Origin of the sequence: Paenibacillus silvae (assembly GCF_014639235.1) — a bacterium.
Classification (GTDB): Bacteria; Bacillota; Bacilli; order Paenibacillales; family Paenibacillaceae; genus Paenibacillus; species Paenibacillus silvae.
Genome location: NZ_BMFU01000002.1, coordinates 980,061 through 1,037,731 on the forward strand (window position 1 = coordinate 980,061; position 57,671 = coordinate 1,037,731).

48 protein-coding genes (2 of these 48 cut by a window edge) are annotated in these 57,671 nt (G+C 46.8%); 10 read left to right on the top strand and 38 right to left on the bottom strand.

All coding sequences use genetic code 11. The features are described 5' to 3' along the window. Together IEW26_RS10190 and IEW26_RS10195 are read right to left on the bottom strand one after the other, a co-directional pair. A protein-coding gene (locus tag IEW26_RS10190; protein ID WP_188592288.1) for a fibronectin type III domain-containing protein crosses the window boundary here: on the bottom strand, nucleotides 1–2,528 show its start. It extends 2,761 nt beyond the left edge of the window; the window shows 2,528 of its 5,289 coding nt (coding positions 1–2,528); its start codon is at nucleotides 2,526–2,528; the stop codon falls past the left edge of the window. A 386-nt stretch (nucleotides 2,529–2,914) separates the two neighbouring features. Continuing rightward, entirely contained in the window at nucleotides 2,915–4,471 is a 1,557-nt protein-coding gene (locus IEW26_RS10195) for an ABC-F family ATP-binding cassette domain-containing protein (RefSeq protein WP_188592289.1), read from the bottom strand. A 188-nt stretch (nucleotides 4,472–4,659) separates the two neighbouring features. On the opposite strand from IEW26_RS10195, the gene IEW26_RS10200 reads away from it, so the two are divergent. Next, the gene (locus tag IEW26_RS10200) at nucleotides 4,660–5,130 is read left to right on the top strand and encodes an SET domain-containing protein (RefSeq protein ID WP_145402519.1); all 471 of its coding nucleotides are present in this window, start codon (nucleotides 4,660–4,662) and stop codon (nucleotides 5,128–5,130) included. Nucleotides 5,131–5,621: 491 nt separating this feature from the next. Here the strand turns inward: IEW26_RS10200 and IEW26_RS10205 are convergent, their stop codons facing one another. Further along, the gene (locus IEW26_RS10205) at nucleotides 5,622–6,230 is read right to left on the bottom strand and encodes a DUF1349 domain-containing protein (RefSeq protein WP_145402520.1); all 609 of its coding nucleotides are present in this window, start codon (nucleotides 6,228–6,230) and stop codon (nucleotides 5,622–5,624) included. 230 nt (nucleotides 6,231–6,460) lie between these two features. Here IEW26_RS10205 and IEW26_RS10210 point away from each other — a divergent pair, with 230 nt between their 5' ends. Further along, the gene (locus IEW26_RS10210) at nucleotides 6,461–6,823 is read left to right on the top strand and encodes an iron-sulfur cluster biosynthesis family protein (protein WP_188592290.1); all 363 of its coding nucleotides are present in this window, start codon (nucleotides 6,461–6,463) and stop codon (nucleotides 6,821–6,823) included. 199 nt (nucleotides 6,824–7,022) lie between these two features. Here the strand turns inward: IEW26_RS10210 and IEW26_RS30575 are convergent, their stop codons facing one another. Then, nucleotides 7,023–7,151: a hypothetical protein gene (locus IEW26_RS30575; RefSeq protein WP_268237036.1), complete on the bottom strand. Its 129-nt coding sequence runs from the start codon at nucleotides 7,149–7,151 to the stop codon at nucleotides 7,023–7,025. A 323-nt stretch (nucleotides 7,152–7,474) separates the two neighbouring features. Here IEW26_RS30575 and IEW26_RS10215 point away from each other — a divergent pair, with 323 nt between their 5' ends. Further along, a complete protein-coding gene (locus IEW26_RS10215) occupies nucleotides 7,475–8,251 on the top strand; it encodes a M15 family metallopeptidase (protein ID WP_188592291.1) in 777 nt (258 codons plus the stop codon). 128 nt (nucleotides 8,252–8,379) lie between these two features. On the opposite strand, the gene IEW26_RS10220 is transcribed toward IEW26_RS10215, so the two are convergent. After that, on the bottom strand, nucleotides 8,380–8,619 hold the full coding sequence (locus IEW26_RS10220) for a hypothetical protein (RefSeq protein WP_188592292.1): 240 nt from the start codon (nucleotides 8,617–8,619) through the stop codon (nucleotides 8,380–8,382). Nucleotides 8,620–8,760: 141 nt separating this feature from the next. On the opposite strand from IEW26_RS10220, the gene IEW26_RS10225 reads away from it, so the two are divergent. Further along, a complete protein-coding gene (locus IEW26_RS10225) occupies nucleotides 8,761–9,393 on the top strand; it encodes a nitroreductase family protein (protein ID WP_188592293.1) in 633 nt (210 codons plus the stop codon). 223 nt (nucleotides 9,394–9,616) lie between these two features. Here IEW26_RS10225 and IEW26_RS10230 read toward each other — a convergent pair whose 3' ends face one another. Continuing rightward, nucleotides 9,617–10,789, bottom strand: a complete 1,173-nt coding sequence (locus IEW26_RS10230) for a leucine-rich repeat domain-containing protein (protein WP_188592294.1) — start codon at nucleotides 10,787–10,789, stop codon at nucleotides 9,617–9,619. 234 nt (nucleotides 10,790–11,023) lie between these two features. Here IEW26_RS10230 and IEW26_RS10235 point away from each other — a divergent pair, with 234 nt between their 5' ends. Further along, nucleotides 11,024–11,500, top strand: coding sequence for an AraC family transcriptional regulator (locus IEW26_RS10235; RefSeq protein ID WP_229729769.1), 477 nt, complete (start codon nucleotides 11,024–11,026; stop codon nucleotides 11,498–11,500). 160 nt (nucleotides 11,501–11,660) lie between these two features. On the opposite strand, the gene IEW26_RS10240 is transcribed toward IEW26_RS10235, so the two are convergent. From IEW26_RS10240 to IEW26_RS10255, 4 genes are all read right to left on the bottom strand, one after another. Further along, entirely contained in the window at nucleotides 11,661–12,905 is a 1,245-nt protein-coding gene (locus IEW26_RS10240) for an aminopeptidase (RefSeq protein WP_111273425.1), read from the bottom strand. 36 nt (nucleotides 12,906–12,941) lie between these two features. Continuing rightward, nucleotides 12,942–14,555: an acetate--CoA ligase gene (locus tag IEW26_RS10245; RefSeq protein ID WP_188592295.1), complete on the bottom strand. Its 1,614-nt coding sequence runs from the start codon at nucleotides 14,553–14,555 to the stop codon at nucleotides 12,942–12,944. A 102-nt stretch (nucleotides 14,556–14,657) separates the two neighbouring features. Beyond that, nucleotides 14,658–15,026, bottom strand: coding sequence for a cupin (locus IEW26_RS10250; RefSeq protein WP_188592296.1), 369 nt, complete (start codon nucleotides 15,024–15,026; stop codon nucleotides 14,658–14,660). A 158-nt stretch (nucleotides 15,027–15,184) separates the two neighbouring features. Further along, on the bottom strand, nucleotides 15,185–16,189 hold the full coding sequence (locus tag IEW26_RS10255) for an aldo/keto reductase (protein ID WP_188592297.1): 1,005 nt from the start codon (nucleotides 16,187–16,189) through the stop codon (nucleotides 15,185–15,187). A gap of 212 nt (nucleotides 16,190–16,401) precedes the next feature. Between IEW26_RS10255 and IEW26_RS10260 the strand changes: the two genes are divergently transcribed. Further along, nucleotides 16,402–17,238: an AraC family transcriptional regulator gene (locus tag IEW26_RS10260; RefSeq protein WP_188592298.1), complete on the top strand. Its 837-nt coding sequence runs from the start codon at nucleotides 16,402–16,404 to the stop codon at nucleotides 17,236–17,238. 67 nt (nucleotides 17,239–17,305) lie between these two features. On the opposite strand, the gene IEW26_RS10265 is transcribed toward IEW26_RS10260, so the two are convergent. The 10 genes from IEW26_RS10265 to IEW26_RS10310 all read right to left on the bottom strand — a co-directional run bounded on the left by IEW26_RS10265 (nucleotide 17,306) and on the right by IEW26_RS10310 (nucleotide 30,872). Beyond that, nucleotides 17,306–17,701, bottom strand: a complete 396-nt coding sequence (locus tag IEW26_RS10265; RefSeq protein WP_111273420.1) for an Asp23/Gls24 family envelope stress response protein — start codon at nucleotides 17,699–17,701, stop codon at nucleotides 17,306–17,308. A gap of 117 nt (nucleotides 17,702–17,818) precedes the next feature. After that, complete coding sequence (locus IEW26_RS10270; protein WP_188592299.1) at nucleotides 17,819–18,901, bottom strand: AI-2E family transporter; 1,083 nt, start codon at nucleotides 18,899–18,901, stop codon at nucleotides 17,819–17,821. Between the two features lie 208 nt (nucleotides 18,902–19,109). Then, nucleotides 19,110–21,071 carry an FtsX-like permease family protein gene (locus IEW26_RS10275; RefSeq protein WP_188592300.1) on the bottom strand — a complete coding sequence of 654 codons (1,962 nt, stop codon included), beginning with the start codon at nucleotides 21,069–21,071 and terminating at the stop codon, nucleotides 19,110–19,112. Next, nucleotides 21,046–21,816, bottom strand: a complete 771-nt coding sequence (locus IEW26_RS10280) for an ABC transporter ATP-binding protein (protein ID WP_188592301.1) — start codon at nucleotides 21,814–21,816, stop codon at nucleotides 21,046–21,048. The genes IEW26_RS10275 and IEW26_RS10280 overlap by 26 nt, the downstream gene beginning before the upstream one ends. Before the next feature lie 279 nt (nucleotides 21,817–22,095). Next, nucleotides 22,096–23,088 (bottom strand): sensor histidine kinase, encoded by a 993-nt coding sequence (locus tag IEW26_RS10285; RefSeq protein WP_188592302.1) that lies wholly within the window; start codon nucleotides 23,086–23,088, stop codon nucleotides 22,096–22,098. Then, nucleotides 23,085–23,789, bottom strand: coding sequence for a response regulator transcription factor (locus IEW26_RS10290; RefSeq protein ID WP_188592303.1), 705 nt, complete (start codon nucleotides 23,787–23,789; stop codon nucleotides 23,085–23,087). Before IEW26_RS10290 ends, IEW26_RS10285 begins: the two co-directional genes overlap by 4 nt. Nucleotides 23,790–23,867: 78 nt before the next feature. After that, entirely contained in the window at nucleotides 23,868–25,241 is a 1,374-nt protein-coding gene (gene nagZ, locus IEW26_RS10295; RefSeq protein ID WP_229729770.1) for a beta-N-acetylhexosaminidase, read from the bottom strand. A gap of 1,472 nt (nucleotides 25,242–26,713) precedes the next feature. Beyond that, nucleotides 26,714–27,817 (bottom strand): NADH:flavin oxidoreductase, encoded by a 1,104-nt coding sequence (locus tag IEW26_RS10300; RefSeq protein WP_188592304.1) that lies wholly within the window; start codon nucleotides 27,815–27,817, stop codon nucleotides 26,714–26,716. Between the two features lie 510 nt (nucleotides 27,818–28,327). Next, entirely contained in the window at nucleotides 28,328–29,641 is a 1,314-nt protein-coding gene (locus IEW26_RS10305; RefSeq protein WP_188592305.1) for a hypothetical protein, read from the bottom strand. Between the two features lie 181 nt (nucleotides 29,642–29,822). Beyond that, nucleotides 29,823–30,872: a 2,3-butanediol dehydrogenase gene (locus IEW26_RS10310; protein WP_188592306.1), complete on the bottom strand. Its 1,050-nt coding sequence runs from the start codon at nucleotides 30,870–30,872 to the stop codon at nucleotides 29,823–29,825. 370 nt (nucleotides 30,873–31,242) lie between these two features. Between IEW26_RS10310 and IEW26_RS10315 the strand changes: the two genes are divergently transcribed. Then, complete coding sequence (locus tag IEW26_RS10315) at nucleotides 31,243–32,268, top strand: LacI family DNA-binding transcriptional regulator (protein ID WP_145402537.1); 1,026 nt, start codon at nucleotides 31,243–31,245, stop codon at nucleotides 32,266–32,268. A 291-nt stretch (nucleotides 32,269–32,559) separates the two neighbouring features. Here IEW26_RS10315 and IEW26_RS10320 read toward each other — a convergent pair whose 3' ends face one another. The 3 genes from IEW26_RS10320 to IEW26_RS10330 form a co-directional block, all read right to left on the bottom strand. Next, nucleotides 32,560–32,826, bottom strand: coding sequence for a hypothetical protein (locus IEW26_RS10320; RefSeq protein ID WP_188592307.1), 267 nt, complete (start codon nucleotides 32,824–32,826; stop codon nucleotides 32,560–32,562). A 375-nt stretch (nucleotides 32,827–33,201) separates the two neighbouring features. Beyond that, nucleotides 33,202–33,657, bottom strand: coding sequence for an SRPBCC family protein (locus IEW26_RS10325; RefSeq protein WP_188592308.1), 456 nt, complete (start codon nucleotides 33,655–33,657; stop codon nucleotides 33,202–33,204). Nucleotides 33,658–34,077: 420 nt separating this feature from the next. Continuing rightward, nucleotides 34,078–34,659 carry a TetR/AcrR family transcriptional regulator gene (locus IEW26_RS10330; RefSeq protein ID WP_188592309.1) on the bottom strand — a complete coding sequence of 194 codons (582 nt, stop codon included), beginning with the start codon at nucleotides 34,657–34,659 and terminating at the stop codon, nucleotides 34,078–34,080. Between the two features lie 442 nt (nucleotides 34,660–35,101). On the opposite strand from IEW26_RS10330, the gene IEW26_RS10335 reads away from it, so the two are divergent. Continuing rightward, nucleotides 35,102–36,316, top strand: coding sequence for an MFS transporter (locus tag IEW26_RS10335; protein WP_188592310.1), 1,215 nt, complete (start codon nucleotides 35,102–35,104; stop codon nucleotides 36,314–36,316). 147 nt (nucleotides 36,317–36,463) lie between these two features. On the opposite strand, the gene IEW26_RS10340 is transcribed toward IEW26_RS10335, so the two are convergent. From IEW26_RS10340 to IEW26_RS10390, 11 genes are all read right to left on the bottom strand, one after another. Continuing rightward, nucleotides 36,464–37,576, bottom strand: coding sequence for an HD-GYP domain-containing protein (locus IEW26_RS10340; protein WP_111271642.1), 1,113 nt, complete (start codon nucleotides 37,574–37,576; stop codon nucleotides 36,464–36,466). Nucleotides 37,577–37,891: 315 nt separating this feature from the next. Beyond that, nucleotides 37,892–39,727 carry a UbiD family decarboxylase gene (locus IEW26_RS10345; RefSeq protein ID WP_145402543.1) on the bottom strand — a complete coding sequence of 612 codons (1,836 nt, stop codon included), beginning with the start codon at nucleotides 39,725–39,727 and terminating at the stop codon, nucleotides 37,892–37,894. A 351-nt stretch (nucleotides 39,728–40,078) separates the two neighbouring features. Beyond that, nucleotides 40,079–41,413, bottom strand: a complete 1,335-nt coding sequence (locus tag IEW26_RS10350) for a HAMP domain-containing sensor histidine kinase (RefSeq protein WP_188592311.1) — start codon at nucleotides 41,411–41,413, stop codon at nucleotides 40,079–40,081. After that, nucleotides 41,410–42,078: a response regulator transcription factor gene (locus tag IEW26_RS10355; protein WP_145402545.1), complete on the bottom strand. Its 669-nt coding sequence runs from the start codon at nucleotides 42,076–42,078 to the stop codon at nucleotides 41,410–41,412. The genes IEW26_RS10350 and IEW26_RS10355 overlap by 4 nt, the downstream gene beginning before the upstream one ends. 28 nt (nucleotides 42,079–42,106) lie before the next feature. Beyond that, nucleotides 42,107–44,068 (bottom strand): ABC transporter ATP-binding protein/permease, encoded by a 1,962-nt coding sequence (locus IEW26_RS10360; RefSeq protein WP_188592312.1) that lies wholly within the window; start codon nucleotides 44,066–44,068, stop codon nucleotides 42,107–42,109. A gap of 202 nt (nucleotides 44,069–44,270) precedes the next feature. After that, the gene (locus tag IEW26_RS10365; protein WP_188592313.1) at nucleotides 44,271–46,214 is read right to left on the bottom strand and encodes an S-layer homology domain-containing protein; all 1,944 of its coding nucleotides are present in this window, start codon (nucleotides 46,212–46,214) and stop codon (nucleotides 44,271–44,273) included. A gap of 73 nt (nucleotides 46,215–46,287) precedes the next feature. Continuing rightward, nucleotides 46,288–47,346, bottom strand: coding sequence for a dockerin type I domain-containing protein (locus IEW26_RS10370; protein WP_188592314.1), 1,059 nt, complete (start codon nucleotides 47,344–47,346; stop codon nucleotides 46,288–46,290). A gap of 200 nt (nucleotides 47,347–47,546) precedes the next feature. Further along, nucleotides 47,547–48,839, bottom strand: coding sequence for an amidohydrolase (locus IEW26_RS10375; protein WP_188592315.1), 1,293 nt, complete (start codon nucleotides 48,837–48,839; stop codon nucleotides 47,547–47,549). A 75-nt stretch (nucleotides 48,840–48,914) separates the two neighbouring features. Further along, complete coding sequence (locus IEW26_RS10380; RefSeq protein WP_188592316.1) at nucleotides 48,915–49,208, bottom strand: hypothetical protein; 294 nt, start codon at nucleotides 49,206–49,208, stop codon at nucleotides 48,915–48,917. Nucleotides 49,209–49,301: 93 nt separating this feature from the next. Beyond that, nucleotides 49,302–50,405 (bottom strand): saccharopine dehydrogenase family protein, encoded by a 1,104-nt coding sequence (locus IEW26_RS10385; protein WP_229729771.1) that lies wholly within the window; start codon nucleotides 50,403–50,405, stop codon nucleotides 49,302–49,304. Further along, nucleotides 50,389–51,129 carry a class I SAM-dependent methyltransferase gene (locus IEW26_RS10390; protein WP_229729772.1) on the bottom strand — a complete coding sequence of 247 codons (741 nt, stop codon included), beginning with the start codon at nucleotides 51,127–51,129 and terminating at the stop codon, nucleotides 50,389–50,391. The genes IEW26_RS10385 and IEW26_RS10390 overlap by 17 nt, the downstream gene beginning before the upstream one ends. Before the next feature lie 158 nt (nucleotides 51,130–51,287). On the opposite strand from IEW26_RS10390, the gene IEW26_RS10395 reads away from it, so the two are divergent. Beyond that, complete coding sequence (locus tag IEW26_RS10395; RefSeq protein WP_188592317.1) at nucleotides 51,288–52,496, top strand: helix-turn-helix transcriptional regulator; 1,209 nt, start codon at nucleotides 51,288–51,290, stop codon at nucleotides 52,494–52,496. A gap of 141 nt (nucleotides 52,497–52,637) precedes the next feature. Here IEW26_RS10395 and yidC read toward each other — a convergent pair whose 3' ends face one another. The 3 genes from yidC to IEW26_RS10410 all read right to left on the bottom strand — a co-directional run bounded on the left by yidC (nucleotide 52,638) and on the right by IEW26_RS10410 (nucleotide 55,581). Then, a complete protein-coding gene (gene yidC / locus IEW26_RS10400; RefSeq protein WP_188592318.1) occupies nucleotides 52,638–53,570 on the bottom strand; it encodes a membrane protein insertase YidC in 933 nt (310 codons plus the stop codon). Continuing rightward, complete coding sequence (locus tag IEW26_RS10405; RefSeq protein WP_188592319.1) at nucleotides 53,507–53,857, bottom strand: hypothetical protein; 351 nt, start codon at nucleotides 53,855–53,857, stop codon at nucleotides 53,507–53,509. The genes yidC and IEW26_RS10405 overlap by 64 nt, the downstream gene beginning before the upstream one ends. 104 nt (nucleotides 53,858–53,961) lie before the next feature. Next, the gene (locus tag IEW26_RS10410) at nucleotides 53,962–55,581 is read right to left on the bottom strand and encodes a DUF4153 domain-containing protein (RefSeq protein ID WP_188592320.1); all 1,620 of its coding nucleotides are present in this window, start codon (nucleotides 55,579–55,581) and stop codon (nucleotides 53,962–53,964) included. A gap of 129 nt (nucleotides 55,582–55,710) precedes the next feature. On the opposite strand from IEW26_RS10410, the gene IEW26_RS10415 reads away from it, so the two are divergent. Then, on the top strand, nucleotides 55,711–57,480 hold the full coding sequence (locus IEW26_RS10415) for an ABC transporter substrate-binding protein (RefSeq protein WP_188592321.1): 1,770 nt from the start codon (nucleotides 55,711–55,713) through the stop codon (nucleotides 57,478–57,480). Nucleotides 57,481–57,549: 69 nt separating this feature from the next. Here the strand turns inward: IEW26_RS10415 and IEW26_RS10420 are convergent, their stop codons facing one another. Next, nucleotides 57,550–57,671, bottom strand: the 3' end of a protein-coding gene (locus IEW26_RS10420; protein ID WP_188592322.1) for an FtsW/RodA/SpoVE family cell cycle protein. The gene runs 1,306 nt beyond the window's last position; only the last 122 of its 1,428 coding nucleotides appear in the window; the start codon falls outside the window, past its right edge; its stop codon occupies nucleotides 57,550–57,552.

A 57,671-nucleotide genomic window follows, 5' to 3' on the forward strand; every position in this document is an offset into this window, starting at 1 on the left:
ACATATTTGGCGGCATCATTCGCAAAGTTGCCCCCGTTCCACGTATCCCCCACATAAATAAATTTGCCCTTTGCCGGGTCGACAGGGATGACCGAGGTCGCCTGTGTTCCAAACGCCTTCCCAGGATCAGGATCACTTGAAAGTGTACGGACAAACGGATTGCTCATTGCCGACCAGGGTCCGAAGATATGGTCTGCAACGGTAACTTTATTTTCATTGGGCGCCCACCCTGTAGCCCCTGATGTTAAAATGTAATATTTGCCCTGGTATTTAAACATCGCCGGTGCTTCGCGCTGTCCACCCGGGAACACACGCACGTAGTCAACACCATATTCCGCTTGATACACGCTATCGCGAACCGGATTGCCTTTATCATCCGTACGCCCTTCCTTATGCCAGCCTGTGACATCACTGTAATCATCGGTGAGCTTGGAAATATAGAGCGTCAGATTTTCCTCGCTTGAATAGATCAGATAACCTGTGCCATCCTCATCCTTGAATAGTGTCATGTCACGAGCCATGCCCTTATCGCTTGGGAAGTAGTCCTTTTCACCTTCAGGGGCCATGTCCATCCGATAACTTTTCTGATATACAAAAGGTCCTGTCGGTGAGTCACTGATCGCATAACCCGCCTTCGCCTTGCCATAGTTGGCGTTGTTGTTATACGGGTCCTTGTCTCCGTCCATATGGGCCCACATCACGTATTTCTTCGTTTTATCGTTGTAAATAACCTTCGGCCGCTCGATAATCCGTCCCTTGCGAATGTCTGCCCAAATATCCACGCGATCCTCGCGCCCGGCATACAGCTCTTTAATTAGCGGGTTTGTGTCAAAATCATCCATAGACTGCAGCATCGTAAGAGCCATGCCTTCGTCAGTCCAGTTGAGCAGATCCTTGGAGGAATACACACGTACGCCCATGGCAGGCCAGCCACCTGTATGATATTCCCCATACCAGTAGTACTTTTCGGTTTTTTCATCGTATAAGAAACCTGCGCCATGCGCATCGATCGGTTTGCCGTTCTGATCCGGCCACAGCTGACCAGGCGTTATACTTGTGCGTACTGTGGATACACCCAGCGGCACGGAAGCAGGTGTATCCTTGCCATCCACTTTGGCCTGAATCGTATAGAAGTAACCCGTGCCCATCGTCAGACCCGTATCTTGCATCGTGGTTGCATTTCCGGTATAGACTTGCTGATACGTTCCTGAAGCACTTGTCGCCCTCGACACGGTGTAGGTGACTTCCGATCCTGGCAGTGCATCCCAGCCTAAGGAAACGGACGTATCCGTTACAGCGGAGACAGCAAAGCCTGCTGGAGAGTTGAAGCTGTACGTCTGTGCTTCCACCGTGCTGTATGATGATTCACCCGCAGCATTGGTTGCGGTCACCCGATAGCTGTAACTTTTTCCGGGAACAAGCTCCTGATCGGTAAACGACAAGTCGCTGCCTTCATATATCTGTTCATATGATTCTGTTCCCTGTTCAGCCCGAGCGACCCGGTAACCCGTGGCCTTATTCACCGCATCCCAGGTTAGTTTCACACTTGTTGATGTAAGCGCTACCGATTTCAGATTACCTGGCGCCTGAGGTGCCTCGGCCACGGTTCTGGCTTCAAGCGGAGCTGACCACTGCGACTCGGTTAACCCTCCATAGTTGTAGGCAAGCTTGTAATAATAGGTTGTATCCGAGCTTAACCCCTCGTCCACATAAGCGGATGATGTAACCTGACTAATCAGGGTGTAGCCCCCTTCTATCGTGTTTGAACGGTACAAATGATAATTCGTTGCTCCTTCAATCTCCGGCCAATGCAGCGAAACGGAGGTTCCTGTCGCTCCATCACTTGTCAGCTCAGCTTCATTCACACGCGGCGGCTCCGCAATAATCACATCATCAATATGTACGGTCTGCCACTTGTTGCGAATGCCTACGGTACCTGATGCAATGGAGGCATCATTCAGATCAAACACCAATCGGTCCGTTCCGTTATCGACAATGTACGCACGAATGGATGTGCCTGAAAGCACCGCTTTGAGCGTATACCACGTATTTTTACTAAACGTAAAGTTCGCTGATTTCAGCGTAGTATCCGTACCATTTATTTTTTTGGTGAAAACGAGTTGGTTGTCAGGCACTTTCATCTGAAAATAGTAATAATTGTTCTTGTCCTGAAAGCGCGGCAAAATGCCGGGATACCCCTTGGCTTCTCCTGTATAAAAACGCATGGACACCGTTTTGTCCGCTACGGACTCTCCGGTCGAAATGAAGCCTTCATCCGTACTGTTTTGAAAAAGAACCTGATTAGATGCATCCGCCGGATCCGCTGCCACTTCCCAACTGCCCGAGATGACATTCCATGCAGGTGAAGCCGTATAATCTCCATCGGAAAAATCGTCTTGAATCCACGGGCTGGAACCGGGATTCGAAGCCTCATCTGCGTGGGCTCTGTTCGGGTACATGAACGGTCCTGATGATAAGAGCAGTGCAGCAGATAACAGGACTGAAATTGGCTTTTTCAGTTTATCCAATATCGATTCGCTCCTTTGCAATTTTAATGAAACCGGTTTCATTCAGAGTTAAAAAAAAGACCTGTTTTTCATCTGCCAAGCGCAATCAGCTAACGTTACGGAAGTCCGTACCTTTCTTGCCCGTGTCATATCAAAACAGATTTTTTCGCCCGCGGAATGTAACCGCTTTCTAAAGATAGAATATCGTTTGCTTTTCAGACTGTCAACCATTCTTTTGTCCTATTTAGCGCTTCACGTGGATGCGACAAAAAACGCGTATTGCACCTGCTGTTAGCAAGTAAAATACGCGTCCTCGTTATAATATAGCTATTTTTTTAGCAGTTTTATTTTCGCTAAACCTACTTATACTTTTGCTAAGCTGCTTTTTTGCTCAACCGCTTGCCCGATTAGAATACTTTGGTTGTCCACGACTCACAGTTCCAGATGTCTGTCACGACATCGCGATAAAATTCCGGTTCGTGCGAGATCAGCAGGATGCTGCCTTTGTACGCCTGCAGTGCACGCTTCAGCTCATCCTTCGCATCGACATCCAGGTGGTTTGTCGGCTCATCCAGCACCAGCAGGTTAGTTTCGTTGTTGATCAGCTTGCACAGACGTACTTTGGCTTTCTCTCCGCCGCTGAGTACAGCAACCTTGCTCTCAATGTGTTTGGTCGTAAGTCCACATTTCGCAAGAGCGGCACGTACTTCAAACTGGGTATAGGAAGGGAACTCCTGCCAGATTTCTTCAATACAAGTATTGTAGTTCGCGTCCTTCATCTCCTGCTGGAAATAACCGATTTCAAGGTTTTCACCGCGTTGAACGCTTCCTTCCAAAGGCTGAATTTCACCCAGGATGCTGCGCATCAATGTTGTTTTACCGATACCGTTGGCACCGACAAGTGCAATCTTCTGCCCGCGCTCCATACGAAGATCAAGCGGTCTGGACAGCGGCTCGTTATATCCGATCACAAGACCTTTGGTTTCGAAAATAAGCTTGCCGGATGTTCTGGCATCACGGAAGTTGAACTGCGGCTTCGGTTTTTCTTTGGCCAGTTCGATAACATCCATCTTGTCTAGCTTTTTCTGTCTGGACATCGCCATGTTGCGGGTCGCTACGCTGGCTTTGTTCCGCGCTACGAAGTCTTTCAGATCGGCAATCTCTTGCTGTTGACGCTTGTACGCCGACTCCAGCTGCTGCTTCTTCATCTCATATACTTCCTGGAAGTGGTTGTAGTCACCCACATAACGGGTCAGGTCCTGATTTTCCATATGGTAGATGAGGTTGATTACGCTGTTGAGGAATGGAATGTCGTGTGAGATCAGAATGAAGGCATTCTCATATTCCTGCAAATAACGCTTCAGCCACTCAATGTGCTGTTCATCCAGATAGTTGGTCGGCTCGTCCAGGAGCAGGATATCCGGTTTTTCCAGCAAAAGCTTGGCGAGCAGAACCTTGGTCCGCTGTCCACCGCTCAAATCGTTGACGTCTTTATCCAGACCGATATCGGTCAAGCCCAGACCACGCGCGGTTTCATCGACCTTGGCATCAATCATGTAAAAATCCTGGTTGGTCAGTGTATCCTGAATGGTACCAACGTCCTCCAGCAGTTGCTCCAGCTCTTCAGGCGTAACATCGCCCATTTTGCCATACATTTCGTTCATTTCCTGCTCCATGTCGAACAGGTACTGGAATGCACTGCGCAGTACATCGCGAATCGATTGTCCCTTGCTCAGCACCGCATGCTGGTCGAGATAACCGACACGCATCCGTTTGGACCATTCCACTTTCCCCTCGTCCGGCTGCAGCTTGCCTGTAATAATGTTCATGAAGGTGGATTTACCTTCTCCATTCGCCCCGATCAGACCAATGTGTTCGCCTTTTAAGAGGCGGAATGAAACGTCGTTAAAGATAGCACGGTCACCAAAACCGTGACTTAATTTTTCTACATTTAATATACTCATTCATGGCACCTTTTCTATATAGACTTAATTCTTTGTATATTATAAGCGTTATCTCCCGCACAACTCAACGCCCTATTTTAAAATAGTTACATTTGCCTTATGCCTGCGTATAAGGTAAAATTTTGCCTTAGCTGAAATACAACCACTATATAGAACGGAGCTCTCCGTGAGAGCATCAGGTGAATGCGATGATTGAAGTAAGACAGTCCAGGCTGGGCGACGGTGGTGAATTTAACCGCGGGGTGTTCGCCACAGTTGATATTGCCAAAGGCCAGTTAATCCACCAGGCACCCGTTGTGCCTTATCCGAATGAAGATCATGAGCATATTGAGAAAACCATTCTGGAGGATTACGTTTTCGAATACGGTGCCAACCATACCGCCATCCTGCTCGGTTACGGCAGCTTGATCAACCACTCGTATGAGCCTAACGCCACGTACGATATTAATTTTGAAAATCACACCTTTGATTTCTATGCCTATACCGATATCAAGGCTGGTGAGGAAATTCTCATCAACTATAACGGTGAAGAAGATAACATGGACCCGCTGTGGTTCCTGGATGATTATGAAGAACGTATGCGGGAGATGCAGGAGCAGGAAGCAGCAGAGGCGTCGACTAAGAGCGAACAACCGGATGAAGACTCCGGGAAGAAGTAACCGGGAAGTGTAAGGATAGGTAGCAAAAGAAACTCATACTTGAACTTGATAGCTGATACGCACATGATCCACATGTATCCACTTATACACGCCACTCAAGTGCATTGTACGAATGGTACGAAAAGAAGCAAGTTTCCCAGGGAAACTTGCTTCTTTTTCTGCGTGGCGTGGGGAGTCTTTTGAAATTCGTTGCTTTATCTGCATGGAAATTCATCAACATCCCTTGGAATACCATTCAATCATTGGTGGAAATCGCAACGTTTCCGCTTCTTTTCCTTGAGCCGCAGGATTTCATTTTCTCCAGGACATCAAACCTGTCTTTAGGGCATGTCTGAAAACGCTGAAGAAAGCTAATTCTACCGAATTTCCGTTCCAAACAAGGAATTTTCCCGCTTTTCCGCAGGCGTGCCGGGGCACGTCAAGGTAAAGGGACGTAAGCTGAGGCGGAAAGGGGATAAAAGATGAACCTCAGCAGGTTTCAAGACACGCCCTTAATCACAAGTCGGTGGATCGGTATGCAGGTCTTCATCAGGTGCAGTATAGGCCCATCTTGTAAAAGCAACCTCAAACCCCGCTCGTTTGGGCGAGCAAAGGAATGGTCCTGCCTGCTTGTGCTCAGGATAAGCAAATCTGGCCACACGTATCGTACGCCATGGATGCTCATCCGTCCGCGCACGAATGACAACGGACTCCTGATGGTACGAAGCGCGAATCGTTACAATCCGTCCTCCCCACTCCGGTACAGGAGACAGCGACCAATCGGAAAACTGGTCTGTAACTACAGCTCCAACATGTACAACACCATCATTCACTTCAACCCCGGCTTTGATCCACTGATGCTCTGCGTGCCACAACATCAAACCTGCCTGATCATATAGCTCCGTAAAGGAACTCAGATCAAACGATACCTCCACTGCCTCTGAACCATCCCAAGGAGCAAGCATCGCATGTCCATTCCGATGGCAGAAGCCGTAAAACGTCTCTTCCCAAAAATCGCTACCCTCCTGCGCCTGTACAAGCAAGCATTCTCCGTCATGCCGGGTATGAACCGGCTCGGTTGTCCATTTCCCTTGATGAAGCTGAACAAAATTGGATGACATCGTGTTGTTCCACCCTTTCTTCTAGTGTATGTATACGTGCTTGTATAATCTATTCGACATCTCTGGTGTACTTCCCTCGTACTTTCAGGCATATTTGACGGAACACCTCGCCTTCAGACTATGAAAGAGTGAACAATGTTTTCACTTTCGATAAAGTGGTATAATACCACTAGAAGCAACATTTATTTTCCAACTGACTACAATGTTCATCAATAGAGGAGTGAAATGATATGCATATTCAAATTACAGATCTGGCTGCTCAACGTTTAACGGAGAGCTTGAACGATCAGCCCGGATATTTCAAAGTATTTTACGATATGGAAGGCTGCGGATGCAACGGTATTGTCGTGCTGCTTATTGTAGATGAACCGGCTGCGCTGGATGAGCAAATTGAAACGAATCTTGTTCCGTTCTACGTGGACCCCAAGCACCAGCTCAATCTCGAATCCAGCATGAAGCTGGATGCACAGGCAAACTATTCAGCCTACACATTGAGCAGTGATTCCGGTGTGATCAGCAGCAATCTCAGACTTCGTGATGCCCGTGCGGCCGCTGTCGGAACTGCAAGTGCTTCTGACGCTTGTATGCTGTAAATAGAACCAGCAGGTATTACCTGCTTTTCATGCACCAATCTCTAATGTTCACGCACCATTAACCGACCTAGTTTCTTCTTTTTAATGCACCATAACGTACCTGTTCCTACCTTTCATGCATCACTAAATTGCACCGGCATCGCTAACATTATCTGTATCTATTTCTATATCTGTATGTACCTAATTTCTATAACTATATCTAGGCTACATTTACATTTACATCTACATCGGCGTTAGTCACCATAACCGTAATATTACCTTCACCAGTTATAATAACAGCATCTACAACATCTACACTGGAATCCCACACCGGGCCCAACTCGTCCAAATTCTAACGATCTCCAGAAGCCTTATTTAGCCGAAAATAAACCGATTGAACATCTAACGATTCACAGTAACGTTATTTCGTTTCAAAACTGCTTTCGCAATTGAAAACAGAGCTATTTTCCCCAAATAAGCTCTCCAGGGATCGTTAGAATTTCAGAACACGTAAAAAGCGGCAAATAGCGCCTCTGGGAATCGTTAGGCTTTTTTTGCAACCTCACTCTGCTGTATTTGTTTACAAGTCGGAAACATTCGGAAAACCTATGGATATATTCCTCAAGTATACTTGGTTTATAGATTGATATATTCCAAGGAGGAACATCCAACATGTCATCATTTACTCGTAAATCCATCATATCCACGATGCTGATCGGCTCTGTGCTTGCAGGCACAGCTTTTACGGCACTTCCAATGAATCATTCCCTTATTCCGGTGGCTTCAGCCGCAAGCTCAAGCTTCTCACAATTTCTGCATGACAATGCACCAAGCCGTACCGTCACCACGAACAGCAAAGGTGTGGCTACCGTAACCAATCTCTCCAGCACGGTTGTGCTTGTGAATAAAAAAAGAAACCTGCCATCCACCTATGAACCTAAGGATCTGGTTGTACCGAACATTCCATTCAGCTTCTCCGGCTCCAGTCCGAAAAAGCAAATGCGTAAAGTCGCTGCATCGGCTATAGAGAAGCTGTTTGCTGCGGCTAAAAAGGATGGCATTGATATCAAGGCCGTATCCGGTTATCGTTCATACGCTACCCAAAAATCAATTTTTGACCGCAATGCCAGCATTAAAGGTGAAGCTGTAGCCAATAAAACCAGTGCCCGCCCCGGGCAGAGTGAGCATCAAACCGGGCTTGCGATGGATATTTCCAGCGCATCAGCAGGCTATGACCTGCAGCAGAGCTTCGGCAATACCAAAGAAGGCAGATGGCTGAAAGCCAATGCCCACAAATACGGTTTTATTATCCGTTATGGCAAGGATCAGGAGAAATTAACCGGCTACTCTTATGAACCGTGGCATGTCCGTTACGTAGGGGTGTACATTGCAGGGGAGATTACCAGTCAGAAATTAACACTGGAGCAGTATCTGGAACGGGGAAAATAAGAAATGATCGCTGCTCTTTGCAGGCATTTATGTGATTGATTTCATGTCAGCTGGCTACCAGACACTCTTGGAAATATGGAAAAGAAATCAGGAAGAGGGGGTATTACTGCCCCCTTTCCAATTCCGATTTAAACTCCGGCAATACGCCGGAATAACATCGGAAGCCGTTTGACACCTTCGGTTCCCGCCCACGTACTTGCTCCTGCGAGCAAATCGTTATGGCACACATAAAAGGCCATTTTGTATACAAGATAACTCAGTATGAATTCCACTACGAGAAACCGTTTAACGGCAGAGGATTCGATTACATATACGCGAAATTCTTGATGATTCCATGCTGACTTGAATCTGCGAACCAATGATTCCATGACTCACCTCGGCTGTTTTTTATTTCTAGCGTATGGCGAGCACATCTTGTCTTATTCAAAAATAATACTTACATAAAGTAATTAAGTATGCTATATTCACTTTAGGAACAAGCAAATTATACATAAGTGAGGGAAACAACCATGAGCGAACTGGATCAGTTAATTAAAAATCGTAGATCAGCTGTTATTTTTGAAGAAGGCATTGAAATTTCAGAATCGGAACTGGAAGACATGTTTGCATTGAATAAATTTGCTCCGTCTGCATTTAATTTGCAGCATACACACTACCTTGTCTTGACCGATGCAGATCAGAAGGACAAGGTATATGAAGCTTCCCAGCAATATAAAGTGAAAACGGCGTCCGCAGTGATCGTGGTGCTTGGTGATGTTAACGCTCATCATCATATTCGGACCATCAACGAGGGACTGCTCAATCTGGGTGCACTGACACCATTCCAATATGAGCAGGAATCCCAAAGTGTGACGGAATTCTATGAAACGCGCGGCCGATTTTTCCAACGTGAGGATGCAATCCGCAACGCCAGCCTGTCGGCTATGCAATTCATGCTGATCGCACAGGATCGGGGCTGGGATACCTGTCCAATGATTGGTTTTGACGCCGAGGAGCTTCAGCGGAGCCTCAACATTCCTGACCATTACGTACCGGCAATGCTGATCACCATAGGCAAAAAGTCGGAAGCCAAGCAGCGCCCTCGCGGATACCGCAAGCCGATTCACGAATATGTCAGCTTTAATAAAATGAACGCTGAGTAAATGATGATGTGAGTGAATCAAGTTATTTTGAATAATCGATAAGAAAAGCCACGTAACCGTGGCTTTTTTTGGCGTTACATCCAACTAACATATCCGACTACTTTTGCTGCTGCTTCAAATTCTGCATCTTCCTCTACACCTGCATGAAAATGTGCTGAGAATGAAGAGTCTCATCCTATGCGAACCTTAATGTGATCTCCATTCTGCTCCGCGAACTCTCTGCTCAATACATTTCGTAGATTAATTCATCTGAAAGCTCAAGCTGCTCATCAAATTCCACGTAGATACAGAGCTGTCCACCAGGTGTTTCCCCTGCATCAAAGCCAAGCCTCAGACTTCCATCCGCTTGAAATACTGCATCAGCAAACACAAGCTCACTTACATCTTCATCGGGATTAGCCTTACCGATGACATGAAGTGCACGTTCGCGCAACTCTGGCCACTGCTTCCATGCGGCTTCGATATAAGGACACAATGCCTCCATAGATGATTTGGTCTCAATCTCGGCAGTAACACGGAGTTCCCGTCCCTCCTCCTGCCAATCCATATAGTACAGGGTCATTTCGTTATCATAATGAAATGTTCCCATCCCCTGAACTTCATGATCGGGCTCAACGATCAGATTATCCCCATAATGAATGTGAATGCTCTCCAGCTTGCCGTTATGGCTGACATCAAGCGATTTCAGTTTATTTTCAGAGCAGTAAAGCTCTGCTAATTCCGTATTGTGACGCAAGTCGAGCTCGCGGATATGATTGTTGAAGCAGCGCAGGCTTTCCAGCAGCGGATTGCCGCTCAGATCCAAGCTTTTGAGATGGTTATGGTGACAGCGCAGCTCAAGCAAAACAGGACACCCTGTTACGTCAAGCTGCATCAGCTCATTGTTCGCACAATCCAGGTGCACCAGCAGGTGGTTACTCGTTACGTCCAGCGAGAAAAGGGTATTATAGCTGCACGCAAGTCTCTGGAGCTGCTTCAAAGCAGTTGCGTCCAGGTTAGACAGCTGGTTCCAGTGGCATTCAAGCGACTCCAGCTTGTTATTCTGTGACAAATCCAGTTTACGCAGTCGATTAAAGGAGCAATCCATCACCTCCAGCTCCTCATTGGACTGAAGGTACAGCTCAAGCAGCTGATTTTCTCTGCATAATAACGTTGTCAAACGCAGATTATGTTTCATATTTAAGCCCGTCAACGCGTTATATGAGCAATCCAGCACGTTAAGCTCACGGAAATATTCAATGCCATCAAGACTACTTATATCCACTTTGGGAAGCTCTAACGTATGTACCTCACAGACGTCCTGTTCCTGAATATATCCTCGGTCGTTACAAAACTGTTCTAATATGTACTGCCTGAAATGCTCATCTGTAAAGGCACTTGTGATATCACTGCTCATCGGCCAAATCTCCTCCCCCGCACTTCTTATCCATTCGCATTAACGCTTGTCTGTACATTCTATTCTATGGGCCAGAACAGCGGTTTTCAATGATACGGAATGATCAATTTGGTGTTACATTCGCCTTATTCACCATGGTTTGATCTACTTTGTCAAAAAAAGATTATGCAAATATTTTTATAACATGTTAGCATTCATCAAGTAAGCCAATTAACATAAAAAGGGATGATATTTATGAGTCTGAACGAGATGGTTGTTGGACAGATTGCCTCCGCCACAATCGCTTATGTGCGACAAGTTGGGCCATATGGACCCTCCAATCGTGAGGCGATGGAAAAACTCAAACAATGGGCAGATCGAAATCAGTTGCTTGACGCACAGGCAACATTGCTTGGTATTCCTCAGGATGATCCATCATCAACACCCCCGCAGCACTGCCGGTATGATGCTTGTATTGTGCTTGACCATGATTATCATTTCAAAAACGAAAACGACCCCGCCATTCACATAGGCACCTTTGCCGGAGGGCGTTACTTGATCTGCATCGTTCCGCACACGGCTGAAGGCATTCGGGATGCCTGGAATGAGATCATTTTACATGTGCATGAAAAGGGAATTCAGATGGATCGTAAACCGATAATCGAGAGATATCGTGCACATCTGCTGGATCAGCATCTATGTGAGCTTTGTATTCCTATAACAATGAATTGATACTTTTACCAAAAAAAGATCTGCTCACTTGAGGATTACGCATAATGGGATATCTTTCTCATTCATTAGATGACATCCACTCCATTCCGTATGCAAGCTAGAAAATCAAGATAGCAAAAAAGTGACTTCGAATTCGAAGTCACTTTCCTATCGTCATTCCTTAAAATGCCCAGTTCCCTTTGCGGAATACCGGTTCAATCGTGCCGTCCTGCAACTCTCCGTCGATATCCAGCTCCGCAGAACCAATCATGAAATCGACATGTGTGAGACTGACATTGCATTCATGTTTCAGCAATTCCTCATTGGACATCGTTGTACCATCCTTCATATTAAACGGATAGGCACTTCCAACCGCCAGATGGCAGGATGCATTTTCGTCAATGCCGGTATTGTAGAAAATACGGTTCAGATTGGAGATCGGGGAATCATGCGGTACCAGTGCCACCTCGCCCAAATAACGTGCACCTTCATCTGTGGCAAACAGATTTTTCAAATGCTCTTCACCTGAAGCCGCTGTGTATGCAACAACCTGACCATCCTTAAACGTAATACGCATCTGATCGACCAGCTGCCCGTTCAGGTTCAGTGGCATGGTGCTGCTCACATAACCGTTCACACCGCTGCGCTTAGGCATCGTAAATACCTCTTCGGTCGGCATGTTTGCTACCGTATATACGCCTTGTTTGTTTTCACTTCCGCCGCCGCCCCAGATATGGTTGTGCACCAGTTCAATTTTCAGATCGGTTCCTGGTGCGCGATAGTGCAGGCTCTTGTAATTTTTCTGATTCAGCAATTCACTCATCTTGGTCAGGGTCTCCAGATGCTCTCTCCAGTTCTGTACAGCATCCCCGCCATCCACACGATTCATCTTGAAAATGGTATCCCACATCACACGAATGCGATCCTCTTCAGGAATATCGGCAAATACTTTGTTCGCCCACGCCTTCGTTGGCGCCTTGATCAGACACCAGCTGATCTCATGGTTGCGTGTGTACTTGGCATATCCTTTGCGCGCTTCTGCTGCTGCTTTGGTGGCACGTGACACTTTGGTGGCTTCGATGCCATTGTACAGGTCCGGGTCCGGCACTTTGATCGTCAGCGTAGCCCCGCCAGCTTCGGCGAACCGTTCCATCATGTCACCCTTCCAGGCAGGATAATAGTCAAAGCTGTCGTCCGATCCATGTTCAAACCGGCTGCGTGTAATTGTGTCGTCTTCCAGATCGACCTGTACATAATTCGCTCCCGCAGCGTACGCCTTTTCAACAACCAGACGGGTAAATTCCAGTGTTTCTACAGGAGCTGTCACCAGCAGGTCTTGTCCCTTCTGAATATTGACACCTACTCTGACCACCAGTTCAGCGTATTGCTCCAGTGATTTTGCAAAAGACTGCTCAAATGAACTCATATGTTATTCACTCCTGCTTGAATTAGATTCTATATGCTATGCGTTGCGTTTTTCTTGCTCACGAAGTTCTATACGGCGGATTTTGCCTGAATTGGTCTTGGGCAGATCCGACACAAATTCAATTTTACGCGGATATTTATAGGGTGCGGTCCATTCCTTCACATGTCTTTGCAGCTCATGTGCAAGCTCCGGCGAAGCCTGGGACGCGTCTCTCAGCACAACGAAAGCTTTGACAACATTGCCGCGAATCTCATCCGGACTCGCCACGACGGCACATTCCTTCACGCTGGCATGTTTCATCAGTGCCTCCTCTACCTCGAACGGACCAATGGTGTACCCCGAGCTGATGATAATATCATCACTGCGGCCCTCAAACCAGAAGTACCCTTCCTCGTCTTTGCTCGCCCGGTCACCTGTGACAAAATATTCACCGCGCTGATTCGCTTCCTTGCGTCCTTCATCCTGATAATACGCACGGAACAGGGCTGGCATGTCCCTATGCACTGCAATATCTCCAACCTCACCCGCAGGCAGCGGCTGACCATGCTCGCCAATAATCTCGATCAGGCCCGGTGTAATCGACTGACCCATCGAACCGATACGCACAGGCGCATCCTTCAGGCTGCCGATTAACAGCGTGCTTTCCGTCTGCCCGTAACCATCCCGAATCGTGAGATCGAAATGTCGCTGGAATATCTCAATCACTTCCTGATTGAGCGGTTCTCCCGCAGATACCGCGCTGCGCAGATGGGATAGATCATAATGTCCAAGATCATCCGTCTTGGCCATCAGACGATATTCCGTTGGTGTGCAACAAAGCACGTTAATCTGATGCTCCTGCATCAGCTCCAGATAACGCTTCGGCTGGAATGAGCCGTTGTATACCAGACCTGTAGCTCCTCTGCCTAGCACGGACAGGAACGGGCTCCAGATCCATTTTTGCCAACCAGGTGCTGCTGTTGCCCATACGGTATCCGACGGCTGGATGTCCAGCCATAATGACGATGCAATTCGCAGGTGAGCATACCCCCAGCCGTGACTGTGCACAACACCTTTCGGATTACCCGTTGTGCCCGACGTATACGCCAGAATAGCCATATCATCACGATGTGTCTGAACAGCGGTCATCTCTTCCGGTTGGTTCTGCATCAACTGATGCACGTTAACCCAGTCTGCCCCTGGTACGTTGTAGTCTCCGTTTGGAGATGCAACGATGCGATGCGCAAGCGTTGGCAGATCGGAATCCATTTTTTCCACTTCAGCTGTTGTTTCAGACCATACGATCACTGCACGAGCGGATGAATGCCGCAAACGGTACTCCAAATCCTTGGCACGCAGCATCTCGGATGACGGAATGACCGCAATGCCCAGCTTCAAGCAAGCAATGTATATGACATAGGCAATGATACGGCGCGGTACCATGACCAGCACCCGATCACCTTTCACCAGTCCAAGCTCACTCAGCCCTCCGGCCAGACGGTTAGCCTGTTTCAACAATTCACCGTACGTAATTTCTTCCACTTCCTGCTGATCGCTGAGCCATCTAAGTGCAATCCGGTCTGGCGGGTGATTCTCCATCTCGGATGTCAGGTTATAGGTTTCAGGCGAAATCCATTGTTCAAAATTCACATGGAGCCTCTCCTTTGTCATTCAAATATATAGCATCTTTATATTATACATTAAATCCTAGGACCAGGTACTATGAACAACATAACTTTTTTTATAAAAGGGAGAACGGTCTGTTTCACGAACTCATTCAGAATCAACAGTTCTTACTGGCATATATGCGGAAGGTGTTAGCACCTCGCTCTCAATTATAATCGCCGTCAAGCCCGTCTCCGATTCGGTTTCATGCCATTCCCCTTTTTCCCAGAAAACAGCTTCTCCTGCCTTCACATGTACAGCCGAGTTGTGCCCGCTTCTGACTTGTCCTGCTCCCGACACGATTACCATCAGCTGCGGGCAGACCGCCTCATGGTACCCGACAACACCATTAACCGGCAGATGCATACAGCCTACATGTGCGTTCTCACTCGTCTGAATGATACGAGACATCACAAAATCAGAATCAAATCTCGTGATGTGTTTGCCGCTCTCCTGATCAAAACGATAGATCTGCATTACAACGTTCCCCTCTCCAGTGACGAATTATTCCAGTATAAATATAATCCGGCACCAGCGCCAGTTCTTCATCCTGCCTCCTTCCTCCGTTTAAAATAAAACACAAAAATAGCACCTCTTCTCCCAAAGAAAAGGTGCTCGTTGCTTTCACTATTCAATTACCAAGGATAATTACCGATTCCAACCAAGGCAGCTTCGATATCGTTCAGCTCTTCGGCCGTGAGTTCAGGAGCCTTGAGTGCGGCTACATTTTCTTCAATCTGAGAGACCCGGCTGGCTCCGATTAACGCAGACGTTACCCGATTCCCTCTCAGCACCCAGTTGAGTGCAAGCTGGGAAATCGTCTGTTCTCTCCGTTCTGCCACCGCCTGCAGCGCTTCGAATTTGGCGATGCGTTCATCGGTATACGATTCTGTTTTCAGATTACCTGTTGGGTTCGCTCGTTCCGCCTTGATCTTGTCGACATATTTATTCGTTAGCTGCCCGCGCCCCAGCGGACAGAAGGCAATGGAGCCTACACCATGCTCTTGCAGCACATCCTGCAACCCGTCCTCGATCCAGCGATTCAACATTGAATAGTTCGGCTGATGAACGAGACAGGGTGTGCCCAGACGACGCAGAATCGTCACCGCTTCCCGGGTCTGCTCTGCATTATAGTTGGACAAGCCCACATACAGCGCTTTCCCCTGTCGTACGATATGATCCAGTGCCGTCATCGTTTCTTCCAGCGGTGTCTCCGGGTCCGGACGGTGATGATAGAAAATATCGACATAGTCCAGTCCCATACGCCGCAGGCTTTGATCCAGACTGGCAATCAGATTTTTGCGGGAACCCCACTCGCCATAAGGGCCGCTCCACATATGATATCCTGCTTTGGAAGAGATCAGCAGCTCATCCCGGTAAGGACGCAGATGTTTGTGATAGATCACACCGAAGTTCTCTTCCGCTGAGCCCGGGGGCGGACCATAGTTGTTCGCCAGATCAAAATGGGTAATGCCCAGATCGAATGCACGTAAAATCATCTCTTCCTGAATATCCAGCGTGCGGTTGCCGCCAAAATTCTGCCATAAGCCGAGCGCGATCTGCGGCAGTTTAATGCCGGACTTCCCTGAGCGTGCATAATTCATGTCATCATATCGTTGTTCACTTGCAATATAGGGCATCGTTATTCACTCTTTTCTTTTCTGTAAGGTTGGTTGATCCGTTGACACCCCTTTATCTTAGTCATTTTGCCTGGGGAACGATATGGTTTATCGCTACAATGATATAGAAAAATGATCGTTATCATCTGATTTAGTCTTTAAATAAAGCACCACTCTGACAATCATATATGTTAAAATGCAAGAATCAACTCTCACATACAGGAGTGAACCTCGTGATTACGTATATGTTCAAGAACACTCATTTTCAGGAGCTGCAGCTGCTTCATTATGGAACAGAGGCTTGCACCCCTGGCCACCACTTCGGCCCAGCCATGCGAGATTATTATAAAATTCACTATGTATTGAACGGTAAAGGCACGTTTGAAGTAGCAGGTACGACCTATCATCTACGCAAGGGCCAGGGTTTCCTGATCGTGCCCCACTCGGTCGTTCATTATCAGGCCGATCTGCATGATCCGTGGGAGTACAGCTGGGTTGCCTTTCATGGCACTCATAGCTCTTCCTTTCTGGAGCAGGCTTGTTTAACTGAGCAGCAGCCGATCTTTGATCTTGGTGACGAAGACGATGAGATGCGCTCTTGTCTGCACCGAATCATTCATTCCCGCACAACCCACAAGGGCTGGGAGATCAGCCTGACGGGATGGCTGTATCAGTTTTTCGCTATTCTGATCGATCACGCGCATAACGAAAATTTGCAGCCCGCTGCAGAGCATGGCAAAGACTTATACGTTACACAGGTGATGGATTTTATTGAAATGAACTATGCCAACGCAATCACGGTTCAATCCATTGCTTCGCATATCGGTTTACAGCGCAGTTATTTATGCTCACTCTTCAAGGATCAGATCGGAAGCAGCATCCAATCTTATCTTGTACATTACCGCATGCGCAGAGCAGCCGAATTAACGATGGATCTGAACCTTAGCATCGGTGATATCGCACGTTCCGTCGGTTATACAGACCAGCTTCTTTTCTCCAAAATGTTCAAAAAGGTTATGGGCGAAGCTCCAACCCATTATCGCAAAAAGAAAGCAGCAGCTTCTCTGTAGGTTATCTACAAAGAAGCTGCTGCTTGAAATGGAACACATTTACACGTAGTCAAAACCAATGACACGTTTACACATTGTCAGGCATAGCAATGCCGACAACCTGCACTTTAACCTCTTTTACCATCACACCTGCCAGCTGCTCTACGGCCTGCTGTACATTGTGCTGCAGGTCGTGGCACACTTCATGCATTTTGCGGCCATACTGCACATTAATGCGCAGTTGAATCGACGCTTCGTCATTTTGAATATGTACGTCAATCCCTTTTTGCATGCTTTTGCCGCTGATGCTTTTGGCAAGCCCTTCCGTCAAGCCGACAGACATGGAGGATACACCTTCCGTCGTCTGTGCAGCCATCGCTACAATTTTGGACACGACATCATTGGAAATATGAATCGTTCCCAGCTGAGCTGGAGGTGCAATATATTCCGCTTCCGGAGCATTTGTTTCGATAATTTCAGACATAAGCTCATCTCCTTATGATCTATTCATTTAATTGGCAGGCATGGATACTGTCTCTTCTATTCTACCACGGTTTGCGCGCAGTTACATTTCTGCCCTCTATCGGGTCTAAGATGCACACTATGCATTCTGCCACTTTTCCTTAAAGAACATCTGATAGATTCGAACCAGCACGATTTTCACAATCATATATACCGGAATAATAATGAGAATCGCGATAATTCCGCCCAAATCCCCGGCACCGAGAACAAGAATAATCGTTGTCAGCGGGTGGATATCCAGCTGTTTACCGAATACGTATGGCGCAACGAGATTATCCTGAATCTGCTGGGACACTAGAATGATAACCAGTGACCAGAGGGCAACCGATGGCGATACGACCAGACCCATGATGACGATCGGGATAGAGGAGACGATGGCTCCAATAAACGGCACAAAGTTCATAATGACCGCCACCACGGTAAGCAGCAGGGCATATGGCAGGCCAATAAACAAAAAGCCAATGTACATCAGCACACCCAAGGCCAGATTGACGAGCACGCGACCCACTATAAATCCACTCAGGGCCTGATCAATCTCAAGGACCACTTCGCGGCTGTCTTTCTGAAAGCGTTTGGGAGCGATGTTGATCAGTCTGCGACCGAAGAGCCTGTCCTGCTTCAGCATGTAGAAAAGAATAATCGGAAAAGTGAACAGGATGATCGCAAAGCTGGAAATCAGCGAAATAAATCCGCTCACATAGTTGGTTACAAACGTAAAGCCCTTATTCACATACTCTGTAACCTGGGACAATGGAGTAGAGCCATTCGGAAACAGCGCTTGAATCGCTCCGTTCTGCTCCAATTGTTGCAATTGCAGACTAAGGGAATGCAGCAGATTTGGAGCGTTCTCCACCAGATTCACCAGCTGCTCCCGCAGAGACGGCCACAAGCCTACGATAAATGCTACACCCAGCATAACCGCCACGATGTAGATCAGCAGAATACTTAATGTACGATTGAGATATTTTAACTTTTCCATGTAATTCACGAGCGGCCGCAGCAAATAATAAAAAAATACAGATAACATCATCGGCACGGTAATCACAGTCACCATCGTAACCAGCGGCTGAAAGATAAAGCTCACTCGGGATAATAAATAGATATTAACCAATACTAGGGCCAGTGCAATACTGAACCTGACAAAAGAATTGCCTTTAAACAATCGTTTCCCCTCCACATCTCTGTTCCTCTTCTATGAATCATTATTCTCTCTATTATTATTATTACTATATATCAGATCCCTCCATTCCTACTATCCCCCTCTATCTTAAATCTTTCTTACTTAAAAATAAAAAGAAGCCCCGACCTGCCGGCCAAGGCTGTTAAAAAGCGTGAAACGCATAAGTTAAATTCTACTTTACACAGCAGCTTCACACCAGCTTCGAATACATATGACGCAGATAGCGCCAGCGTACCAGTGCAAAGAAGATAATCTGCATCGAGACAAACACCATAAAAATTTGAAGGCTGTGTTCCAGAACAGAGAACTGAACCAGCTGATAGAGCGCCGCAAATGCCACCGAGCTGTGAATCAATGCCACCAGAAGCGGCAGGAAAAACATGAGCACGAGCTGTCTTGTTACGATTTTGCGCAGCTCAAGCCGACTAAGCCCCATTTTACCAATCATACGATACTGCGCCTCATCCCGCTCCAGGTCGGCATACAGCCTGAAATAGGTGAAGCTTGCAGCAAAGGTGAAGAAAACAATACCGATCAAACCGCTGACAATCAGAATAATGCCATTGGTCTGTTTGTTATTCAGCCAGTCTACGACTAGAGAACTGAAGTCAACATATCCCTTTTCCGGAGGGTCCTTTTGAATTGAATCAAGCAATTCCGGAGCAAAACTGCGTGTCGTCATCCAGTCTTTTACTACAAAAAATGTGGTCTGATTGGAGTAAAAATCAACATCCATCCCGATCTCTGCAATATATGCCTCTCGAATTTTTGAATACATGTCATCAGAAACAATGTAGACACCAGTCTCACTATCAATCGGAATCACAATATCGGTTGCCGGTGGCAGCATCTGCACTTGTGCATGCTGTTCACCAACATACAAATCAGCGGAGTATGGGTAACTGTCCTCTTTTGTATCTAACAGTTTTTTGCGTGCAGCAATATTGGGTGCTGTATTAAACGCCAGATCATTGCGATCCAGCACCCTTTCTTCATAACCGAGTGCTTTGGCAAGACGATTATATTCACTCAGTTTTATGATGTAGTTGTTATTGTTCTCATAAAGCAACTGGTAACTGCCTTTCACATAAGGAACTTCATGATCAACGAGCGTCTCTTCAATCTTACGCATATGACGATCAACGACAGCTGAATCCGTATCGCCTGAATTCACATAGGTAAACGCATACGGATTGGTCATGGAAGACAGCCTTGGATCACCTATAGTCAGCATGCTGCCGATGCCCGTAAACGCCGAGGCAGAGATGACACTGACCATGAAAAACATTACCGCGTTATCCTTCATGCGATACGTAAGCTCGGACAGAAGGAGCAGATTGGTTTTACGTAAAAATAACCCTTCATTCCTTTTCAGTGCCCGAATGACATACACGCTAAGCTGTGTAAACAATAGATACGTACCTGCAATGACACTAAGCACACTGCCAAAAAGCAAAGGGAAAATATACGAACCCCAGGCAAAAATAAATACCCCTGTGTATCCTCCACCAATTAATACAACCGAGAGCAGCGAAAGCAAGCGTGATGCCTTAGGTTCAGGCTTCGGTTTTTCCTCCGATTTCACGAGCTCGATTAACGTCCCCTTGCGGATCAGCAGCGATGAGCATAATGCAATAATCACAAAGAGCAGCAGAAATGCCCCTGCGGTCAGAACGATGCCTTTTAGTGGAAAATAAAATCTCAGACTGTTCTCTACAGCCAGCATGGAACCGCAGATTAACAAAACAAGCTTGCCGAAAATCAGGCCAAGCCCGATGCCCGCTACGATCGAAGCTATGCCAATACACATGTTTTCCATAAACAAAAGCCGATTCATCTGTCTCCGGGTCATACCCAGCATCAGGAAAATACCAAATTCCTTCTTCCGAGTCTTTAGAAACGAACCGACCGAATACAGCAGAAACAGGAAGGAAAATATGAAAATAATGATCTCGGCAATCATCAGACCTTGATTGGCAAGCACCGTCACCGTCTGTGAGGAGCCCTTCAAACCATCCTTCAGATCAGGATGAAATAACAACAGGGCATAGATAAAAAAGATCATCACCGAAAACGTGCTGCTCAGAAAATGAGCCAGATAAATCCGTTTGTTCCGAACGACATTGTTAATGGCGAACTGGCGAAAATTCATGTCCAGAGCCTCCCATCAGGGACAGCACATTTATAATTTTCTGATAAAAAGCCGCCCGGTTATCTCCGTAATGAATCTCATTGTATAACTTGCCATCCTTAATAAAGACGACTCGACTGCAATAGCTGGCTGCGACAGCATCATGTGTTACCAGCAGCATGGTGGCCTGATCTTCCCGATTGCGCCGCTCCAGTATTTCCATCACGTCCTTGGCCGCTTTGGAATCCAGATTACCTGTTGGCTCATCCGCCAGAATCAGCTTGGGAGAGTGAACTAAAGCTCGGGCTATCGCTGTACGCTGTGCCTGCCCGCCCGAGATTTCATACGTCCGTTTATCCAGAATACCTTCGATGCCAAGCTTGGCCGCCAGCTCTGACACCCTCGCGTTCATCTCCCGAACGGAAACACCGTCCAATGTTAAGGGAAGCATAATGTTTTCCTTCACCGTCAACGTATTGAGCAGATTGAAGGATTGAAAAACAAAGCCTAATTCTCTGCGCCGGAACAATGCAAGCTGATCTGAATTCAGGTCAAACGGATTCTGTCCAGCAATCCGCAGTTCTCCCGAGGTGGGATGATCTATAGTTGAGATCATGTTCAGCAGCGTCGTTTTGCCACTGCCCGATGGCCCCATAATGCCTACGAATTCCCCTTCCTGAATGCTGAGGTCAATCCCTGACAAGGCCTCATAGGATACGATTCCTTTATAAATTTTGCTGATCTGTGTGACAGAGCATATTTCCATACGTACAACTCCTTTATCTCTTTACTTTCTCTCTTCATTCTCGTTACTTTCTCTCTTTTGCCTCTGGTGACTGCCCTTCTCGTATTCGCTCATATTTCAATGGGGTTCACCACAACTTCTGACTCCAGTTTACCTGATGCCCGGTTCATTCTCCTATGGCTTAACCTTTCACCAACATGACAATGTTGTAAGGTTGGACTGAATTATATAACGACACCTGCTGCCCAGAAACACAACAAAGACGCCTTCACCAGCATAGCCGAAGACGTCCATTCGATTTCATCCTTTGTCATAAAAAAATATAATCCGCACCGTTGTGCCTTCATGATACACCGATTCCAGCTCGATCTGATGATTCATACGTGTCAGCACTTCTTTGGCAATATACAGACCCATACCAGTAGATTCCTTGAAATGTCGTCCATTCTCGCCAGTGAAAAAAGGGCGGAACACCCGGTTCAGGTCTGATTTGGGGATGCCTATGCCATAATCCTGAACCTCCAGCACGATAGAGCGATCTGCTGCATACGCGCGAAGATGCACCTTCTTCCGGCTGCCTGCCGAATATTTAATCGCATTAGCGAGCAGCTGCACCAGCACAAAACGAAGCCACTTGGCGTCGGACTGCACAACCAATGATGCATCCATCCGGATCTCCGGATAGACATGGTTGCGAATGAAAAATCGTTTCAGCTCATGGATTGCTTCTTCCCCCACGGTTCGCAGCACTACAGGTTCAACACTGAAATCTTGCTCAAACGTATCCAGCCTGGCTACATAGAGCACCGTCTCCAGCCCTCGGCGCATCTGATCCGCTTCCTCCTGAATGCTGCGAAAACGGGCATCATCATCATCCTGCTCCTCTACAGTCAGTTCAATAACGGATAGAGGCGTTTTCATCTGATGAACCCATTGGTTCATAAATGTAAGATACTCCTGCTGCTTATGTTCCAACCGGTTCAGATGAGCATGATACTGCCCATATTGTGAATCCAGCAGCTTTTCCAGCGCGACGGACAGCGGAGCAGATTCACGCAGGGCTACCAATTCGTCCAGCGAATTCACAGGCCGTGTCATTCGGGCATAGAAGGCACGATGAGACAAATAACGATACACAAGATAACCGACATACCAGAAGAAACCGAGACTCACTGCATATAAGGCTGTTCTCCAATGATCGTAGCCATCGTACCAGAAAACGGCAACCACCGTTAGCATCATCACCATAATCCAGCATGTCAAGGCAAGATGTTCACGCACAAACAGCTTCATGATGGCGATGCCGCCTTCCAGTTATGGATCAGCCTGTATCCTGAACCCCGCACTGTTTCCAGTGCATCGGTAATGCCAAGCTCGGCAAGGCGCTTTCGTACACGTGTAATATTTACGCTGAGTGTGTTGTCGTCCACAAAGGAATCATCCCAGAGTTTCTCCAGAATGGTTTCCCGGCTCACCAGCTTGGGGCTTCGTCGCATCAGTGTTTCCAATAGAACCGTTTCCTTTTTGGTCAGCTGCACCTTCTCATGCCCAAGTTCCATCTCCAGTCTCTCCAGGTAGACCACCAGCCCATGCAGTTCAACCTTGCGCTCTTCATCACGCACCGCATAATCTCCATACACGCGCCGGAGCTGGCTGCGAATCTTGGCGATTACAATTTCATGCTCGAACGGCTTGGTAATGTAATCATCAGCCCCGTTCTCCAGAGCCATAACCTGATCCATCTTGCCGCTTCTCGCGGAAATAAACAGAATCGGGCACGTCGATAAGGTACGAATCTGCCTGCACCAGTAGAACCCGTCATAGCTTGGCAGGTTGATATCCAGCAAGACAACGTGAGGCTGAATTTGTTTGAACTGTTCCATGACCTGTTCGAAATCTTCTACAAATACAGCTCGATCTCCGTAACGTTCAATATGTGACTTCAGTAGACCCGCAATCTTGGGATCATCCTCTATGATCATAATGGTATACATAGAAAACGCTCTCTCCTCTAATCTGTTATGACAGCTCATTTTTCTCTATTTCCTAGCCAAATCATAACACAGGATCACTCAACGGGCATCGAGCTGTTTGCGCCAGCTCCGAATATCTGCATTCAACTGCTTAACGTCTCCTGTCGCCTGCTGATCATCAGACAACTTGTATTGCTGCTTTAATGTGAGAATACGATACACACTTTCATCAATACGCGATTCCTTGATTTTGCCTGACTTCACCGCACTGATCAGTGTATCAAAAATCGTCTTGGCACTTTCATAGCTATGAGCCACCAGCAAAATATCACTTCCCGCCTGAACGGTTGCAATCGTAGCCTTTTCTAACGGATAATTTTTCGCAATGGCACCCATGCTCAGATCATCTGTAATCACTACACCTTGATAGTTGAACTTTCCGCGCAGATGTTCTCCGATGATTACACTCGACAGGGATGCCGGATAGTCCGGGTCCAATTTGGGAAACAAAATATGCGCCACCATAACCGCTTCCGCCTGCTCCTTCACAGCGGCCTGGAACGGAATCCATTCCAGTTTTGCAAGCTGCTTCTCCGTTTTGTTCACCACAGGCAGGTCCAGATGGGAATCCACAGACGTATCTCCATGACCGGGGAAATGCTTCACAACCGGGATGATGCCTTCCTGCCGCAATCCCTTCATTTCTGCCATTCCCATGCGAGTAACCAGATCGGCAGTTGTGCCGAAGGAACGGTCGCCAATCACCGGATTTTGGGGATTGCTGTTAATATCGAGCACAGGAGCAAAATCAACATTAAATCCGGCAAGCTTGATCTGTCTCGCCAGCAATGCCCCCATCTGCTCCGCAAGGGCAGGATCATTGGTTTTGCCTACTTTGCGATTGGAAGGAATGGATTCGACCGTGTCTGGCATACGGCTCACCTTGCCGCCTTCTTGATCCACACTCATCAGGATGGGTACCGGGTTGGATTGATTCGCCTGTTTGATCGATTGCACAAATGCCGCGGTGCCTTGCAGTGTGGTCACATTGCTCGCATAGAAAATAATGCCGCCCACCTTCTGATCTGTAATCATCTGTTTGGCTTGCGCATCCATCGTTGTGCCCTGCACACCCGCCAGAATCATCTGGCCCACCTTTTCTTCCAGGCTTAACTGCTCAAGCTGCTTCTTCACCGGGTCTGCTTCTTCCTGCGCTTCATCCTTGGAACCTCCCTGCGCTCCCTCCTGGGAACCGCCCTGCGCTTCTTCCTGAGGCGCGGTCGAATCATTTCCAGAAGAAGATGTATTCGGACTTGTCGCTGCGCCGCCGTTACTGCTCTCGGCAGGAGAAGGTTTCGCAGTCTGACCACACGCTGCTAACAGCGTAATGATAACTACGAGCAGACACATCATCTGCATTCTTCGTTTTAATATTCGGTTTGTATGCCGTGCTCTGCTTGTATGCTTGTTCAAGGATATTGGCCTCCTCTTATCACTTGTAAGTTCATTAAATACCCTTAGAGTGGTTCAGGGCTAACCTTACCATAAGGTGAATGATTTTCAAAATAGGTGTACGGTACGAAAATAATTGTATCTTTGGGCATGGAGGTGTGGTACTTTTCGTTGTTTAAACGATGCGGGCGCAAACGAAACTTGGAGGTGAAACGTGCAAGCGGGGGAGCGGTTTTCTATTGTGAATTTTTCATATGTTGAAATATTTATTTTTAGTGTGCGACGTCTGAAATCTAATGATAATTGGGGCATCAATTCTAGGGTGTGTCTGAAAAGGCTGAAGGAAGCCAATTTTGCTGAATTTTCGTTCCGATCCAAGCCAGGAAGTTTACGGCAGGCGTGGCGTGTGCGTCAAGGGAAAGTGACACAGCAGGGAGCGAAAAGGCGGAAAAGATGCACTTCAGCAGCCTTCAATGCACGCCCTAGAATAGTTGGAGCATGGTTTAAGCAGAATTGAGACCTTGAGCGTAGAATATTCTGAATCGAAAATTGCATCAAGCGAAGTCCGTTCGCTTGTATAGTGAACGAATTTCGTCCATTTTGCAGGGAAAAGGTTCATTCATATTTACATCCGGAGTTCTGACGCAGTACCAGGCGGAATCGCTGCACGAACCTATTGGTCACAGTAAAAAGCCGCCTGACGGCGGCTTTCGTTCCCATATCATACATGCTATTTATGGATATGTTCTTACGATTCTTCTAATGGTCAACGTTCGTTGTACATTCACTAGGCACTCGTTCAATTAGCTCTATTTAGAGATCTATTTAGAGTTCCATTTAGAGATCCACTTAGAGATTTATTACGACATTTATTATGACATTCATTCAGACATTCATTCAGACATTCATTCAGACATTCATTCAGGCATTCGTACATGCATTCGTTATGAACAATCTATTATACTATTATGAATTTTTCATATGATGAAATTTAATAATACATTTCTTTAGTAAATGGTGGCTCCTGAATTCTAACGAATCCTAGAAACCTTATTCTGTTCATTTCCCAGCATTCTAAATTCTAACGATTCCCAGTGACCTTATTCCTCCATGAAATGACGATTTTGAATCCAAATTAGCGAAATTTGACCAAATAGCGTCGCTCAGAATCGTTACATTTTAAATTCGGGCAAAAACAGCCAAATAAGGTTTCCTGAGATCGTTAGAGCTCAGCTTCCCTAAAAACGCCCTCTCCACACCAACTTTACAAAACTGACGTGACTTATCAGGTAAAATTATCCGGGAGGAATTCCTGTTTCATTTAGTTATTTAGAGGGTGTTGTGAAACCTACTGCGTGCATTTTCTGACGCCTTTTCGCCCCCGCTGCATCAATTTCCCTTGTCGCACACGCCACGCCTGCCGTAAACTTCCTGGCTTGGATCGGAACGAAAATACTGCAAGTATTGGATTCCCCAGCATTTTCAGACATACCTTAGTACAGTCTTGTTAACGCTTCATTCGTGAAAGGAATAATATCCGAGGTGCGTCCTTGCTGCACTTTGAGCGGCCATTCCGGATCACTGAGCAGCACACGCCCCAGAGCGATCAGGTCAAACTCACCATGCTCCAGCTTCTCATTTAATATATCGAGATGCGCATCTCCAGTCCCTTTGTTCTCGGCCGCCCGCTCCACGAACTCTGCTTCAAGGCCTACAGAACCTACGGAGATGGCTGGTTTTCCAGTGATTTTACGAGTCCAGCCTGCAAGGTTAAGATCCGAGCCCTCGAATTCCGGCAGCCAAAAGCGCCGTGTGGAACAGTGGAATATATCTACCCCCGCCTCACTGAGCGGCTGCAGAAATTGCTCCAGCTCTGCCGGTGATTCGACGAGACGGGCCTCGTAACTACCCATTTTCCACTGGGAGAAACGAAGCACAATCGGAAAATCCGGTCCAACTGCAGCACGGCATGCCTCGATAACCTCAACCGCAAATCGCGTCCGGTTAACCAGATCACCACCATATTTATCCGTTCTTCGATTGGTCTGTCCCCAGAAAAATTGGTCAATCAAATATCCGTGCGCGCCATGCAGCTCAATGCCGTCAAATCCGATTCGTTTGGCCTCTTCCGCTGCCTGCGCATAAGCCTGAACCAGCTCTTGAATCTCTTCCTCAGTTAAAGGTTCATATGCTGCTTCACCCGCCATGCTGACACCCGAAGGGCTTACAGGATGGGCGTCTGGATTCGGCAAATCCCCAGCGCGCCGTGCCGTACCGACATGCCACAGCTGTGGCATAATTTTACCGCCAGCCTCATGTACAGCCTTGACCACATTAGCCCAGCCTTGTAAAGACTGTTCGCCATGGAACAGCGGAATGCTCTCCCCGCTGACGGAGGAAGCATGATTAATGCCCGTGCCCTCCGTAATAATTAATCCCACACCACCAGCCGCTCTACGACGATAATAGTCGGCCACTTCAGGCCCAGGCACACCGTTCGGTGAAAATCCGCGTGTCATTGGTGCCATAACGATTCGGTTAGGCAAGGTAAGCTTGTCGGACGTGAATGGTTTGAATAAAGCTGAAGGTACATTCATGATTTAGTCTCCTTTGCTATGGAAAGTATACTTTTCTCACTTACCTTGAGATGTGACATGCTTCGGATGAATACAGCTGTCATACGCCTGTGGACTGTCATGAATCTTGCTCTTTATCCATTTTATAGATTCTTATTTTTATTTTCAAACAAATTTCTCACGTACAAGGTTAGGGCGTGTCTTGAATCCTGCTGAATTGTGTCTTTTCCTCCTTTTCGTCCCCTGCTACATCACTTTCTCTTGACGTGCCCGCACGCCTGAGGGTAACTTCCTTGCTTGGAACGAAAATTCGGCAAAATTGGCTCTCTTCAGCGTTTTCAGAAGCGACCTAGACAAAAAAAAAGAACAGCCCTGTACAAGCGCTGTTGAAAAACCCAAATGCCGTAAAACTGCCTTGCACAGAAGGAACATAACCTGCATCCTTCGTGGTCACAAATAATGTGGGTGCAGCATAATATATAATCCATAATCTTCTGATCCACAATATTTCAATCCAATTCTTCCTTCTTCTTAATTCGAGTTTGCAGGAATATTCTCGCGCTTCACCCGCAGCAGCTTTCCTGAAGAGGGAGACAGAACGTCAGGGTCAGTGCCGAGTCCAAAATAAAAATCTCCACCATACTCCTCGAATGACTTGGCATACGTGTCCTGGGTAAATCGTAATATTTCATTCCATGTGTTCAGATCATTGCTTTGATAAACACGACTTATATACAGACTGGTTTGCTTCTTTGTATACGTGAGCACATACACCTTGTCGTCACGCACCAGCAGATCGGTAGGTAACGCATTGGGATCAGGCAGCATGACACGTCTCGCCTGATTGATATCTGTCATCACATTCAGTGATTTAGGCATTATCTGAGAATCATTAAATACGCTGCCTACGATATAAACGAGTTTATCGTTAAAATTAACATTTTTGCCGATTTTGTTATACGGAGTTGTACCCTGCTGATACGTCAATCCTGGAAGTATTTTACTGCCATAGACGACCACATCTCTCTTTTCCAAACGTTCGTTGATCTCAAGCAGGTATCCCTTGTCACCCCATATATTGTTCGCAGGATACATCATCGTTGAAGCGTATAATTTACCGTTGATTTGGAACATCGTATACACTCTGGCGCCCATGCCTTTAACTGTAGCAAACTGCTGCCAGCTTTCTCCGTCATCATGAGAGATCAGTACGATCGGTTTTTTTTCGGTCCCCAGTGCGGCGAAAAGCTTGCCTTGGTAATACGCCATATCATACACATGCACACCTAATGGCAAATTGCGATACTTGGTCCACACCTCTCCATCCAGGCGATAGAAATTTCCAAAATCCCAGCTCTCGCCATCGGAATCATTGCCCGGAATATACAGCTTGCCATTTAATACTTTGTAGACATCGATCTGCTCTTCATCAACAAACTTCTTGGCCTGAGGCAGGATGCTGGGGTTGCTGTTTGTCACCGTCTGTGTCTGAAATGCTGCGCTGGCCGCATCGTAGTATATGACAGGTATCGGTCCCGCATTTTGCGCTGGTCCTAAGTTACTGCTGTTCCCATGACCGAGATAGATCCGGCCTTTGTAAAGCTGCATGTCCCAGACGTTGTTTGCATAAGGCGACTTTTTAAAAGGCCTGTCGAGCAATTCCAGCTTGTTCGTCACATCCGCTGACTGTAATGGTGCACTTGACACATGAACTTTGCCTTGTTCGCTTGACACAGGCCCCGCTGCTGGTGCGGCTGTCTTGTGCTTGGCACTGCCCATAAACATCCAACCTGCCCCGGCGGCAAGAGCCAGTGCAATGGCTGTCCATCTTACTTTGCTTTGCATGTCCGTTTCCTCCTCCAACATGATGACTCACGTTAATATGAAACGATACATTTTGTATCTTTTTATAGTATGTAAAATGTAATGAAACTGCAACAAATTTCGCCCTTTTCAGCAAAAAAAAGTAGACACTCTCATCTAAAGATGAAGGTATCTACCCAGGGTTTTATTTGCAATTCAAGACTTATTCTGCCTTAACCAGAATTTTCACTTGATTCTTCTCTTTGAGCAGTGCTTCGAAGCCATGCTCCACAACCTCATCCAGAGCAATTCGTTTAGTCACCAGCTTGTCTGCCGGGAAGAAGCCTTTTTCCATCAAGCTGATTACAGCCGGGAATACATCACGATAACCGATAATTCCATTTACTGTGCGTTCTTTCATGACAACAGAATTCGGCATAATTGGCGCTTCCTGTTCAAAAATACTTACAATCATCAATTCTCCACCAATTCGCGTTGAATCAACAGCCTGCTGCAGCACACGTGGAACACCCGTTACTTCATAAGCCACATTCACTCCGCCTTGCGTACGCCGATGAATCTCTTCCACCACATTATATTCGGTAGGATCAATCACGATCGCACCCAATTCCTCTGCTTTCGCTTTGCGCTCCTTCGACAGCTCCACAACATAAATATTTGAAGCCCCGGACGCTTTCAGTGCTTCAATAACAAGCAGACCGATTGGACCTGCACCGAACACTGCTGCGGTATCGCCTACTTTCAGTTTGCTCTGACGCACGGCGTGCAAAGCTACTGCGGAAGGCTCCACCAAAGCTCCCTGCTCATAAGAGATTGAATCAGGAATGGGATGTACCATGTTCTCCGCTGCGGTTACATATTCGGAAAAGCCGCCTCCGCCTCCGGCAAGACCTAGAAATCCCATCTTGTCGCACAGATTGTATCTGCCCTGCTTACATGCTTCACATTGACCACATGCATAGATCGGCTCCACAACGACACGATCACCGACCTGGAAACGGGTTACGCCTTCACCCACGTCAACGACTTGTCCAGAGAACTCATGCCCCATAACGATAGGTGCTTTCTCCGCTGTTAGCGGATGCGGGTCTTGAGCAGGAATAAAAATAGGTCCAGCTGTGTATTCATGCAGATCGCTACCACAAATCCCGCACCATTGCACTTTTATTTTTAACTGGCCTTGTTTAGGCTGAGGTTCAGCAATATTTTCCAGACGCAGATCTTTAACTCCATGCCAACGCAATGCTTTCATTCAATTCATCTCCCAAATGATTTTTTCAGCATATTCGGAAACGTTTCCGTAAATTAAATATGTCACATTTGAGATACGCTGTCAAACAAATTTCCCTATAGATGTGTCGATCCTGTGAGCAAAAGCACGAATCAAACCTTGATTTAAAGCTGATTTTCTCGTTAATTTCTAACTTTGTTATGCATTTTCGTTTATTTTTGATGATTTATTAGAAAAATAAACATAAAAATGCATAAACTTACATCGTTTTCGCTTTATAAGCGGGTTGATGCTCTGTACCAATGGTATAATCAAGTTATATGCATACCTTGCAAAACATACATAAGCCGAAAATACGGAATCGTTTCCGATGAAGTGAGGTCAACTATAAGTGAGTAAAGAACAGAAAATCACGATTAAAGATGTCGCTGAACGTGCCGGTGTAGGGATCGCAACGGTATCCCGTGCTATCAACAATGCGGAGGGAATCAGCAGCGCAACACGAGATAAAGTGATGCGGGCTATCGAAGAGCTGGGGTTCGTGCCCAATACCTCTGCACAGAGCCTGAAGATCCGGCAAACCCATCAGATTGCACTGGTGGTTCCCGACATCCGCAACGCCATTATTCCTGAAATCTCCTGGTCAGTTGAGCAGACTGCGAAGCAGCACGGATATCACATCGTGCAGATCAATACGGCAGGTAATGCAAGAACCGAACTTGAAACCATACGTAATATAAAAAAGCTGCACGTGGACGGTCTTATTTTCATGCCGCTGGCCTATCCAAAGACGTTACCTGCACTAATTAACAAAGCTCCAATCCCGATCTCGATCATAAACTATGGCAAAAAACTGGAGCCAGGCATACAGGCGGACATCGTGTCCTTGTCACAGCCTGAAGGCAAGCTTGTAATGGAGCATCTGTTTAAAATCGGGCGAACCCGGATTGCTTATGCCGGTGCCCCTAAAGATATCATTGAGGAGCGCTATCGCGCTTACGAGCAGGCTGTAGGACATGTCGATATTTCACTCGTTTATTTCGGGGAAGACTTCTCATTAGCTACGGGAGCAAGTGCTGCCGACTACTTTTACGGTTTAACCCATATGCCGGATGCGGTGTACGCCATTAATGATATGGTTGCCATCGGGCTTGTGAATCGCTTCAAGGAACTGGGCGTGCGTGTGCCCGAAGATGTTGCTGTGGTGGGCGTTGATAACAATCAATGGACGACGGTTTCCTCACCTCAGATCAGCTCTGTATCCATTATGGGTGAAGAAGTGTCTCGGCTCGCCACGGAGCTGCTGCTCAAACGCATTCGCGAGATGAGCACGGCGGATTATGAGCACATTCAGTTTGAACCACGTCTGATTGTCCGCCAGTCCAGCGTAGCCATGATTCGCTCCTCATCACGCTGAAGGACCGTTTCAATACCAAGCAAAAAGGTGCTAACAAGTCAGTGCAGCGACCTGACCAAGCACCTTTTTTGCATTGCATTTAAGGTTCCGCCGAATAACTCTACCATATCTGCTTTTAATACAATGGGTTTAGATCGATTGAGTTAGATCGTTTTAGTTAGATTGATTGAGCTAGATTAATTGAGTTAGATAGAGCGAGTTAGATGTTAGATGTAGTTATTAATTGGGGGCATTAATTTGGGCCATTACCATTAATTTTGTAATTAAAGTCTTCGTGTAATCATCTTCATTTCAACTAGATAGAAATATAATGCCTTTAATCAGGAGAGCTGTTAGCACTGCTGCAAGCATTATTTTGCCAACCACTCGAAGCTTATTAATAAATAAATCCATCTTGGAATGATTGGTATGAAACAAGGATGTAGCTACCGCTATCAAAGCAAGCGTGCCGCCGCTAATAAGACAATATCCAACGATGTGGAGACCACTTCTTGTCATCAGCAAAATGCTCAACAGGTAAAAACCTATCAGATAGATCCGATCCATGGTAAGCTTCATTCTTCACACTCCCCTTTCCTGGTTCATACGTTTTCAGGACGGGAAGGTTGTATTTTTTCCATATTGATTTATGTTTTTGGGTAATGTTAATTTAATCTTAGTATGGACAGCTGAAATTATCCAGTAAGGCATTAGGCCCAGACGTGGTATGCTGCTCGGTTGTGATGCCATGCTGAAATTCAAGTAAATTACTTGATGTAGACATGTACTTCGATGATGCAGTCCATTACTGATATTCAATGCAGGCATGACTTTGATGGAGTTCACTACTGCAACGATCAGAGAGACTTCGATGGAGTCCATCACTGCAATTCGATGCAAACATGACTTCGATGAAGCATATTACTCTTGTGCAACGCAATCATCCAATGTAGATTAGCGCTCAAGCATTGATTTAAGCTTCTCATTGCGACTTTCCAGAAAAGCCTGCATATATCTTTTCAGAATAAGCCTTTCTACAGTCCATCCGAGGACTCCCAGCGGCGCCTCAAATCGCAGTGTGTCTCTCATACAAGTCTCTTGTTCCCCGCACACGCTGAAATGATGCTCATGACTCATGCTCTTGAACGCCCCCCTCTCCATCTGATCAACAAACAGATAAGGGCGATCATACGCTGTGATCCGTGAGGTTAACGTTTGCCTCACTCCAAAATGCACAGCCTCAAAGGTCACCGTATCTCCATGACCAATCATGCCGCTGGTGACACCAGCTATCGCTCGTTCTTGCGTATGCTTCCATACCGTTCGGGTATGTAAATCGATATCACGTGCGATATCGAAACAGCGTTCGATCGGTGCATTTATACGGGTCACAGTGGTCACTTCGATCATTAGCAAACACTCCTCTGTTCCATGTCTATTCCATGATTGTCTCACGTGAGCCGGGTCTCCTGATTGTAACGATCCCAGGACCCTTATTCCACCGAAAAAGGCAGTTTTTGAATTCTAACGAATCACAGGAACGTTATTTCGTTGTTTTGATGTGTAAAACGCTGTTTTTTCATGATTCCGCATAAAATAGCGCATCTGAGATTCGTTAGAATTTTATCGACCTGAAATCAGGTCAAATAGGGCTTCTGGGAATCGTTAGGAATCGCGGACACATTCGATCTTAGTTTCAATGAGCCACCTTGGGACCTGTTGGATATATGTCAAGAAAGTAGACACTACGCTACGGATTTGTCCGTAAATTTCATTAATCAGCGTGCACTATTTCCCGTTTACAGCTTGTGATGCAGGCTCTTCAACAAACTATTTTAGTACAGACATTGCTGCCTTAATGCTTTGCTCTACAAATTGACGATCCGGGCCTGATTTCATCAATACCGTTATCCCAATTATCGACACCACCAGTGATTGCGCCACAAGACCTACATTGATGTCCCCTGCCAGTTCTCCGCTTCGCTGCCCTCTTTCGATAACCTCTCTGAAAATAACTGCCAGGTACATCTGATGCTCTCGTGTTAAGACCGCAAATTTGGGATCATGAGGAGCCAGTTCCACCATCGTGTTAATACAAAAACACCCGTAAGCAGGATTACCCGCTCCTCCTTTTGCTGCAATCCACTCAAAAATCTCTTGCACAGCTTCTCTGACGGAGTCCCCCTGACCCAGCCGCGCTCTAATCTCTGCCGCATGAAAGGTTGTATATCTACGGAGTACATGTTCAAACAACTCCTTTTTATCTCCAAACGCCGCATACAAGCTGGGCCGCTGAATCCCCATCGCCGTAGTTAAATCTGTAAGCGATGTCGCTTCGAATCCTTTAACCCAGAATACGTGCATGGCAGCATCAAGCGCCTTATCTGTGTCGAATTCCCGTTTTCTAACCATAACACCGCCCCTTTATTTATCGAACAGTACAATAACAGTTTAACTCAACATTCGCAAAAATCAAAATAGAAATCCATCATCATCACATGTCAGAATCTATCCTTCTACCCCAAATAAGCTCGCTCATCCTTATGTAACGGTAATTCAAACCTGTTTTTTTCATTCAGCCTCAATTTCACTCATTTTTATTCATTTTCAATGATTTTCTCATTTTTATGACACGATCTCATTTATACTCATGTTTACTCATCTCAAATCAGTTCTCCTTTCCTCTAATTTTTTCTCATGTTCCCCACCTCGCCACCAAATTTATCACCTCTAAATATTTAGTCCAACAGCACACTCTAGAAATTCCTTCATTGACATTTTTGGCGAAAAAATATATTGTTAATTCCAATTATAATATACTGTTCAGTACAAAATAGAAAGGCAGGCTGTTCGAATGCACACCTCTCTTCAGAATTCACAATTGTCCACACCAAAGAAACAGGGCATAACCAACACACTTGCTTGGGTATTTGCGGTCTGCAGCGGTCTGTCCGTTGCCAATATCTATTATGCGCAGCCCTTGCTGGACTCCATCGCACAGGAATTTGATCTGTCTACCGGAGTGATCGGCATCGTAATTACGGTTACCCAGATTTGTTATGCCCTCGGTCTGCTACTGCTTGTACCGCTTGGCGACCTCATTCATCGCCGTAAACTGATCATTGTGCAAATGTCTCTTTCGGCTGCTGCATTATTAGGCGCAGGTACTGCTGCCTCACATTCTGTTCTGTTCACAGCGCTTGCCGCAGTCGGTTTATTCGCCGTTATTACCCAAACATTTGTTGCGTATGCAGCCCATCTGTCTGCCGATTCTGAGCGGGGAGCTATCGTAGGCCGGGTGACCAGCGCCATAGTTATCGGCATTTTGCTCGCAAGAACCGTGGCAGGTGTAATGAATGACTGGCTTGGCTGGAAATCCGTTTATTTATTGTCAGCCAGTCTGACTTTCATCAGTGTTGTCGTATTGATTCGCATGCTCCCTCGGCAATCCTTCAGCCAGCCCAAGCTCAGCTACTTGCAGCTGCTTCGTTCCACCCTGCGACTGTATGCAGAGTTGCGTATACTTCGCGTGCGCGGACTGCTTGCCATGTTTATATTTGCGGCGTTCAGCATTTTATGGACTTCCATCGTGCTGCCGCTCAGCGCACCACCGTTGTCGTTATCACACACTTCTATAGGGGCTCTGGGCTTTGCCGGTATTGCTGGCGCACTCGCTGCCGCAAGTGCAGGGAAACAAGCCGATCGTGGATATGGTCAGAGAACAACAGGCATTTCACTCATTATTTTAGTTTTGTCCTGGGCATGTATCGGATTGTTACACACTTCATTGTGGTTCCTCATCGTTGGCATTATTTTACTCGACCTTGCTGTCCAGGCTGTACATGTCACCAATCAGAGCATGATCTACCGGGTGAGACCCGAAGCCCAAAGTCGTTTGACTGCATCCTATATGATCTTTTATTCCATCGGCAGTGCGGGCGGCTCCATCGCATCCACTCAAGTATATGCACGTGCAGGCTGGACAGGTGTATGCTGGCTGGGTGCAGGAATTAGCGCAATAGCTCTACTGATATGGCTCGTGGATCGAAAGACGGATCACCTTGCATAACCCTCCACATGAAGTGCATGAATAATGTATAACAAAACAAAACAGACCAAACAAGCCTCTTATCGAATGACAAGAGGCTTGTTAACATCATTTATTTGATTGAACACGTCATTGCAGACGTTACGGAACACGCTATTGAAGCGTTACTTAGATCAACAGCTCATTGATGGACAGAGAACGTTCCTTGGACAGATCGCGGTACTCCTCCGACTCCACTTTAATCAGCGGTTTGAAAATGTCGGAAGCATTGTTCATGACAATGACACCTTTTTCTCCATTGCTAAGCAGCACCTGTTTGCCAATAAAGTTAGGCAGCAAATGCTGCATCAACGCCTGAACCGCCTTCTCGTTTAATTTACCAAAGCCCATTGCGTAAATATCTCTAAGATTGTTAATCAGGTTCGGATTACTTGCTCCATGATTACCGGAACGCATGCCAATATAAATATCTGCTACGGAGACGATTTGAGTATACGGATGAATCTCTCCTTTTCCAAGCTGCATCGGATATCCTGATCCGTCTTCCCGCTCATGATGCTGCAACGCTACCAGAGCAGTCGCTTCATCTGTCATGGAGTTTTTGATAATCTCATGCCCATATATCGTGTGACGCTGCAGTTCAAGCTGCTCCTCTGGCGTCAAAGGCTCTGTTTTATTGCGAATCCGATGGGAGACTTTACATTTTCCGATGTCATGCAAATAACCCCCGCGGCTGATCTTATAGCTTTCGGCCTGGGAATACCCCATCCAGTTTGCGATATAAAAGGATAACAGACCTACCTGAATGGAATGGGTGTAGTTGTTCACGTCATCCCGCTCCAGCATCATCAGGAGATGCACGACGTCCTTTTGCTCATCAAGTCCTTCGACCATTGGCTGCAGTGCATCATCGACCATTGTTGCGTTAAACTTGCCTACAGTCAGCGCTTCCAGAAACGCATTTTGATAATTATGTACAGTCTGAAGGAATTGGGGCTTCATTTCCTCTTCAGGAGGTTGCTCTTTACTGCTCGTGCCGGTGCTGGTGCTTGTACTGCTTGATCCAGCTGCATGTTTTAATGAAGCTGCGAAAAATTCCGCTTCGCTGATCTCTTCATCGCGCAGTTCGATATCTACGTAATCTACCCGATGCTGCATAAGCAAGGTAATATCCTCGCTGCGAATGACAGTCCCCTTTCCGAGAATGTGCAACCCTGCATCGCTGAACGTATCTGCTGTCAGACGGTCCCCGTCCTGCAGGTTCATAATATGGATTCTCAATCGGAACTCCCCCTGAACACATGATTATAGTTAACAGCTCCCGGATGGAACGGGGCCAAGACATACCTATACTTCTTAATATCGTTTAAATTCCAGCTTTTTTACATAGTCCAAACGACCTTAATCATATAGGCAAATATGAATAACTAAGACTTTATCCTTATAGGTAAAACGTCGTTTTATCCCGGTTATTTACACACAGAAGGAGGTTTCTTCTCATTTTCAAGCTCTCTGCGGCATAAATCCATAAAAAAAGGAAGCCCAAACCTGGTTTGGACTCCTCTGTAAATGCACTGCACTGCCTGATATACAAAATTACAGTTTAATCGATTCAAGACTTGCACCCTTTGCGAAAAAGCGTTCAATACCCTTCTCCACAGAAGGATCGGGAACAAGTGGCGGTGCCTGATGCGGCTTCACTCGTGCATCAATAATGACCTGGTCACAGCCCCAGTGCTTGTGAGCATAACTGCTGTTAACTCCATACATATCATGGGATGGATTGCTGCGTGTGAAGGTAGCCCACAGAAAATTGCTGAGGCTTGCACTCATAAATGAACTGTCGTCACATACGATAATCATCGGACAACTCTCCAGCCCGCCACGTTCTTGCAAAGCAGCAGCAAACTCTTTCATTTCTTGTGCTGTGTGCTCATATGAGGTGAAGGCCGAGGTCTGAATGGAAACAACCCCAGGCATGATAAGCTGTGGATTTTCGTAACCGCGCACATCACGTAAGGCTTCCGGCACTTCCCTGCACAAATCACGAATTTTATCTCCGTATGCCGCCATTACCACTTTACTGCCGCTATTCAGTCCTGTGCCCGAATAATCCAGCGTATCAATGGTCGTATGGGTATAGAAATGAATATCACGCTGCAAATCCATGCGCTCCAGTATATACGTTAGAAACTCGACCTCTCGATGTGTATCCAAAGGCTGCTTGTCCTCAGCCGTAATGAAAAGATATTTTGCCAGGCTAAGCTGGCCTGTACCCAGAATCCGATTGGCAATGGTCAGCAGCTCCGTCGGCTGCTTCACATCTGTATACGGTGTATAACGTTCACTGCCGATCGCAAATAACAGTGGATGAACACCCGCAGCATCTACAGCGTGAACTTCCTTAACACCCGGAATTTCCTGTTTGATCGCATCTCCGGTAATTTCATGAATCAGATCACCAAATGCGGTATCCTCCTGCGGCGGGCGACCTACAACTGTAAACGGCCAGATTGCATTTGGCTTGGCATACACTTTATGAACACGCATCAGCGGGAATTCATGAGTCAGGCTGTAATAGCCCAGATGGTCCCCGAACGGTCCTTCCGGCTTTGTCTCGCCCGGGTAAATCTCACCCGTGATGACAAAATCCGCGTCATTACTGATGCAGTACCCATCCTTATAGCTGTAACGGAAACGGCGTCCAGCCAGCAGACCCGCAAAGGTCATCTCGCTCAATCCTTCAGGCAGCGGCATCACCGCAGACAGCGTATGAGCAGGCGGCCCACCGATGAAAATGCTGACCTTGAGCGGCTCGCCTTTTTTCACCGCTTTGGCCTGATGGATACCGATTCCCCGATGAATCTGGTAGTGCAAGCCAATCTCCTTGTTCATCTCGTAATCATTACCACTCAGCTGAACACGATACATGCCCAGATTGGAATTCATAATACCCGGTTTGTCCGGGTCTTCCGAATACACCTGCGGCAGCGTCACAAACGCCCCTCCATCCATGGGCCAATGCTTGATGAGCGGCAGATCAGAGATTTGAATTTCCTGAGCTGATACGGGAAGGCTGATCGATTTCTGCTTAGGCAGAGCCTGCCAGGCTGCAAGACCCGTACGAATATGTTTTAACGGCGTTTTGAGCGCCTTCATTGGATCGTCCCGAACGGACATAACCCGCTGTACACCTTCAAGTGTATCCCGGAACATGAACTTGCTGCGTTCAACTGTGCCGAACAGATTGGAGACGGCTTTGAACCTGGAACCTTTTACATTTTCAAATAAGAGCGCCGGGCCCTTGGCTTCATGTACCTTCATGTGGATGGCAGCCATCTCCAGATTCGGATCCACCTGCTCCTTCACCCTGATCAGATGTCCATGCTGCTCCAGATCATTAATGCAATCTTCCATATTATGATATTTCATCGGATGGCTCCATTCTGTATATAATAAAATCGCTTGATTATGTTCATATATTCACATACACATGCAGTATGATAGGACAAGAACGACTACGATCACAAGGTTTTAATTTTTCTTCTATGCCATGTCTATTAAACTATGCACTGCACGTCTCTTCTATTTTATCAAATGATCTGCCGCTAAACAAAGAAAACTATTCTTTCATTAAATAATCAGTAGGGATGCGCCATTCTGCCAAATAAAGCATAGAAAATGCAGAACCAAGCTAGGTACCGTTTTATCGGAACCTGCAGTTCTGCATTATAAAAAAGCCGTACCTCTCATTTCATGGTTATTGCACAATCCCACAAGACTTCATGAAGATAATCGTTTTCGCGGAATCGTTACCACCATCTCTGTGCCTTCACCCACAGTACTTGTGACATCAATGGTACACTCATGCAGTTTCAAAATTTTGATGACAATAGATAAGCCTAGTCCATTGCCTTTGAGAGAGCTGCTTCGCGCTTTATCCACCATATAAAAACGATCAAAGATATGCGGCAGCGCCTCCTGCGGAATGCCTTTCCCCGTATCGCGAATGTGTACGCTCACACCGGAAGGACTTTCCCTCATATCTACATAAATACTTCCGCCCGCATCGGTATATTTGATGGCATTGCCTAATATGTTTTGCCATACCTGATCGAATAAATCCTCATCCGCCTGAATGGTGCAGGGCAGCAGCTCCAGTTCCATATTTAAATCTTTCCTGGACCATTGCGGCTCTGCCAGCACAATGATTTTTCGCAATTGCTCATCCAGCTGGAACGAGCTGAAGCTCGTGGGATGATGCTCAGAATCGAGGGACGCCAGGCGAAGCAGATTATCGCTCAATCTCGATAAACGCAGTGTCTCTTCGTAGATAATCTCCAGGTGCTCCTTCTGTTCCTCCGGGGGGATCACCCCATCCTGAAGCGCCTTGGTGAACCCTCGGATCGACGTAAGCGGGGATTGCATCTCGTGCGAAACGTTACTGACAAAGTCCTCCCGTATGGAATCAATCTTCTGCAGTTCTCTTGCCATCTGGTTGAAGCTCTCCATCAACTCTCCGAATTCATCATGATTTCTGTACTTCAGACGTACGGTCAAATCTCCTGAGGACATTTTTTGTGCCGCTGCTGTCAGCTGTTTAATCGGCTTTACAATAAATCTGGACATCAGCAGAATTAATAAACTACCAATGATCAGTACGGTTAACAGTGAAGTGAGCAGTCTCTCTCTTAATGTATGAAACAGGGGTGCGAAATCATTTTGCATCAACACGGCATCCATACCTGTCCCCCCCGGAACTCCCACTGCAGCTGTACCATTTTTGTTATTAAAAATGACTGCCTTCGTCCTGCCAGGTTCGAACAATGCCTGCACCTGCTCCTCAGGTAAAGCGGCAAGCACCTCACTTTGCTTGTTTACCAGCGTAATGTTCATACCGTACTTTTCAAAAATCTGCAAGCTCGATTGCAATTTTTCGGGATCATCTATGAGATGGATCAATGCAGCAACATCTTCAACTACTGCTGCCATGGCGTCATTTGGGGTGTTTTTTCCGGCATCATTCTGCAAAATAAAGGTTAGCACCAGACTCACAATCACAATGCCGATGAACGTAACCACAATGCGAAAACGTAAACTGTTCCTGATAAATTTCATGTCAGCTCCAGACGATATCCAAGTCCGCGAACGGTTGAAATCGTAAATTGCGAGACGGATTCCAGCCTTTCTCTGAGACGTTTGATATGCACATCTACGGTGCGCTCATCCCCTTCGTAATCCATCCCCCAGATATCATATATGAGCTGATGACGCGTGCATATTTTACCTGGCTTGCTGGCGAGCGAAAACAGAAGCTCACATTCCTTCTTTTTCAAATCGATTGTTCTTCCCTCCGCTTCCACGATCAGACGCTCCAGATCAATCGTCACTCCGGCAAGCTGAATGATATGCGACAGACTTTTGTTATATCTTTTCAATAACGATTGTACCCGCAGAACCAGCTCCACGGGATCAAACGGTTTCACCACATAGTCATCCGTACCGACGTGGAAGCCTTTAACCTTGTCTTTGGATTCTCCCTTGGCCGTGACCATCAGAATTGGAATATCGGTATAGGAACGAATGTCCTGAGTCAATTCAATTCCGTCCATCCGGGGCATCATCACATCCACGATCACAAGATCGACCTTGGTGGTGGATAGGAGGTCCAGTGCCTCTTCCCCATCGGAGGCTTCCAGCACGGATAGCTGATTTTTCTCGAGATAGATTCGCATCAATTTGCGGATATGCGGATCATCGTCCACGACAAGTACGGTATTCATCTGTACATTTTCCTTCCCGATATAAGCTTTATTCGTACCGCAGAGATTCCATCGGGTCCAGCTTTGCTGCCTTGGAAGATGGCATCAGGCCAGCGATTACACTGATTCCTGTGCTTACAAGTAAACCAAACAGCATATAGTTGCCCGATAGATGAATCAATTCTGCCCCAAATGCCTGTTCCAGCAAAATATTAAGCACGTAACTGAGGCCAAGCGCCGCGATTACGGCAATGATACCACTAAATGCACCTAACAGGGCAGACTCGGAGAAGAAGATTCGCCGAATATCTTTTTTCCTTGCACCGATCGCTCGTAAAATTCCAATCTCTTTGGTGCGTTCCACTACACTGATGTATAACACAACCAGGATCATAATGCCGGATACAATCAGAGAAATGCCTGCAATGCCTGCCAGTACAATCGTCGCCATGCTCACGTATGTTGTAATATTCTCCATGATTTTGGCCTTCTGTGAGCCTGTAAAGCCTGCATCTGTTGCGGCTTTATTAATATCGTTGACATATTTCAAATCGGTTGCATAAGCGTTCACCTGAATGGGCCCTATCGTAATATCATGACCCGAATACAAGCTCTCAAGTGTCTGAGCGGGGATGTATCCCGGTGTCTGCTGCATAGGTGATCTTGGCTCTGCAGCCTCATACAACCCGGAAACCGTCAATTTTTTCTCTAAAGTAACCGGTTTTTGATTGGCATCCATTTCGTTGATATACAAAGTGATCGTCTTGCCGATCATGGATTCAGCCTGGTTCCCGCTTAACTGATCTGCAGCAGTTTTCGGCAGCAGCATTTGATTATCAGCGGGCATTGCCCCCTTCTCAATCAAGGAAGGGTCGAACGAATCAGTAAGTGTTGTAAGCTGTGAAAGTGCCACGCTTTGCTCATCATACACAATGGTTGATTTTCCTGTAATAGAAGTGATTGTTTCAATATGATCTACATTCGGGAACTGACGTATCTTTTCGATATCGTCTTTGGTAAACGATTCTCCAGGCGCCATTAAAGCCTGCGGACCCTGCAAGTCCTTGGACTCCGCGCTTGGTTTAGTCATATCCACAAGCAAGGGGTCCATGCTTGCATTGATCTCATCGTTCATATATGTTGTGATGCCGTTACCTAGGGACAGCATGAGAAGCACACTTAATATACCGATGGAGCCGCCTAAAGCAACCAAAACATTTCGTTTCATGTTAAGCTTCATATTTTGCAGCGCCATGCGAAATGATGCTAACAGACCAAGACTGCGTGAAGTTGCCCGATCCGGCTCATTAACTGTGCTGGAGCGTTCCCTCAACTGAATATCATCTGCTACTCTGCCTTCCTCCATTCTCACGATTCTTGTGCCGGAATCAGCGACCTTCTGGGAGTGTGTTACCGCCAGAACCAGCACCCCTTTTTGAGCAATGTTATCCAGCAGCTTCAGAATCTGATCTCCATTCTCCCGATCCAGCGCCCCTGTGGGCTCATCAGCAAGAATAATATCAGGATTATTGGACAGAGCGCGGGCAATCGATACTCTCTGCTTCTGTCCCCCGGACAGCTGGTTCGGACGTTTATGCAGATGTTCTTTCAACCCGACCTCAGTCAGAATATCAATGGCTCGCCGGTTCCGCTCCTTAACCTCAGTATCTGTCATCTGCATCGCAATGGTTACATTTTCGAGCACAGACAGATGGGGAATCAGATTGAAGTTTTGAAAAACAAATCCTACATTATTTTTGCGATAATCATCCATTTCATTCTCGGTCATTTCACTCAAGTTTTGCCCGCGAACTACAACATTTCCTTCATAATCGGAGTCCATTCCCCCAATAATATTCATTAGCGTGGATTTTCCACATCCGGATTCACCAAGAATAGATACAAATTCTCCCGTCTGAAAACTCAGGTTCAAGCCATGAAGAACAGGTACTTTTTCTTTCCCATATAATGTGTATGATTTACGTACATTTTCCACTTCCAGTATTTTCATTTATTCTTCCACTCCTGTTTCTGTAAAATAAAATCATGATCTTGTGAACACATCCTATCACTTGTTTGTGAACTGATTATGAACTGCATCATCGGAGCACAAAAAAGCACCCGCAGCGGCTTGAAGTACTTCTTCAAGTCACCACAGGTGCATGGATTATAGAAACGAGAAAGCAGAAGCTTACTTGATTATTCAGTAAAAATTAAATCAATCCCGCCTTGGCCAGCAAACGTTTCACAATCGCTGCTGTCTGTGCACGGCTAACATCTGCATCCGTCATCAGCTTGCCATCATCACCTTGTACCAAGCCTTGTTTGATTGCCGATGCTACAGATTCAGCCGCCCATGGCTGAACTTTGTTGCCGTCACTGTATGTGCCAAGCAGATTCGCAGTTTCGGAAGCATCTGCCTGTGCCAGCTCCACCAGCTTCATGGCACGGGAAACGATTGTCATCGCTTCAGCGCGAGATATTTCGCTGTTCGGACGGAAGCTATTATCGGTATAACCGGAGATTAATCCGTAAGATACCGCGGTTTGAACTTCATTTTCATACCAGCTGTCTGCCTTCACATCAGTAAATGCGGTTGTTACGTCATTCTCGGGTGAATGCAAACCCAGACCTCTGAGCAGCACAGCCGTGAACTCCGCACGCGTAATACTGCGATCCGGTGCAAATTGTTGATCTCCTTCACCCTCGACAACGAGACGGGAAGCCAGATCCTCCACATCCGCACGGCTCCAGTGACTGGAAATATCGTTAAAGGTCGTTGGATGGTAGATCAAAGCGTACGTGCTGTTCGTCAAACTGTTAATGACGGCTGAATCATTTACTGTGCCCTTGATAACTTTGGTCGGCACATGCAGCATCGTTCCGTCCGCTTGAAGCACAACCCCCGTTGTAATCTTGGAGCCGTCTACGCCTTCAGGCAGCGTAATCGAACGTTCTACATAGGCGTTGAAACGATTCACATCAACCTGCTGGCCGTTGTATACAGCCTTCACTTCGAAATCGACCGGAGCCGCAACTACAGTGGTATTTCCGATTTTGCTTGCTGCTGCTTCAATTGCAGCTTTCTTGGTTTCATTGCTCGGTGCAATGGCAATCTGGATGGTTACGTCTTCCAATGGTGCTGTACCACCCAACTGTTTCACAACCTGATCTACTTTGATTTGGCTCGCTGGCAAGGTGTATGTACCCGTATCCGTCTGAATAACCACCTCAGCGTTGCTGCCTTCCATCGTTTTAACCAGTTTAGCGTTTAATTCACCCACAACTGTGTTCGTGCCTGTGCCCGTAACCGGGAGTAATAGCGTACGAAGCCCGTTACCCACCTGATTAATCACTTTGTTGTTATCCACATGAATTGTTGTTGTCACCTTATTGCCTGCTGTAGAAGTAGAGGCTGTTGCAGACTGCTCCTGTTTTTGCCCATTTACATAGATGTCAACGCCCTTGGTCGCAACTGGAGTTGAGGGTGCAGATGATACAGGGGTTGAAACCGTGCCGCCACCTGACGAACCTGTTGAAGGCGAACTCGAGTTACCGCCAGAGCTTGCTGCCGTAATGGTAATGGTTCCCCCTGACAACTCGGCAGGTGAACTGTGCTCCAGATTATTGAAGCGCCAGTGTTCTTTATCATCCTGAACAACCGTGAGTTGTGTCGTTCCTGGAGCAGCATTGCTTTTCGCTTTAATCTCTATCTCGAATAATTGACCTAGATCAATCAGACCAGTATCTCCTTGAGATCTTTGTTCAAAGCTTTCTTTCGAATTCACCCAGATGATGCGTACCCAGCCTTCGGCGTTATTAATCTGGTATTGGAAGTCGGGCACACTTGCTTCCGTTGCAGAAGAGGCGATGTCGCCGGACGCAACGGGTGTAATACGCACCACTTCCAGCAATGAGTTTTTAAAATCGATCTGCATATTATAAGCGTTAATCGGATACTCATTCTGTGTCAATTTGACAGGCACCTTAACGGATTCACCCGCCTGCACACTCACATTGCTGAACTCGACCTGAGTGGTAATCCGCGGTGTAGCCCCTGCCACATCTGGTAACATAATGGAAGAAAATAATGTTAACATGATCAGGCCTGACATCGTTTTTCTCATTTTTGCACGTTTCTTTTTCGGTTGAAGCATGGTATAACCTCCATGTCTGGGTTCTGTTATTAAGCAACTCATTATTTCTTTAGTTGCGAGATAGGAAATGAAATCAAGTTAATTTTGGCACAGGTGTCTTCGTAATGATGATAAAAGGTTTTATTTCAGATTCATAAGGTCCAACTATAGGCGTGACCTTCAAAATAAGATATTTGTCAATGTCTCCGATCTGTATTTTGTAACTACTATCTGTAGCTCCAATAATCTCTTGCATATCCTCTCCTGTTGGAGATGTTGAATTATACCACTGATAAGATAAATGCATGTTGTAACCGGTATCGACATCTAATACCTGGACATCGCTTGATATCGTTTCTTGATAATAGTTATTACCTTCTATTGTGTCTTTGAAGACACGAGGTACATCCTGCTTCTGTTTGAACGTCAGCACATAACTGTTATCCTTAGCGCCAAGAGTGCCTCCAATATACCCCTTCATGAAAGCGCTCATGTCATTAGTCTTATCAGGTACACCGTTTCGATCAATGTCTGCTTTGTTCATTTCCACATAAGAAACGGAGGCACTTCTACCATACTGTATGTTACGAAGGTAACTGAATAATTCAACAGCATCGGCAGAATCAACGTAGCCGTCATTATTGAAATCACCTTTTTTGCTGATGTACAGCTCGATGTTGTCTGTAATCGTTTCTGATTCGGAATTCGGGTCTTGCGATGTATTGTACTGTGCTGTTATTTCAATATTTACTATGCCGCTGGCAAAGGGAACAACGACTAATTTATATCTCGAATTTTCATACGATGCATTTACACTAGCAATTTCATCATTGCTGGACTTCGCACTAATTAACGTAAGATTATCTGATGGAAAATGGCTGCTTAAATCAATCGTAATAAGATTACTTTGTTCAACCACGATAGGTACAGAAGGCATAATAGGCAGCCCATTTGATTGCTCTGATGAAACATTCAACCAAGAGATACCCTCATTAAGTACAGGACGTGAAATCTCCAGGGATGGTCCAATCGCCCCTGCTTGAACCTGAGGAAGTGAACCTGCTACCGGCAAGGCTATGCCGAGTCCGAGTGCGGCCAACATGCTTTTTTTCATAATCGGCTTTAATGTATTACGTTTGTTTTTCCCCTTCAATTCATGTTCCTCCTCGTGTATATCTAAAATTTGAAAAGACTATGCACTGAGTATAACGATGTATTCTGAACCGATTCTGAACAGGTCTAACGAACTATTCCCAGTTCCGAATCGACAAAAAACGCCATAGCATAAGCCCCTATGGCGTTTTCATCATCAAAAAATTTCCATTTTATATTCATTTGTCGAAAAATATATTTTTAAATGCCCTCAACAATCCGCTTCGCACGTACATTTACCTCACGATACAGCTCATCCTCATCCAGCGTAAGCAGCTTTCGATCACGCATCAGAATCTGTCCATCCACAATGGTGGTGTGCACATCCGCTCCATTCACACTATAAGCCAGCAGCGACTCCACATTATGAATGGGCTGGAGATGAGGTTTGGCAAGGTCAATCAGAATGAGGTCGGCTTTATATCCAGGCGCCAGCACCCCTACTTCATCGTGAAGCGACAGCAGCTTTGCACTTCCGCGGGTTGCCATACTGAGCACTTCACGCGCCGGGAGCCGGGTTGGGTCACCGTAGTCCAGCTTTTGCAGCCAGCATGCCGCCTTGATTTCCTCAAACATATCGAGTGTTGTTGCGCTTCCCGCTCCATCTGTGCCAAGCCCCACCGTAATGCTTTCGGCCCTCATCGCTTCAATTGGTGCAATGCCGCAACCCAGCTTGAGATTACTCACCGGATTATGTGCCACACCTCCGCGCATGCCCTTCAATCTGCTCACATCATTTGCATTAAGATGAACCGCGTGAGCCAGCAGCACATGTGCATGGTCAAACATACCCGCTTCCACTAAATACTCCGTTGGTGTCAACCCGTAACGGCTGTGGATCTTCTGCACTTCTTCTATCGTTTCCGCCAGATGAATATGCAGGGGAATATCGTCCCGAACCGCCATCGCAATCACGTCACGCAGCGGCTCCATTGGACAAGTATAAGGAGAGTGCGGCCCATACATCGTAGTAATTCGCCCATTCGCTTGGCCTGACCAGCGCTGCACCAGGTCAACCGCTTCCTGCAGTCTGCGTCCCCCATCTTCCTCCATAAAGACCATACCACGCGTCAGCGATGCACGAATGCCTGTTTCCTTAACGGCTTCTGCAATTTCATTCATGTGAATGTACATGTCCGCAAATGCAGTTGTTCCCGAACGAATCATCTCCGCTATGCCTAATTTGGCGCCCCAATAAATATCTTCGGGTGTCATTCTTGCTTCCGCAGGAAGCATCTTGCGGTCCAGCCAGTCCATCAGCTTGAGATCATCGGAAAAACCGCGGAGCAAGCTCATCGCTGAGTGCTGATGCGCGTTCACCAGACCAGGCATGGCAAGTTTGCCGCGCCCATCCAGCACATCATCCCCCGGCTGTGGATCAATATGACTTGCGATCTGCACGATTTGCTCTCCTTCAATACGAATATCCCCCATAAAGGGGGATTCGTTATCTTGCATCGTTAGAATTTTAGCTTGCTGAATCAAAATACTCATATCTTATACAGCTCCTCTGGATTGGTTGTATTCATTCCTAATCCAGCGTAAGGCTTAACGCAGCGGTAAGGTCAATCATTTTAAACGGGCAATCGCCACTTGGTGAAAAGTTTGTATAAACGGTCCGGGATCAATCTCGACCATATACGGATAAACCCCGGTGCTTGTATGCAAATAGAAAAAGCCACCCTTATCTCCCATGCGGCGAAAAGACATATCAAACACTTCGGTAATCAGGAACTCCCTATACTTGGTCACGATTCGATCCGAATAAAGGGTCATGGTACGGGCGTTCATCTCAATCTCTTGTGTAAGGCCGGTCACTTCTCGCTGTACTCTGTAATAAGGCAATACGGCGATATGGTCCATGTTTTCCCCCTCCAATCGTGCAAGATGTTATAGTCCCATCATAGCAGATTGGAGTCCGCTGGCAAAAATGCCTTTATTATTGTAAGGCTCGCTTTACGTAATTTTCGTAATAACCTTCAGCTTATGAGCTAGTTCATTCTGAATATCCTGTAAAGTGAAACACTGCTCGACATGATGTACCCCAGGCCGGAGAGGGTTGGTGTACACTTTTTTCGCCACGGCTGCAGCCACTTCCGCAGTGATCACCGCTTCCTTCTTACCCATGATACGTTGCTCTACATGGATGTGCTTCCCATTTTTCAAACCTGTAGCATCCACCTTTACCGCAAACATCGGCTCACCACCCGGCATCCAGGCAAAAGCCTTAACCGCCGCATTTCGAATCCACTTCCAACGTAAAAACGTTAGTAGTCCCGCTCGTCTAGAAACCGACAATGCTCTTGTAATCCAACGGGAATCCAGACACATTCTGGTGGATACGTTGGGAATGTTTAGCGTTCGAGCTACTGCCTGTTGATCTGAAAAAGGAAACCGATATGCCATTCGCCTTCCAAGCTTCTCGCCAAAATCAATCCATTTACCGCCGCTCAGACTCTGTACTCTTGCAAGCTGCCCATTCTGCATAACGTCAAACGTCGTGTTCATCTGATCCACAGTCCATTCAATCGCCGCTTTGCCATGCTTCTCTCCAAGACCCAGCATGATTGTGATGTCCGCTTCCTGCATCTGATCCATATGTGTTGCCGCTTCTCGCACAAGCAAATTCGTAATGCCCGGAGACAATCCAACACTGAGTATAGCAGTTGAGTCTGATGAGCGGAGTGTCGAGTGCAAATGTTCCACCTTTCTCAAAAAATCGACCTTGGCCGAAATATCCATATAATCCGTTCCGGCCTTGGCGCAGCTTTCAACAAACCGGGTATCATGCTGATCCACACACATGATGACCAGTTTAACGTTTCGCAGCATGCCAGAATCCACCGGTTTCGTAATATCCAGCTGCAGCGGTTTGACAGCTCCGCCCGTTTGGCGGCTGAATTGCTCGGCTCGTTCCCGTCTCGTCCCCGCCGCCCACACCTTTCCTGGAAATGCATGTGCAAGCTGTTTGCAGATCATCTGTCCAACCTGGCCGTACCCCCCGATCACCCATATCTGATCCTTCATACTCATGAATTGTTGTTCAGTCTCTGATCGCATAATATGCCTCCACCCAGAACGCTCCGAAAAAACATGTCATCCGGGAAAAACCACATTCTGCAAGCAGCTGCATCATAATCTCACCCGATACTGGGTCAGACTGTTCACCGAGTGAAGCCGCAAATCGATCCCATTCCTCAGCATAAATACCTGCTTGCAGCATATGCTCTCTCCACGCCTGCATCATAACCGGATAGACCGGGGATGCAAGGTCCGCATTAACCGCCGCAATGATCAGAGGTGCGCCGGGCTTGAGCCTTTGGGCAAGTTGTCTCAAAAATGATTTTTTAGCCTCCATACCCTGGATAAAATGCAGCATAAGCATACACGTTGCACCATCATACAAGGCTGTCTCAGGCAGCTTCTCGATCGTACCCTGAAGCAGTGTAGTCTGACCCGTGATACCTGCTTCCTCTGCCTTTTGCTGTGCCAGCTTTAACATCTGGAAAGAGGTATCCATGCCTGTCAGCTGCCACTCCTGATGACTTGCACCAAGCAGCGTAAGTTCCTTGCCGCCCCCGGCACCTGTTACAAGGATATGAATATCGTTGTTACCCGCAATCGAAACTGCAAGCAGCTTCTCCATCATATGGTGCATATGGTCGTAACCCGGAATTTTGAGGGGTATAGATTGTTCATATCGATATAGATCTGCCGTATCCCAGCTCATAGCCGGGCTTTCACCCACCTGTGTATCTTTGTCATATATGTGATCTTTCATCATAGCTGCACTCCTCTGAATTTGAAGTTAGACTTGACTGAGCATTCGTCTAATTTCATTATAAAAGGAAGCGAGCAGACCACCATCCCAGAAGTATGGGATATCATTGAAGAACTTGTGGGAGTTGATATATATAAAAACTCGGGAAGGAGCGAATCCGCTTGTCAAGCCTGCTTACTCAACAGAATCTGAAACGGATGACTTCACTTGAAAACGGAAGCTGGACCTCCCGCACCTACCGGGAAGCTGTTCTGAAACAAATCAAGACGCTCATCGCTTACGATGCCTACTGCTTCAACACCGTAGACCCTTCAACACTGCTCTCGACAGGTGCAGTAACGGAGGATGGCATCGAAGCCATTCACAAACAGCTGTTTCTCAATGAATATATGGAAGATGATGTTCACAAATATGCAGATTTAATTCAATCCGGCCAATATACAGCGATTTTACAGGCTTCACTATCTCTTCATTCACACCCTGAGACCAGTTCTCGTTATGCAAACATTTTGCTGCCTGCCGGAATTCATGATGAGCTGCGCACTGTTTTCGTAGATCAGGATGCTTGCTGGGGACATCTCACGTTGTATCGCAAACAGGACGCTCCTGCATTCACGGAAGAAGAGCGTTTGCTCATGCAGCACTGGACAGCCTCAATCGCCTTTATGCTTCGCACCACCCGACTGTCCCTTACAGACGAGCTGACAGGGAAAAGTCCAGATGAGCCGGGGATTATGCTTCTGGATACGTCATTTGAACCTGTGATGAACAATGCTGCCGCACGTTACTGGGTATCTGAGCTGCACAGACTGGAGCAAGTAGGACATGATGTGCTGCCAAGGCCCATTCGAGCGGTATGCTCTCATCTGTTGCAATCGACTCACACGAGAACAAGGACTGTTACGAAAGCTGGTGCGGAAAGCTGTGCCGCGAACGGTGCTGGAAAAGATACTGGAACAAGTTCCAATGATGTTCCTGCACCCGAGGATACGGCTCATCCTTTGTCCAAAGTCTGTGTTCAGCTATCAGACGGACGTTATCTCATGCTTCATGCAAGTCGGATGCAGCAGCCAGAAGGCATTCAAACCGGCGATCAACCGGATCATATCGCGGTTTGGCTGGAGCAGGCTATGCCTCAGGACGTACTGCCCCTCCTGTGCGAACGTTACGGATTATCTGCACGGGAACGTGAACTGCTCGCTTACGTGCTGCGCAGCTTCTCCTCAAAGGAGATCGCCGCGGCTATGCATATTTCGGTATACACCGTTCAGGATCATCTCAAGTCCATCTTTGCCAAAACAGAGGTGTCCTCGCGCCGTGAATTGATCTGGCATTTTGTTTCCCGCTTTCAATTAACCGGAGAACTGTAGCCGCGAACTATAAGAGTTCAAGCCAAAAAACCTGTCCCGAAGGACAGGTTTTTGGCTTGGTTCAATTTATTTTACATAGAGGAGAGGAAGCTTCATGTTCTCTTCTCCTGCCTTACAATTTTGAAAACACGGGCATTATCTCTAGGACTTGGCTGGTTTGGCAGCTCGTTTGGAGGAAGTGGCATTTTTGTCACTGCTGGCATTTTTCTTTGATTTAGAAACTGGTTTATGATCTTTCTTTGCCGTAGTCTGGCTCACCACCGCCGCTTCCTGCGGATGCTCCACTGGATACAGCTTACGGAACAGCAGTGTCTGGAGTACAAGGAATGATCCGCCTACAGTCCAGTACAGCGGCATCGCTGCCGGTGCAGACAAGGAGAAAAACGCCATCATTAGCGGTGAGATGTACCCCATAATCGCAAACTGCTTACGCTGCTCTGGTGCCATGTTGGCTTGTGATATTTTGGCCTGAATCAGATAGATTACCGCTACAACAACGGCCAGCACATAGTCTGGTGCACCCAGCTTGAACCATAAAAAGGAATGGGACGACAGTTCTGGCGTAAGCCGGATCGCGGTATAAATACCGGACAAAATTGGCAGTTGAATTAACAAGGGCAGACAGCCAATATTAAGCGGGTTAAACTTATGCTTTTTGTATAAAGCCATCGTCTCTTCGGACAGCTTCTGCCGATCGGCTGCATCATTTTTGCCTTCATATTTTTTCTTGAGCGCATCCAGCTCGGGTTTCATTGCGTTCATAATCACTCGTGTCCCCTGCTGGGACTTCGCTTGACGCATCATCAGCGGCAACAACGCAAGTCGAATGACCAGTGTGATAATAATTATCGCCACCCCGTAGCTGCCGTTAAATGCGCTGGCAATATGCTGAATCAGATAGGACAGCGGAAATACGATGTAGTGATTAAAGAAACCCGGTGTCGATGAACTAATCTCCGATACGTTATTACTGCAGCCGGCAAGCAGCATGACCGCGAATACCATCGCGATCAGGCCATAGATCCGTCCCTTGCCAGCTGTAAAAGTGAACCCCTTGCTTGTCTTATGTTCCATATATATCCTCCTCGTTGATGGGTTGATTCACGTCTCAACGAGGTATAACAGTCTGGTTCATCTTCATCCGGTGCTTCTTTTCGTCTGACCATGCGACTCCAGTCTTCCGACCTGTGCTGTCTGTTCAAGCCCAACGCTGGAAATACCGGTTCAATGCCATCCCCGGCGCCGCCTTCCATCCAGTACTCTGTCATGCCGCAGTGAAGGTGGGCAATGTAAGCGTAACTGACGGTGAAGATGAGCCCAATCGAGAATAAATACGGCAGCAGTTCATGTAATTCAAACAAGAGATTCACCCCCTTCATACGTTTGTTTTTACATTATAGCACTTACATATGAGGTTTGCATAAAGGAAGTGCTGGCAAAAACAAACGCTGGTCTATTCCGTTCATCATTTGGACAATTCCAGCTGCGCTCGATACCTCGCCAGATTATAGGAAGGCCATTCCAAGCCGGCTGCAAACTTATCCAAATGGGCTTTACGATCCATTAAATTTGCTTTCAGCTCGGGATACTCTTGATCGGCAAACTGTACCAACAATGGCATTGCATCTGTAGATAAACTTGCCAGATAAGTGGTATCAATCTGGCCCGTCTGGTGATAACGCTCAATGTTAAGCTCTGCTATTCGCATGTCCATACCTGCATAGTTAATGACGGTATACGCTGTAATCCCCAGCACAATGTAACAACGAAGCAGCGGCAAGCGAGTATAACGAAGACGAAGTGCCGCAATCATTAACAGCAAAGCCAGGAAGATCATAAATGCATGCACAAGGAACCGAATGTAGGTATATCCATACGCCTGCTCATACAGATTCAAGCGCACAAAGGCCGAACATAACATAATTCCTGAACAGCTTATCAGAATTAAAAGCAGCACTCGCTGTGCGATTGCGCCCATTCTTCCCATTGGCCGGGTGTACTCCAGTGCAATAATTAACATCAGAAAGTTCAGCCCTGTAACCAGAATCAGCTCGGTAAATCCGCTTCTTGCATACTCGGCATAGGATAAATCGTTCGGCAGTTCTCCCTTCCCTGCTCCGAACAGGTATGAGAACTGCACAAGCACAAACAAAATGTAAACCGTGTTGATGACGGTTAATATCGTGCCGGCAATGACCGGATCAAGCCGGATCGGCTCCTGATCCGATGGAGCTTGGGCCTGCGTCCGGGCAGTTACCGGAGTAAAGGCGGGTGTAACGCTGGCTTTCGTCTCCGGCTCAGCAACCGATTCGTCAGAATCGGGATGCTGTGAAACAGACGGAGGCGGTGCACTGCTTTTCCAATGCGCGTTCTCTCGCTTCTCAGACTCATACTGCATCGGCTGCACAAATCCCCATACGTATCCGAAAAGCAGTAAACCGGCCACACCGATCCAAATTATTCTCGGAAGCATGGGCATGAACGCCAGCTGATCCAGCCAAGCCGGGAAACCTGACAAAAATTCATGAAAAACACCATCCGCGGAAGTCAATAAAGTGAGCACGACGAACAGAATAGGCATCGAAACAAGAAGACCTATTGAAATTTTGAAAACGACAGCTTTTTGGGATGTATGCATCTTACGCACTCCTGCCCGAACCATGATGAAAGCAGCCGTTCCGATGTGGCGAATTGTCTGCGGAAGCAGATGATCTAACGCTGTACCAATCAAACCGATCTCCCACCAGCGTCTTTGCTTTCTCCCCATCACATATGTTAAATGCAGCATAATAAGCACAGGAATAATCAGAAAATTAAGCACCTGAAACAGAAAATTATCAAACAACAGGTAGGTCAGTGATAATAACAGCACAACACCAGTGATCCAGGCATCGAAAAGGGTTAATGCTCTCATACAGTCTTGGGCGAATATGTACATAAAGCTGTAGAAAAGAATCACAAAAAGCGGATAAGACAGCCCGATTTCATGACCGTAAAACAAATACTGATGAATAACAGCAAGTAAAACAGCCACGAGCAGCGTGATTAAAGCACGGTGTGGTGAAGACTTTATTTTCTCAATCATGGGAAATACCTCCATTATTCTATCTACTTTTTATTTTAGGTGATAAAATAGGAAGATAAATAGAAAGATGGAAGAATAAAATTTCTTATTTTAGACATGTTGCTGAAAATGCGGAGGAGGACGGTTTCGTTGAAACTTCATCAGCAGTATTTGCTGCTTCACGGCCAGCTCGGGGATACAACAGAGCATACACTGACGCTGGCGGATCTCGCCGAGCTGCTGGACTGCACCCATCGGAACACCTTGACAGTTGTAAAAAAAATGGCGGCCCTTGGCTGGATACATTGGCATGCACAGCGGGGACGCGGACGGCGTTCGGTGCTGTCTCTGCTGGCTCCAGCCGATCAGATTGCCGCTGAATATATGATGCAGGCGATGGATCGCCGGGAGTTACAGGAGGCTGCCGATCAGGTCAGAGCGTTCTCCAGCTCACTGTCAATGCAGCATTATCTCAACCAGTGGCTGCTTGGTTATTCAGGTCATCATACCGAGTCCGGGACCAACAATGAATCCATCGATACGCTCCGTCTTCCCATTCGCCAGCAGCTTCACGCACTCGACCCGCTGTATATTAACCTGCTTGCCGAGTCATTTGTGACCAGCCATGTCTATGATGGCCTTGTACAGCGGGACGAACACGGACAGATTTTGCCTGCATTAGCACATACGTGGGATGTGTCAGACAATCGGCTAACATGGATTTTCCATTTGCGGAAAGGGGTTTATTTTCACAGTGGCAAACCACTTTCTGCTTCGGATGTTGTTTTTACATTTGAACGATTGCAAGCCACAGAACTCCGGACATTATATCGCGAGGTCAGTAAACGTATTCTTTCGGTTGATGCAGTCGCCCCTCTAACTGTACGGTTTCAATTGAATAAACCGCATGAATTGTTTCTGTCCTTCTTGACGACCAGCCGTGCAGTCATTGTGCCTTCAGGCCTGAGCGCCAATACAGCTGCGAGTCATTCTGAACGCAAACGCATACAGTCAAGACAGATACCCATTGGCACCGGACCCTTCAAGGTAACATTTTGGGATAACCATATGTGCAGGCTGGAGGCTTATCCGATGTATTTTCAGGGGAGAGCTCTCATTGATCGGGTGGATATTTTGCAAATTCCGTGGATCACTGCAGATAAACGCGAGGAATATCAGGACCTGCATTACGGTACAAACGAAGCGGTAGAGTCGCCCTTCTTCCACCTTATGCTCAATCCATCCAGCACATCTGGGACAGGCTGGACACAAGCCAGCTCAGGTGTGACCGTGACAAAGCTGCTTACGTGTAACACCCAAAAGCCCGGACCGTTAAACGATCCGGGTGTACGAGCATATTTACAGCAGTGCATTGATGTAATCTCAGCTTCACTCGTTGGCACAACAGACATGATGAACTCCTTCGCACGCTCAACGGACAAGCAAGAGATCGTCCTGAACATTGCAACCATTCCTCAATACCGACTGGACGCAGAACAGCTTGCACTGGCTCTCTATCCATACGGCTTCTCCTGCACCATCCACACGGGCGGCATGGAACAGTTCAAGGGCGATTGGCGGCTTGAGTCCGACCTGATACTCTTCTCCTTGATCCAGGATCGTGACGAGGAGCTTCGCAGATATGATATGTACGCCACCATGTCGGAGCATCTGGATCCCTTTTCCAAAGCTAAGGTGAGACAAATGATGCAAAGCATCGCGGTATCACCACATATCGCGGATCGCAAGCAGGTTCTGGATGAAGTTGAACGCTTCCTTATTACTGAACATCTCATGTTCAGTTTGTCTCACAAACCTGTTGAAACAGCGTATCTACCGACGGTGCGCGGGTTGTCATTCAACAGCCAGGGCTGGGTTAATCTGCGGCACATATGGTTCCCATCGAAGGAACTCGAGTGAAATTTTATACCAATATGGAGTAAGAGTATTAATAGACTGAACGATAGAATGGCGGGCAGCTTGGTGCTGTCATGCTCTTCCCTGTATCCGCGTACGGTTTCTGTTACCGTTAATAGAAACCGTGTCCTTACGGCGATAGACACCGAGAAGCAGTCCGAACATGGCGTATTCAAGTATCACATGCGAGCCAT

Coding starts and splice junctions, on each gene's coding strand:
- IEW26_RS10195 (WP_188592289.1), bottom strand. CDS start 4,471: ATGAGTATATTAAATGTAGAAAAATTAAGTCACGGTTTTGGTGACCGT.
- IEW26_RS10200 (WP_145402519.1), top strand. CDS start 4,660: ATGATTGAAGTAAGACAGTCCAGGCTGGGCGACGGTGGTGAATTTAAC.
- IEW26_RS10205 (WP_145402520.1), bottom strand. CDS start 6,230: ATGTCATCCAATTTTGTTCAGCTTCATCAAGGGAAATGGACAACCGAG.
- IEW26_RS10210 (WP_188592290.1), top strand. CDS start 6,461: ATGCATATTCAAATTACAGATCTGGCTGCTCAACGTTTAACGGAGAGC.
- IEW26_RS10215 (WP_188592291.1), top strand. CDS start 7,475: ATGTCATCATTTACTCGTAAATCCATCATATCCACGATGCTGATCGGC.
- IEW26_RS10220 (WP_188592292.1), bottom strand. CDS start 8,619: ATGGAATCATTGGTTCGCAGATTCAAGTCAGCATGGAATCATCAAGAA.
- IEW26_RS10225 (WP_188592293.1), top strand. CDS start 8,761: ATGAGCGAACTGGATCAGTTAATTAAAAATCGTAGATCAGCTGTTATT.
- IEW26_RS10230 (WP_188592294.1), bottom strand. CDS start 10,789: ATGAGCAGTGATATCACAAGTGCCTTTACAGATGAGCATTTCAGGCAG.
- IEW26_RS10235 (WP_229729769.1), top strand. CDS start 11,024: ATGAGTCTGAACGAGATGGTTGTTGGACAGATTGCCTCCGCCACAATC.
- IEW26_RS10240 (WP_111273425.1), bottom strand. CDS start 12,905: ATGAGTTCATTTGAGCAGTCTTTTGCAAAATCACTGGAGCAATACGCT.
- IEW26_RS10245 (WP_188592295.1), bottom strand. CDS start 14,555: ATGACAAAGGAGAGGCTCCATGTGAATTTTGAACAATGGATTTCGCCT.
- IEW26_RS10250 (WP_188592296.1), bottom strand. CDS start 15,026: ATGCAGATCTATCGTTTTGATCAGGAGAGCGGCAAACACATCACGAGA.
- IEW26_RS10255 (WP_188592297.1), bottom strand. CDS start 16,189: ATGCCCTATATTGCAAGTGAACAACGATATGATGACATGAATTATGCA.
- IEW26_RS10265 (WP_111273420.1), bottom strand. CDS start 17,701: ATGTCTGAAATTATCGAAACAAATGCTCCGGAAGCGGAATATATTGCA.
- IEW26_RS10275 (WP_188592300.1), bottom strand. CDS start 21,071: ATGAATTTTCGCCAGTTCGCCATTAACAATGTCGTTCGGAACAAACGG.
- IEW26_RS10280 (WP_188592301.1), bottom strand. CDS start 21,816: ATGGAAATATGCTCTGTCACACAGATCAGCAAAATTTATAAAGGAATC.
- IEW26_RS10285 (WP_188592302.1), bottom strand. CDS start 23,088: ATGAAGCTGTTTGTGCGTGAACATCTTGCCTTGACATGCTGGATTATG.
- IEW26_RS10290 (WP_188592303.1), bottom strand. CDS start 23,789: ATGTATACCATTATGATCATAGAGGATGATCCCAAGATTGCGGGTCTA.
- IEW26_RS10300 (WP_188592304.1), bottom strand. CDS start 27,817: ATGAATGTACCTTCAGCTTTATTCAAACCATTCACGTCCGACAAGCTT.
- IEW26_RS10305 (WP_188592305.1), bottom strand. CDS start 29,641: ATGCAAAGCAAAGTAAGATGGACAGCCATTGCACTGGCTCTTGCCGCC.
- IEW26_RS10310 (WP_188592306.1), bottom strand. CDS start 30,872: ATGAAAGCATTGCGTTGGCATGGAGTTAAAGATCTGCGTCTGGAAAAT.
- IEW26_RS10320 (WP_188592307.1), bottom strand. CDS start 32,826: ATGAAGCTTACCATGGATCGGATCTATCTGATAGGTTTTTACCTGTTG.
- IEW26_RS10325 (WP_188592308.1), bottom strand. CDS start 33,657: ATGATCGAAGTGACCACTGTGACCCGTATAAATGCACCGATCGAACGC.
- IEW26_RS10330 (WP_188592309.1), bottom strand. CDS start 34,659: ATGGTTAGAAAACGGGAATTCGACACAGATAAGGCGCTTGATGCTGCC.
- IEW26_RS10335 (WP_188592310.1), top strand. CDS start 35,102: ATGCACACCTCTCTTCAGAATTCACAATTGTCCACACCAAAGAAACAG.
- IEW26_RS10345 (WP_145402543.1), bottom strand. CDS start 39,727: ATGAAATATCATAATATGGAAGATTGCATTAATGATCTGGAGCAGCAT.
- IEW26_RS10350 (WP_188592311.1), bottom strand. CDS start 41,413: ATGAAATTTATCAGGAACAGTTTACGTTTTCGCATTGTGGTTACGTTC.
- IEW26_RS10355 (WP_145402545.1), bottom strand. CDS start 42,078: ATGAATACCGTACTTGTCGTGGACGATGATCCGCATATCCGCAAATTG.
- IEW26_RS10360 (WP_188592312.1), bottom strand. CDS start 44,068: ATGAAAATACTGGAAGTGGAAAATGTACGTAAATCATACACATTATAT.
- IEW26_RS10365 (WP_188592313.1), bottom strand. CDS start 46,214: ATGCTTCAACCGAAAAAGAAACGTGCAAAAATGAGAAAAACGATGTCA.
- IEW26_RS10375 (WP_188592315.1), bottom strand. CDS start 48,839: ATGAGTATTTTGATTCAGCAAGCTAAAATTCTAACGATGCAAGATAAC.
- IEW26_RS10380 (WP_188592316.1), bottom strand. CDS start 49,208: ATGGACCATATCGCCGTATTGCCTTATTACAGAGTACAGCGAGAAGTG.
- IEW26_RS10385 (WP_229729771.1), bottom strand. CDS start 50,405: ATGCGATCAGAGACTGAACAACAATTCATGAGTATGAAGGATCAGATA.
- IEW26_RS10390 (WP_229729772.1), bottom strand. CDS start 51,129: ATGATGAAAGATCACATATATGACAAAGATACACAGGTGGGTGAAAGC.
- yidC (WP_188592318.1), bottom strand. CDS start 53,570: ATGGAACATAAGACAAGCAAGGGGTTCACTTTTACAGCTGGCAAGGGA.
- IEW26_RS10410 (WP_188592320.1), bottom strand. CDS start 55,581: ATGATTGAGAAAATAAAGTCTTCACCACACCGTGCTTTAATCACGCTG.